Source organism: Mycobacterium talmoniae, from assembly GCF_001854525.1.
Lineage (GTDB): Bacteria > Actinomycetota > Actinomycetes > Mycobacteriales > Mycobacteriaceae > Mycobacterium > Mycobacterium talmoniae.
The window spans coordinates 1-51,002 of the sequence record NZ_MLQM01000015.1; the positions used below are offsets into that span (position 1 = coordinate 1).

The following is a 51,002-nucleotide window of genomic DNA, read 5'->3' on the forward strand; positions in this document are numbered from 1 at the left end:
ACGTCATCGGGCACCGGCAGCTCTACACGGTGATCAGCCCCGTCCTGCACGCCGGCGCCGAATCCGAACCCACCACCGGCACGTTGGCGCCGCGCGCTGCGGTCCCGCCCGGAGCGGTCGTGGTCGCGTTCTCGACGCTGCTGGACACCGAGTTCGCGTTGGCGCTGATCGACTTGCGCAAACGCGGCCACGTGGTGGTCGCCGTCGACGTGCTGCACGGCGCGCCGTTCGAGCGGCAGCAGGAGCCGCTGATCGACCGGATGTGGGCGTTGCAGCGCTCGGCGATGTATCGCGACATGGCCACCGTCGGCGTCGACGTGCTGCGCTGGCCGACCGACAGCACCCTGGACCAGTCGATGCGGCTGCTCAGCGAGCGTCGTCGCCGCGGGTGGCGCTGACATGAGGGCGGTGCCGCAGGCGCTGTCCGCCGGGTGCGGGCTGCTGATGGCGGCCGCAGCCGCGGCGGGGGTGGACGGCTGGGCGCTGGCCGCCACCGTCGCCGCGGCCGCCCTGGTGTTGGCCGGGGTGACCTATCGCCCCGCCGCCACGGTTGCCGTGTTGCTCACCGTGGTGGCGATCACGCTCGGGGACCCGGCGCCGCCGCTGGCCGCGCTGGCGGGGCTGGGCGGCACCGGCTACCTGGTGTTGCGGCACACCGGAGCCGTGACGGTGCCGACCCTGACCGCGGCCGCGGGTTTCACCTTCGCGGGGCTGGTCGGGACCGCGTTTCCGCTGTCGCTGCCGTGGCTGCCGCTGCTGGCGCCGCTGGCGGTGTTCGGGATCTACGCGTTAGCGCTGCACCCGTTCCTGGGCGCGCCGCTGCGGGTCAGACGGACGCAGCGTCGTTGAGGGCGTCCAGCGTGCTGGTCGCCTCCAGGTACTCCTGCACCCAGCGCTCGATGACCGACGCGGTCTTCTCCACCTTGGTGAACTGCCCCACGACCTGGCCGACCGGGTTGAACGCGACGTCGACGGTCTCGTTCGGGTACTTGTGCGTGGCCTTCACCGCCATCCCGGACACCATGTACTGCAACGGCATCCCGAGCGGCTCCGGGTTGCCCGGGGTCTGCCAGGCCTCGGTCCAGTCGTTGCGCAGCATCCGGCACGGCTTGCCGGTGAACGACCGGCTGCGGACGGTGTCGCGGCTGCTGGCCTTGACGTAGGCCGCCTGCTGCACCGGGGTGTTCTCGGCCTCCTCGACCATCAGCCACTGCGAACCGGTCCAGGCGCCCTGGGTGCCCAGCGCCAGGGCGGCGGCGATCTGCTGGCCGCTGCCGATGCCGCCGGCGGCCAGCACCGGGCGCGGCGCGACCTCCTTGACGACCTGCGGCCACAACACGATCGAGCCGACCTCACCGCAGTGTCCGCCGCCCTCACCGCCCTGGGCGATGATGATGTCGACGTCGGCGTCGGCGTGCTTGCGGGCCTGCGACGGCGACCCGCACAGCGCGGCCACCTTGCGGCCGGAGTCGTGGATGTGCTTGATCATGTCCGCCGGCGGGGTGCCCAGCGCGTTGGCGATCAGCTTGACCTTCGGGTGCCGCAGCGCCACCTCGACCTGCGGGGTGGCGGTCGCCTCGGTCCAGCCCAGCAGCTGCAACGCGTTGTCGGCGCTGTCCTCGACCGGGACGCCGTGGTCGGCCAGGATCTTGCGGCCGAACTCCAGGTGCTCCTTGGGCACCATCGCCTGCAACGTCTTGGTCAGCTCCTCGGCGGACAGGTTGGAGTCCATGCCCTCGTATTTGTTGGGGATGACGATGTCGACGCCGTACGGGTGATCGCCGATGTTCTCGTCGATCCAGTTAAGTTCGATCTCCAGCTGCTCGGGCGTGAAGCCGACCGCCCCGAGCACCCCGAAGCCACCGGCCTTGCTGACCGCGACGACCACGTCGCGACAGTGGGTGAACGCGAAGATCGGAAATTCGATGCCGAGGTCATCGCAGATCGGGGTATGCATGCCTGCTCCTAAGCGGGACGAAAGGCGAATTGAAACGTGTTCTAGTTTAGTACCAGATTCCCGCCGTGGTGGCCAGCGGACACCACCAATCGCACGTTTTTGCGTCGTCCCGAACCGCCGCGTGTCCCCGCCCGGCGCGCGGGCGGCTCAGACCGTGACGATGGTCGCCGAGGCGGTGCCCGGCGCGCCGTAGACCTGCGCGAATCCCACCCGCGGCGTGCCCGGAACCTGGCGCTCGCCGGCTTCGCCGCGCAGCTGGCGCACCAGCTCGTGGACCTGGCGCAGCCCCGAGGCGCCGATCGGCTCGCCGTTGGCGATCAGCCCGCCGTCGGTGTTGACCGGCAGTGAGCCGCCGATCTCGGTGGCGCCGTCGGCGACTAGCTTCTCTTGTTCGCCGTCGGCGCAGAACCCGGCCTCGGCCATGTGGATCACCTCGGCGCCGGCGTCGGTGTCCTGCAGCTGGATGACGTCGACGTCCTCGGGGCCCAGCCCGGCCGCCTCGAACGCGGCGCGCGAGGCGTACACGGTGGGGGAGACGTCCTCGTCGAGCGGCGCCGAGGTGGCGTGCACCTCGTAGGCGCCGAACCGGCGGGTGCGAATCTCGGCCGCCCGCAGGTACACCGGTTGGGAGCTGAACCGGTGGGCGATGTCGGCGCGGCACATGATGACCGCCGCGGCGCCCTCGTCGGGGGCGCAGAACATGTACTGGGTCAGCGGGTAGTTCAGCACCGGCGCGTTGAGGATGTCTTCTTCGGGGATGGGCTTGCGCCGAAACGCGTTGGGGTTCAAGGCGCCGTTGCGGAAGTTCTTGGCGGCCACCTTGGCCAGCGTCTCCTGCGACACGCCGTGGTCGTGCAGGTAGCGGTTGGCCTTCATCCCGAAGAACTTGGTGGTGACGAACTGCCCGTTCTCGGCGTACCAGGCCGGCAGCGCCAGCTTGGCCGGGTCGTCGGTGAAGGCGCCGCGCGGATGCTTGTCCAACCCGACGGCGATCCCGACGTCGTATTTGCCCAGCTTGATGGTGTCCGCGCACAGCTGGATGGCGCTGGCCGCGGTGGCGCAGGCGTTGAACACGTTGGTGAACGGAATGCCGGTCAATCCCACCAGCCGGGTCACCGCGTCCGGGTTGGACACCTCATAGCTGCCGCCGACCCCGAACTGGATGTCCTTCCAGCTGGCGCCGGCGTCGGTGAGCGCGGCCTGGATCGCCTCGGCGCCCATCTCCATCGCGGGTTTGCCGTCGAACCGGCCGAACGGGTGCAGGCCCACGCCGACAATCGCAACGTCATTCATTCTTGGCTCCTTGGCTTTTGGCGCTTGGCTCTTGGCTCTTGGCTCAGACCGGCTGGAATGCCCAGGTCACGATTTCGGTTCCGTCGCCGTCGACGTAAAACGGGACGAAGACCAGCTCGACGTCCATACCGAACCGCAGCTTGGCCGGGTCGTGCTCGGTCAGCCGCGCCTCCACCCGGACCACGTCGCCGAGCTGGACCAGGCCGACACCGAACGGCGTGAAGCTCTCGGCGGTCTCGCCGCCGGCGTACGGCAGCTTCGGCACGAACCCCTGCGTCGTCCAGGCCACCAGGGTGCCGCGGCGGGGGAGCCGCAGCTCGGACATTCCGGGTTCACTGCACCGCGGGCAGCGGGATTGTTTGGGCCACGTGGTCGCACCGCACGCGTCGCAGTGACTGCCGACCAGCTGCGGATTCTCCTCCGGCCAGGTCGAGACCTCGGGCGCGAGCACCTTCTGTGTTTGCACGGCGTTCACGATAATCGGAAATGCAATTCTCGTCTAGAGCGAACGGGCGTGTTGGGAGGGTGTTTCGGGTGGCGGGGGCCGTCGAGTCTGCGGTGGCGGCAGCGAGTCTGCGGTGAGGGCAGCGAGCCTGAATCCTTGGCGTCGAGACTGCGGTGAGGCCCAGTTGCCGCCAGGAATCCCGGCCTGAGCGCAGGCTCGGCGCCGTGAGCGCAGTCTCGATGCCCTGAGCGCAGTCTCGAGACCCTCACCGCAGACTCGATGCCCTGAGCGCAGTCTCGATGCCCTCAGCGCAGGCTGGCCGCCGTGAGTCCAGTCTCGAGGCCCTCAGCGCAGGCTGGAAGGCCGTGAACTCAGTCTCGGCGCAATACCCGCGCCCTGAGGCGTCCTGGACGCGGCGCCTCAACCAACCCCGCGCAATCACCCGGCGGAATACAGCCCCTTTCCGGTGACCAGCGGGAGGTCCAGCGTGGTCCGAATGCCCGGCGGGGCCGCCACCACCGCGGGGATGGCGTTCACGATCCGCCCGGCCGCGGCGACGATGGCGGCGTGGTTGTGGTCGCCCTTGCGGCTGGAGGGGCAGATGTCGACGGCATAGGAGGGCTCGCCGACGATTTCGACGCGGTAGGATCCGCCCGGCTGCGCGGGTTGCCGCCAGTCCGGCCGCAGGTCTTCACGCAGCCGGGTGACGTGTTCGATGACGATGGCCGGGTGGCCGCCCACCATGCCGCGGATCTCGAACCGCAGCGCGGCCACGCTGCCCTTGGCGACGTGGCCGGCCGCGATGTCGAACGCCTCGGGCGCCGGCTCCTGCTCGTAGCGTTCGGTGATGTCGTCGACCTCGATGCCCAGCCCGGCCGCCAGCTGGCGGATCGTGGTGCCCCAGGCGATGCTCAACACCCCCGGTTGCAGCAGGATCGGCAGCTCGCCCAGCGGTTTGCCGAACCCCATCACGTCGAACATCACCACCGCGCCGTCATAGGTGGCGTAGTCGGCGATCTCCAGGCAGCGCACCTGCTCGATGCGCTGGCAGGTGCCGGCCAGCGCGAACGGGATCAGGTCGTTGGCGAATCCGGGGTCCACGCCGGTGATGAACAGGCTCGACCCGCCTTGCCGTGCAGTGTCTTCCAACCCGGCGATGTACTTCTCGGGCATCACCTGCCACGGGTACTGCAGGATCACCGGCGCGGACCCGACGACGTTGATCCCGGCGGCCAGGAAGCGTGCGCAATCCGCGATCGCCTCCGGCGTGCGGGTGTCGCCCATCGCGCAGTAGACGACGCACTCGGGCCGGGCGGCCAGCACCGCGTCCAGATCATCGGTCGCGGTGACCCCGGTGGCGACCTCCAGGCCGGCGAGCTCGCCGGCGTCCTTGCCCACCTTGGCCTCCGACGACACGCACACCGCGACCAGCTCGTACTGCGGATCGGTGATCAGCTGGGTCAGCGCCAGCCGACCCACGTTGCCGGTGCCGACGTGCGCCACCCGGATCGCCATGATGTCTCCTTACCGGACCCTCGTTGTCCTATCGCGCGACACCGTAACAAGTTGAAGCACCACCAGTCTGCGCATCCGAGGGCCAGAATGGAACAGGTTCTAGTTCTGCCGGTTCTGGGGTAGCCTGACCCGTCATGGGACGCGTGGACGACAAAGTTGCATTGATCAGCGGTGGCGCGCGGGGCATGGGCGCCGCGCACGCCCGCCTCCTGGTGGCCGAGGGCGCCAAGGTGGTGATCGGCGACATCCTCGACGAGGACGGCAAGGCGCTCGCCGACGAGCTGGGGGCCGCGGCCCGCTACGTCCACCTCGACGTCACCGACGCCGACCAGTGGAAGGCCGCGGTCGCCACCGCCGTCGACGAATTCGGCACGCTCAACGTGTTGGTCAACAACGCCGGCATCGTCAACGGCGCCCTGCTGCAGCAGTTCGACCTGGCGCAATGGCAGCGGATCCTCGACGTCAACCTGACCGGCACCTTCTTGGGCATGCAGGTCGCCGCCGACCCGATGATCGCCGCCGGCGGCGGTTCGATCATCAACGTCTCGTCCATCGAAGGGCTGCGCGGCACCCCGTGGGCGCACGGCTACGTGGCGTCGAAGTGGGCGGTGCGCGGGCTGACCAAGTCGGTCGCCATGGAGTTGGCGCCGCACAACATCCGGGTCAACTCGATTCACCCCGGCCTGATCCGCACCCCGATGACCGAGAGTGTCCCCGAGGACATGATCGCCATCCCGCTGCGCCGGGCCGCCGACCCGGTCGAGGTGTCCACCTTCGTGTTGTTCTTGGCCAGCGACGAGTCGTCCTACGCCACCGGCACCGAGTTCGTGATGGACGGCGGCACGGTGGCCGGCATCCCGCACAAGGGCTAACCGCGCCGCACGGCGGTGATGTACTCCGAGTGCAGCACCCGATCGACCTGCACGTCGACGTCGAGCGGGGTCCGGCCGTAGCGGGTCTGCAGCTGCGGGGAGGTGGTGACCTGCTCGACGGTCCACCCGTGCTCGGCAAGCCAGGCGGCGGGTTCGGCTCGGGCATCGCGGGGGTAGGTCAGCGCGGAGAAATCCACCTCGCTCGCGGACGTCAAGCCCGGGTAGCGCTCGTTGAGCGCGGCCAGGCGGCCCCAATCCGACCCCGACCCCAGCGCGCCGACGGCCAGCCGGCTGCCGGGCGCGGACAGCTCACCGATGCGGCCGAACAGCGCGTCCTGCGCCGGGCCGGTCAGATACGGCAGCAGACCCTCCACCGACCACGCGGCGGGCTGGCGCGGATCGAATCCGGCGGCGGTCAACGGCGCGGACCAGTCGTCGCGCAGATCCGCGGCGACCGCGCGTCGTTGGCAGCGGGGCGCGGCGCCGTGCTGCGCGAGGACACCGGCCTTGAACTCGAGGACCTTGGGCTGGTCGACCTCGAACACCGTGGTGTGCGCGGGCCAGTCCAGCCGATAGGCGCGCGAGTCCAACCCGGCCGCGACGATGACGGCCTGCCGGACGCCGGCCGCCGAGCCGAAGAAGTCATCGAAGAACCGGGTCTGCACCCCGTAGAGGCGCGGGAAGACGGTGGCGTTGTCGGAGCTGGCGGGGTTCGCCAACAGGCCGGTCAAATACCGGTCCGCGGCGGCCGCGATGAACAGCCGGGCGTAGTCGTCGGTCACCAACGGTTCCGGGCTGGCCGCATGCAGCGCGCGCCAGCCGGCCACCACCAGCGCCGTGTAGCCCACGCTGCTCACGATGTCCCAGTCGTCGTGCTCCGAACGCGCCCACGATGCGGCCATCCGCCCAGTTTCCCACGCTTGCGGTCGACGGCCGTGCGGCGACAACTGCTAGCGTGGGCGCCGGCTTGCCGTACAGGAGGAACCGCAATGATGACCGCAATCGACCGGCGGCAGGAGCTGCACCAGCTCGCCGAGGAACACGGGTGGCAGTGCAACGAACGCGAACGCGTCGACATCTACATCCGCGGCGCCGAGCAGGTGCACGTGGTGTGGCGGGGCACCGAGGCGATCAGTGGGGGATCGCGGTACGACGACTACATTCTGGGCACGTACTCAAGGGATTTGGCGACGATCCAGGGCTGGCTGAAGCGTTAGTCAGCGGGTGGTGACGGCCCGCAGCAACCCCACCCCGAAACCCGCGACGTGGCGCAGGGATCGGCCGCCGGCGCGGGTCGGGCGGGGCAGCTGCAGCACCGGCCAGCCGTGCTCGGCCGCCGCGGCGGCCAGGCCGGGGCGCGGATTCACCGGCCGCGGTTGGCCGACCATCGACATCAACGGCACATCTTCGTCGCCGTCGGCGTAAAAGTAGCTGTCGTGCAGGTCAATCCCGTGGTCGGCGCTGAATTTCTGGACTAGCACGGCTTTTTGCGGGCCCCAGACCACCGGCGTGACGATCCCGCCGGTCAGTCGGCCGGCGTCGTCGAGTTCGAAGTGGTTGCACAACACCCGGGTGATGCCCAGGTAGCGGGCCACCGGTTCGGCGTGGATGGTCAGCGCCGAGGAACTGAGCACGACGGTGTGGCCGCGCTGCTGATGCGCCCGCACGATCTCCTGCATGCGCGGGTAGACGCGGGTGGCGATGCGCTCGACGAACAGCCGCTCACCGAGTTCGTCGAGGTCGGTGATGGATTCGCCGCGCAGATATCCCGCGGCCCGCACCAGCAGTCGGGCAAACTGCATGCGCCCGAATCGATACCGCAACGCGGCTTCGACCACGCCCAGCACCTCGCCGATCCGGGCCTGCCGCCGACGGATCCGGTCCCCGGCGTGCGCGGTCGCGGTGAAGCCGTCGACCAACGTCCCGTCCAGGTCGAAGAACGCGCCGATGCGGGGTCCGGGCGGGCTCGCGGCGATCTCCGGGAGCGGATCGAAGGTCGCCGGCGGCTGCATCTAGTCGATGTTACGGTTCGCGCGGTGCGGCCGCCCGTCATGCCCGGTCCCGCCGCGACCGCGCCCAGTCACCGCCGTGGCACTCCTTCGCAACGGTTCCATAAACCGCCACTCGCGTCGCTTGAGTAACTTGCGTAACTGGCTAGCTTCGGTTTCGCACGTTCAGTCGAACTGATTTAGGAGCACCATGTCACGTACCCGCAACTGGTTGGTCTTGGCCGCGGGCGCTGCCGCGGGCCTGTTCATGACCGCCCTGGCGACCAGCGCCAGCGCGGCGGCCGACACCGCCGCACCGAGTAACCCGGCCCCCGGGCTGCCCGGCCTGGTGTCGCAGGTGGTCACCTCGCCGGCCAGCATTCCGCAGCAGATCCTGCAGACCACCACCTCGGCGCTCACCGGCGCGCCGGCGACCCCGGCGACGCCGCCGCCGCTCGCCAGCGCCTCGGTCAACCTGCCCAACCCGGCGTCCGCGACCGGCAGCGCGCCGGTGGGGCAGAGCAATCTGCCCGGCGTGTCCGGTGTGCCCGGGATTCCCGGGACCGGCGACCTGAGCCGGATGCTGCCGGTGCCGATGCCGAACTTCGGGACCGCCCCGGCGGCGCCGGTCCGGGCCCCGGGGGCGACGATCCCCGGGTTGGCCGCTCCGCAGGCGCCGGCCATCAGCCCGTTCCCGGTGTCCGGTCTGCCCTGATCCGGTAACCCCGGCGGCACAGCGAAATATGCTGTCCGCCAACCAAAGCGACGGGTAGGCGGGCGATACGCGACGCCTGATGCGTAGTCTCATTGCGGTGAGTGCACGTGCAGGCATTGTGGTCACCGGGACCGAGGTCCTGACCGGACGAGTGCAGGACCGCAACGGCCCCTGGCTCGCCGACCGGTTGCTCGAGCTGGGCGTGGAGTTGGCGCACATCACGATCTGCGGTGACCGTCCCGGCGACATCGCGGCTCAACTGCGGTTTCTGGCCGATGAGGGGATGGACCTGATCGTCACCAGCGGCGGCTTGGGCCCGACGGCCGACGACGTCACCGTGGCGACCGTGGCCCGGTTCTGCGGCCGCGAGCTGGTGTTGGACGCCGCGCTGGAGGCCAAGATCGCCGCGATCCTGCGCTCCCTGACCGCGCGGGTCGGGCCGGTGGATTTCGACGCGCTGCTGGCCGCCAACCGCAAACAGGCGCTGATTCCGGCCGGGTCGGAGGTGATCGACCCGGTCGGAACGGCACCGGGTGTGGTCGTGCCCGGGCGCCCGACGGTGGTGGTGTTGCCGGGGCCGCCGCGGGAACTGCAGCCGATGTGGGCCACCGCGGTCCAGACGGCCGCGGTACAGCAGGCGATCGCCGGACGCACCGTCTACCGCCAGGACACCGTGCGGATGTTCGGGCTGCCCGAATCCGGGCTGGCCGACACGCTGCGCGATGCGGCCCAGCACATCTCCGATTTCGAGCGGCTGGAGATCACCACCTGTCTGCGTCGCGGCGAGGTCGAGATGGTCACCCGGTATGAGCCGGGGGCCGCCGCGTCGTATGCGCAGCTGGTGCAGTTGCTGCGGGACCGCCATCCCCGCGAGGTGTTCGCCGTCGACGGCGCCCGGGTCGACGATCAGGTCGCGAAGTTGTTGACCGGACGCCGGATAGCCACCGCGGAGTCCTGCACCGCCGGGCTGCTGGCCGCCCGGCTGACCGAGCTGGCCGGCGCGTCGGCGTATGTCGCGGGCGGGGTGGTGGCCTACGCGAACGACGCGAAAACCGAGCTCCTCGACGTCGATCCGGCGGTGATCGCCACCCACGGCGCGGTGTCCGAGCCGGTCGCTACCGCGATGGCGGCCGGTGCGCTGCGCCGATTCGGCGCCGACACCGCGGTCGGGATCACCGGCGTCGCCGGCCCCGGCGGCGGCACCCAGGAAAAGCCGGTCGGCACAGTCTGTTTCGCTGTGGTGCTCGGCGACGGCGCCGCGCTGAGCCGCACCGTCCGGCTGCCCGGCAACCGCGCCGATATCCGGGAGCGGTCGACCACGGTGGCGCTGCACCTGTTGCGGCGCGCGTTGAGCGACCCGGCCGCGGCCGTCGCGGAGGGCTCCTCCACCGCGTCGTGACCCGAGCACGATTCCCAACCCGCTGAGCCGGGTAGCCGATCGGTGGTATGAACGTCCGTAGTCCAAGGAGTTGCGGACATGGGTTGGTTCACGGCATCCGACTATTGGCTGGCCCGGCTGCTGGTGGAGCGCGGCATCGCGGCCGTCTATGCGCTTGCGTTCGTGGCGGCCGCGCTACAGTTCCGGGCGCTGATCGGCGAACACGGCATGCTGCCGGTGCCGCAGTTCCTGGACCGGGCATCGTTCCGACGCGCGCCCAGCATCTTTCACCTGCACTATTCGGACCGGTTCTTCGCCGCGGTCGCCTGGTTGGGCGCGACGCTGTCGGCGGCCATCGTGGCCGGGGCGGCCAACCTGGTGCCGTTGTGGGCGGCGATGCTGGCCTGGCTGGCGATCTGGGTGCTGTACCTGTCGATCGTCAGCGTCGGGCAGACGTGGTATTCGTTCGGCTGGGAGTCCATCTTGTTGGAGAGCGGATTCCTGGCGATCTTCCTGGGCAATGACCGCGTCGCGCCCCCGGTGCTGACGATCTGGCTGGCCCGCTGGCTGGTCTTCCGGATCGAGTTCGGGGCCGGGTTGATCAAGCTGCGCGGCGACTCGTGCTGGCGGAATCTGACCTGCCTGTACTACCACCACGAGACCCAACCGATGCCCGGGCCGCTGAGCTGGTTCTTCCATCACCTGCCCAAGCCGCTGCACCGGGTTGAGGTGGCGGGCAACCACGTCGCCCAGCTCGTCGTGCCGTTCGGGTTGTTTGCGCCGCAGCCGGTGGCCAGCGTGGCGGCGGGAATCATCATCGTCACCCAACTGTGGCTGGTGGCCTCGGGGAACTTCGCCTGGCTGAACTGGGTGACCATCATCTTGGCGTGCAGCGCCATCGACGCGTCGTCGGCGGCGGCGGTGCTGCCGCTGCCGGCCCCGCCGGCCCTGCCCGCGGCGCCGCCCTGGTTCGCCGCGTTGGTGATCGCGTTCACCGCGGCGGTGCTGGTGCTCAGCTACTGGCCGGTGCGCAACATGGCCTCGCACCATCAGCGAATGAATCTGTCCTTCAACCCGTACCACTTGGTCAACACCTACGGGGCGTTCGGCACGGTGGGCCGGGTCCGGCGCGAGGTGATCCTCGAGGGCACCGACGAGGCCGAGATCACCGACCAAACGGTTTGGCGGGAATACGAATTCAAAGGCAAGCCGGGTTCCGTGCACCGGCTGCCGCGGCAGTGGGCGCCCTACCATCTGCGGCTGGACTGGCTGATGTGGTTCGCCGCCATCTCCCCGCTGTACGCGCAGGGGTGGCGGGCCGCGTTTTTGGCGCGGCTGCTGAAAAACGACCGCGCGACGCTGCGACTGCTGCGGCACAACCCGTTCCCGAACGCCCCGCCCCGCTACGTGCGCGCGCTGCTGTACACCTATCGCTTCACCACCTGGCGGGAGCTGCGCCGCGACCGGGCCTGGTGGCATCGCACCCTGATCGGGGAGTACCTGCCGCCGGTCGCCCTGCGGACCGCGGGTGCGGCGTCCGAGCCCCGCGACTGACCGGGGGCCTCAGGCGTGGTGGCTGGTCACGCCGCCGTCGACGACCTGGCCGGCGCCGGTGATGAACGACGCCCGCGGCGACATCAAAAACGCCACCGCGTGGGCGACCTCGGTGGGATCACCGATGCGGCCCAGCGGGGTGGCCTGCTCGAAACCGGCCCGGACCTCGTCGATGTCCAGCGCCAACTGCAGCATCGGGGTGCGGATGAAGCCCGGGCACACCGCGTTGACCCGGATCCCGGCCGGACCCAGTTGGGCGGCCATCGACTTGGTCAGCCCGAGCAGGCCGGCCTTGGAGGCGCAGTAGGCCGGGATGTGCGGGTTGGCGGCCAGCCCTTCGATGCTGGAGATCCCGACGACGGCGGGGGAGCCGCCCTCGCGCGCCGACCGTTGCAGCTGCGGCAGCAGCAGTTGGACCAGCATCGCCTGGGCGCGCAGGTTGACGTCGAGCACCGCATCCCAGGATTCGACGCTGTAGGCGCCGACCGGCTCGACCAGGACCCGCCCCGCGGCGTGCACCAAACCGTCGACCCCCTCGAGCGCGGCGTCGGCGGCGGCCACCGCGGTCGGCAGCGCGGCGTCGTCGCAGACGTCGACCACCGAACCCGGCATGCCCAGCTCGGCGGCCACCTGCTGCACCGCCGGCGCGATATCCCATAACGCGACCCGCCGGCCCTCGGCGACCAGCGCCTCGGCGCAGGCCCGACCGATCCCGGACGCCGATCCGGTCACGATTACTCCACTCACAGCGCCCCTTTCGGCCCTTGCCTCATTACGACACGAACGGTAGCGTAATCGCCATTACGAAACTAGAGGTAGCGTAATTCCGAAAGGATTGCCTGGATGCGCAGCCGCTACGCCGGTGCACCCTTCAGCACGTCCACACCGGCGATCGCCGCCGCGTTGGAGGACGTCAGCATCCCCACGCTGCTGCTATCCCTGGTGCACATCACCGGCGACCCCCGGTTCATCCGGGAGTTCAAACCCGCGGGCTTGTTCCTCAACGAGATCCAGGGGTTCATGTCCGAGCAGGACAAGGCCCGGGCCCGGGCGGCGGCGCTGCCGGTGCTCGCCGACTACCGCGACCGCGGCTGCCCGGAGCCCGCGCCGCTGAGCCGCGAACTCATCGCCGAGATGATGGACTGGGCGGCCTGCGAGCAGGTTCCGCCCGACTACTTCGCGCTGCTGTCCGAGGAGATGGACCTCGACGGGGTGGACCCGCGCCGGCCGGCCCCGCTGGACCCCGAGCGCGCCGCCGCGTTGCCGGTGGTGGTGATCGGGTGCGGCGAATCGGGGATCCTGGCCGGAATCCGGCTCAACCAAGCCAACATTCCGTTCACGATCGTGGAGAAGAACCCCGGGCCCGGCGGAACCTGGTGGGAGAACAGCTATCCGGGCGCACGGGTGGACGTGGCCAACCACTTCTACTGCTACAGCTTCGAACCCAACAACGACTGGTCGCACTACTTCGCCGAACAACACGAACTGCGGGACTACTTCACCGCGGTCATCGCCAAACACGGCATCGGTGACCGGGTGCGGTGGCAGACCGAAGCCGTTGGTGCGCACTGGGACGACGACGACGCGGTGTGGACGGTGTCGCTGCGCGGCCCGGACGGGACGCTGAGCACCCTGCGGGCGCGCGCCGTCATCACCGCGGTCGGCCAGCTCAACCGGCCGCACATTCCGGAGTTCGAGGGCGCCGACACCTTCGCCGGGCCGGCCTTTCACTCCGCGCGCTGGGACCACGGGGTGGACCTGTCCGGCAAGCGGGTGGCGCTGATCGGCGCGGGCGCCAGCGGTTTTCAGATCGCCCCCGCCATCGCCGCCGACGTGCAACGGCTCACCGTCTTTCAGCGCACCGCCCAGTGGATGTTCCCCAACCCGATGTATCACGACCGCGTCGGGGACGGGATGGCCTGGGCGATGAAGCACCTGCCGTTTTATGGACGCTGGTACCGGTTTTTGGTGCTGTGGCCCGGCGCGGACAAGGGGCTGGACGCGGCCCGGGTCGACCCGAGCTACCCCAACCAGGACTACGCGGTCAGCGACATCAACGCGGTGGCCCGGGTGATGTTCACCGACTGGATCACCAACCAGGTCGACGGCGACCACGAGCTGCTGGCCAAGGTGCTGCCCGACTACCCGGCGACCGGCAAGCGCACCCTGCAAGACAACGGCAGCTGGCTGGCCACCTTGCGGCGGGACAACGTCGAGCTGGTGCGCACCCCGATCCAGCGGATCACGCCGAGCGGGGTGGTCACCGCCGACGGGGTCGCCCACGACGTCGACGTCATCGTCTACGCCACCGGCTTCCGGCACACCGACGTGCTGTGGCCGCTGCAGATCACCGGCCGGGGCGGCGCGGACCTGCGCTCCCGCTGGGGTCAGCGGCCGTCGGCGTACCTGGGCATCACCGTGCCGGACTTCCCGAATCTGTTCCTGATCTACGGGCCCGGCACCCACCTCGCGCACGGCGGCAGCCTGATCTTTCACTCCGAGTTGCAGATGCGCTACATCAACCACTGCCTGCACCGGCTGGCCCAGCCCAAGGTCCGCGCGCTGGAGCCGACCGCCGCGGCCACCGCGGCCTGGCATGCGCGCACCCAACAGGAGATCAAGAAGATGGTGTGGTCGCAGCCGTCGGTCAAACACTCCTACTTCAAAAACAGCGACGGGGAGATCCACACCGTGAGCCCGTGGCGGCTGCCCGAGTACTGGTCGGCGGTGCGGGAACCGGACTGGTCGCACTTCGTGGTGCGGGAGGAACACTGAGATGCGTGCGGTAGTCATCGACGGTCCCGGCAGCATCCGGGTCGACAGCCGGCCGGATCCGGTGTTGCCCGGTCCCGACGCCGCGATTGTCGCGGTGACCGCGGCCGCCATCTGCGGCTCCGATCTGCATTTCTACGACGGTGAGTACCCGCTGGCCGAGCCGGTGGCCCTCGGACATGAAGCCGTCGGCACCGTGGTCGAGGTCGGGGCGGCGGTGCGCACCGTCGCGGCCGGCGATGCGGTGCTGGTGTCGTCGGTGGCCGGATGCGGGGCCTGCCCGGGCTGCGCGACCCGGGACCCGGTGATGTGTTATTCCGGTCCGCAGATCTTCGGGTCCGGGGCGCTCGGCGGCGCCCAGGCCGAGCTGCTGGCGGTGCCCGCGGCCGACTTTCAACTGCTGGCCATCCCCGAGGGGATCAGCACCGAACAGGCGCTGTTGCTGACCGACAACCTGGCCACCGGGTGGGCCGCCGCGCAACGCGCCGATATCCCGGTCGGCGGCACGGTGGCGGTGCTCGGGCTGGGCGCGGTGGGGCAGTGCGCGCTGCGCAGCGCGTTCGCCCACGGCGCGGCCACGGTGTTCGGCGTCGACGGGGTCGCCGGTCGGCGTGATCGGGCCGCGGCCGCGGGCGCCACCCCGGTGGAGGTGCCGGGCACCGAGGCCCTGTTGGCCGCCACCGGCGGCCGGGGCGTCGACGCGGTGATCGACGCCGTCGGCAGCGACGCATCGATGACCGCCGCGTTGAGCGCGGTGCGGCCCGGCGGCACGGTGTCGGTGGTCGGGGTGCATGATCTGGCGCCATTTCCGTTCCCGGCGCTGGCGGGGTTGCTGCGCAGCGTCACGCTGCGGCTCACCACCGCGCCGGTGCAACGCACCTGGCCGCAGCTGATTCCGTTGCTGGTCTCCGGCCGGCTGGATGTCGACGGTCTCTTCACCAACACCTTGCCGCTCTCCGAGGCTGCCGCTGGGTATGCGGCGGTGGCCGCGCGGTCCGGTGACGAGCTGAAGGTGATTTTGACGCCGTAAGCCGTTGCCGTCGGGCGGCTTACCAGGGTGATACCGGCGCACTGACTCTTTCGTACTGCGCCCGAAGGACATACGCGCCACACCGGCACCGGACGTCACTCCAGCGCCGGATTTGCGACCATGTGGTGTTGCGCGAAAGCGATTGCGCATCCGATAGCACCGCGGCGTGGTATCGCCGGCGCTATCCGTTTAGAAAAGGTCCACATCCTCCGGACAGGGACTGCCGAGGCTTCTGGGACGCCTGAGGCTCAAACCAAGCGCGGCCGGCCGGAATTCACGGCGCCTCGCCCACCAGGTCGGCACTCCGCTGAGTCCCGAATCGGATACCGGTCGCATCCTTACCCAACAGCGACAGGACGGCGACCACCACCAGCACCGGGCCGATCGTGACCGCCAGCGCGAACGGATAGCCATGCGATGCGGCCAAATGCTCCTGCAGCGGCAGATTCAACGCCGGCAACAGATTGCCCAGCTGGTAGGTCACCCCCGGATAGAAGCCGCGGACCGCATCCGGCGACAGCTCGGTCAGGTGCGCTGGGATCACCCCCCACGCCCCCTGCACCACGGCGAACATCAAAAACGCGCCCAGGCACAACATCGCCGCCGCCTGCGAGTAGGCGAACAGCGGCACGATCGGCAGCCCGGCCAGCGCGCAGAACACGATGGTGTAGCGGCGGCCGTAGCGCTGGGACAGCGAGCCGAACACCAGCCCGCCGATCATGCCGCCGAGGTTGTAGATCACCACGATCCACTTGGCGGTCGCGCTGGACAGCCCGGCCCCGTCATGGTGGACGGCGGACAGGAACGTCGGGTACACGTCCTGGGTGCCGTGACTCATCCAGTTGAACGCCGTCATCAGCACCACCAGGTACAGGAACCGGCGGATGATCCGGGCGTCGCGCAGCACGTCGCGAATCCTGGTGCGGGTCACCCGCATCCGGTCGTGGGCGGCCTCCCACACCTCGGATTCCTTGACCCGGTACCGGATGATCAGGCTGACCAGCGCGGGAAGGATGCTCAACCCGAACAGCCAGCGCCAGGACAGCCCCAGCCAGTTCGTCACCAGCAGCGACGCCAGCGTCGCCAACAGATACCCGAACAGGTAGCCCTCCTGCAGCAGCCCGGAGAAGAACCCGCGCCGCTCGACGGGCACCTTCTCCATCGCCAGCGCGGCGCCCAACCCCCACTCGGCGCCCATCCCCACGCCGTACAGCAGCCGCAGGATCACCAGCACGGTGAAGTTGGGCGCGAACGCACACAGGAACCCGACCACCGAGTAGAACACCACGTCGACCATCAACGGCACCCGCCGGCCGACCCGGTCGGCCCACAGCCCGAACAGCAGGGCGCCCACCGGGCGCATGGCCAACGTCGCGGTGGTGAGGAAGGCGACTTCGGTGGTGCTGCGGCCGAAGCTGTCGGCGATGTCGGCGTAAACCAGCACCACGATGAAGTAGTCGAAGGCGTCCATCGTCCACCCCAGCAGCGCCGCGACAAAGGAATCGCGCTGGTCGGCGGTGAGCCGGGTCATCGCGTCACTGCCACGGGCTGAGCTGCTGGAGTGCGCGCAAAAACGCGCGCCGGTCCTCGGCGGACAACGTTCCCAACCATTGCTCCTCACCCCGCTGAATCTCTTCTTGGACAGCGTCTTTGACGTCCCGCCCGGATGACGTAATCGCCAGCAGCCGCACCCGGCGATCGTCGGGATCGGGCCGGCGTTCGATATAGCCCCGCTGCTGCAGCTCGTCGAGCGTGGGGATGATCCGGGTCTTGTCCGCGCCGATCGCCTCGGCCAGGGCGGCCTGGGTGCGCATGGGGGAGCGGTCCAGCGCCAGCAGCACGGTGTACCCCCACATCGACAGCCCGTGCGCCTCCAGCACCGGAAGTTCGGCGGCGATCAGCTCGCGCACCAACGGGGCAAGCATGGCCGCCAGGTCGGCGCGCTTCGTCCGCGACGTCATGGCGGAGATGCTAACCATTGACCAACGGTATGCAGACGCTTACGATAAGCGAATGAATATCAATGAGGGAATCGCGGCGGACCTGCGGCCGCTGCATCGCATCGCCGTCCAAGCCAGCGTCGACGCGGTCAAGCGGGTGTCGCGCGACGACCTGGCGCGCCCGACGCCGTGCGCCGGTTGGGATCTCGCGGACCTGCTGGCCCATATGACCGTGCAGCACCACGGCTTCGCGGCCGCCGCGCGCGGACGCGGCCCCGAGCTCGCGGTGTGGGACGTCGCCGCGGTGGCCGGCGCGGTCCGGGACGATCCGGTCGGTGTGTACGCGGCGGCGGCGACCGAGGTCCTCGACGCGTTCGCGGCCGACGGGGTGCTCGACGCGCCGTTCGCGCTGCCCGAGCTGGCCGCCGACGCGGTCTTCCCCGGCGCGTTGGCGATCGGATTCCACTTCGTGGACTACGTGGTGCACGGCTGGGACGTCGCCCGCAGCATCGGTGCCCCGTTTGAGCTGCCGGCCGAGGTGGTCGCGGCGGCGGTGCCGCTGGTGTTCGCCATCCCCGACGGCGAGTTCCGCGCCATGGACAACGCCCCGTTCGGATTGGCCCAACCGGTCAGCGGCGCCGCGACCGACTACGAGCGCATCCTGGCTCACCTGGGCCGCTCACCCCAGTGGTCGCTGGCTAGTCGGTGAGCACCGGCGCCGACATGTGCGTCACCGCCGCCCGGCCGCGCAGCACCGCCGAGCCGTGCCCGGCCCACCGCCGTTGTTCATCGGGGTCGGCCTGGGTCAGCGCGGTCCGCGAGCACAGCACCCGCGCGTCGGTGGCCTTGGCGTGATCGGCCAGCCGGGCCGCCTCGTTGACGGCGTCGCCGATCACGGTGTACTCGTAGCGGTTTTCGCTGCCGATATTGCCGGCGAACACCGGTCCGGCCGAGACCCCGATCCCGAAATCCAGCATCGGTAGCCGGCGCAGCTGGGTGCGGAGGTCGCGTGCGGTCGCCAACGCCGCCGCGGCCGCTCCGTCGGTGCGCAGCGGCGCGCCGAACACCGCCAGCGCCGCGTCGCCCTGGAACTTGTTGATCAACCCGTACCGCTGATCGACGGCGGCGACGACGATGCGGAAGAAGTCGTTGAGCACCTCGGCGACCTCCTCGGGCGGACGGGAGGCGGTCAACGTGGTCGACCCGGCCAGGTCGATGAACAGGATCGCCACCGGCCGCACGTCGCCGGTCAGCGTCTCACCGGCTTGCACCGCGCGGTTGGCGACGGCGGTGCCCACGTGCCGGCCGAACAGGTCGCGCAGCCGGTCGCGTTCCTTGAGGCCGGCCACCATCCGGTTGAATCCGCTTTGCAGCCGCCCGATTTCGGATTGCTCATACACGTCGACGACGTTGTCCAGCTGGCCGTGTTCGATCTCGGCCATCGCCTCGACGACGTCGCGGACCGGGTCCGAGATCGAGCGCGCCACCAGGATCATCGCCCGCAGCCCCAAAAACATCGCGACGAACGAGACCACCAGCACCGGCAGCTCCACCGACGCGGTGCGCTGCAGAATCCAGCCGTTCCAGCGGCAGACGATCAACATCACGACGGCCGCGCTGGGCAGCGCACTGGTCGCCACCCACATCGTCACCAGCCGGGCCAACACCCCGGGCGCGGTCTCGCGGCTGTCGAAATCCGCCGATGCCGCGGCGACGATGGGGCGCAACGTGCGCTGGGTGAACAGCAGGCTGGTGCACACCGTCGCCGTTCCGCCGAACACGATGGCCAGCACCACCAACAGCGTCAGCCGGGCGCCACCGCCCAGCGCGATCAGCACGCCGACACCGCCGCCCACCCACGTCGACAACAGAATCACCGACTGGCGGCGCACCAGGTTGATCGCGGTGCGACGCTGCCGCAGATCGGGTTCGCGCCCGGGCACAAACCAGCGCAGCGAGGGCGCGATCGTCACCGCACCGCCCGTCGCCGCCACCACGGTGCCCACGCCGACGAGCACCGCCGTGGTGATCAGGGTGTCCGCGGCCAGCAGGGTGCTCAGGCCGGCTTGCGTCTCGCCGCCGAGCGACATCATCACCGCGACCACCTCGACGGCGGTGAGCAGGTGGGCGAACGCCATCCCGGCCGCGTAGCGAGTGCCGAGCCGAATGGCGGGAGAGATCACTTCTGCCCGTGGCTGTCCCAGATGTCGAGCATCGCGCGCAGGATCTCCTCGCCGCGGCCCAGCCCGGCCAGGTGGCTTTCACCCGGCAAGTGGTACAGCTCGGCGTCGGGCAGCCGCGACACCACGTGCTCCCCGTGGGCGAACGGCACGATGTGGTCGTGGTCGCCGTGCCACCAGCGCACCGGCACCTTGACCTCGTCGAGCCGGAATCCCCAGTCGCGGGAGAACAGCACGACGTCGGCGAACGGCGCGCCCAGTTGCTTGCGGCTGCCGTTGAGCAGGTCGTCGAGGAACATCGCCCCGAACTCGGGCCGCAGCAGCAGACGGCGGTCGGCCTCCGGGGAGACCCGCGCGTACAGCCGCAACGCGGGGGAGGCGAGCGGCCGGATCGTCCGGATCACCGCGCTGGCCGTCAGGCGCAGCGGGGTGCCCGCGACCTGCAGCAGCGGCGCGACCAGTGCGGCCAACGCCACCACGCCGCCGCCGATCGCGTCGGGCCCGCTGGTCGGGGCGACCCCGCCGAGCACCCCGGCCGCGACCACCCGGTCGGGCATGGCGGCCGCGCACGCCAGGGCGTACGGGCCGCCGCCGGACAGCCCGATCACCGCCATCTTGTCGGTGCCGAAGGTGTCGGCGATGGTGCGTAGGTCGTCGGCGAAGGCCGAGAGGGTTTCGTATTGGTGTGGTGTCGACGATCCGGTGCCGGGCCGGTCGACGCCGATCAGCCGGATGCCGTGGTGCTGGGCGAACACCCGTGCCTCGGTCGGAATCTGCCGGCGGGCGCCGGGCGTGCCGTGCAGCCAGAAGATGGTGCGACCCTGCGGGTCACCGAACTCGGCGAAACCGATCTGGCGGTCCTCACCGACGGCGATGTTGCCCTCGATCTTGGGCCGGTCTATCGCGACAACCATGCGCAAGAGTGTTGCACGCGCGGCGGCGGCGCTGGCGCGCTTTCCCGCCGATCGCGGGTTCGCCCGGTTTTCTCGGTTGCGTTGGCGACATCCGCTCGAGGGCTAACTCCGCGGGCGCTACAACTCCAACAGCACCGTCACCGGGCCGTCGTTGACCAGCGCGATCTGCATGTGTGCACCGAACACCCCGGTTTGCACCTGCGCGCCCAGCGCCCGCAACGCCGCCGCGAACGCGTCGACCAGCGGTTCGGCGACCGCGCCCGGCGCGGCCGCGTTCCAGGACGGTCGACGCCCCTTGGCGGTGTCGGCGTACAGGGTGAACTGGCTGACCACCAGGATCGGGGCGCCCACCTCGGCCGCGGAGCGTTCGTCGTCGAGAATGCGCAGCCGCCACAGCTTTTCGGCCAGTCGCCGCGCCGTGTCGACGTCGTCGCTGTGGGTGACGCCGACGAACGCCAGCAGCCCCTGCCGCTCGGTTGTGACCGCGCCGACGACCCGGCCATCGACCGACACGCTCGCCGATGAGACCCGTTGCACCAGAACCCGCATGGCCGTCGATGCTGCCATCCACGCCGCCCGGGCGGCCACGGTGGGTAGGCTCGACGCATGTCGGTGCTGGTGGCGTTCTCGGTCACCCCGATGGGGGTGGGCGAGGGCGTCGGGGAGATCGTCGCCGAGGCGGTGCGGGTGGTCCGCGAATCCGGGTTGCCCAACAAGACCGATGCCATGTTCACCGTGATCGAGGGCGAGTCCTGGGCCGAGGTGATGGCGGTGGTGCAGCGGGCGGTGGAAGCCGTCGCGGCCCGCGCTCCCCGGGTCAGCACGGTGATCAAGGCCGATTGGCGGGCCGGCGCGGTCGACGCGATGACGCACAAGGTGGATTCGGTGGAGCGGCACCTCGCCGACGACAGCGGATAACCGTCCCGGCCGGACTTCAACCGGTCTGCACCGATGTGTGCTGGGCCAACAGCTCCAGCAACGCCGCGGTGACCTGGTCGGGGCGTTCCTCCATCACGTAGTGGTCGGCCCCACCCAGTTGGGTCAGTGTCGCGCCCGGGATGCGCGCGGCGAGTTCGCGGGCGGTGCCCATCGGCAGGTACAGGTCGCGGTCGCCCCACACGATGGCGGTCGGGCACGTGATCTGGTCGAGCCCGGCGGCCAGCCACGACACCCGCGGCACGGGATAGTGCGCGAAGAAGTCGAAATACCGGCGCCGGCCCTCGGGCCCGTCCATCCAGCCCAGATACTCGCGCTGCAGGCCACGGTCGAAACAGCCCAGTCGCCGGTAGCGCCGCAGCGCGAGGTCATGCACCGGAACCAGCGGAAAGCGCCGCCGGAGCGCGCCGTCGTGGGTGGCGATCCACTGCTGGGCGAGCATCACCCGGTAAAACCACGGGCGAAAGACGCCGTGCGCCCGGGTGTTCAGCAGGCCGAGCCGCAGCACCCGGTCCGGATGGCGCAGCGTGTACCCGAGTCCGAGGAACCCGCCGTAATCGTGGGCGATCAGGTTGAAGGCCTCCAACCCGAACCGGTGGGCCAGTCGGTCCAGGCGGGCGACCTCTTCGTCGTAGGTCGGGGCGGTGGCGGGCGGTTCGGAGTGACCAAAGCCCGGCCAGTCCGGCGCGATCACCCGGTAATGCGCTGCCAGCCGCGGGATTTGGTGACGCCAGCAGGACGCGCTTTGCGGATAGCCGTGCAGCAGCAGCACCGGCTCCCCGGTGCCCTCCTCGTAGTAGTCGACCCGCCGACCATCCACCTCACACGACTTCATTTTGTACAAAGTAGTATAAAAATGTGGTGCCTGCAACGAAACCGCGCGGACGGCCGCGCCGCTATGACCCCGACACCGCGCTGGAACACGCCCGGGACACCTTCTGGCGCACCGGGTACGCCGCGACGTCGATGGATGACCTGGCCGCCGCGATGGGGATGAACCGGCCCAGCATTTACGCCGGGTTCGGCGACAAACGTGCGCTGTATCTGGCCGCCGCCGCCCGCTACGCCGCCGACAGCCGGGCCATGCTGGCCGCCGAACTGGCCAAGCCGCGGTCGCTGCGCGCCGGGTTGCGGGCCGTCTACCGGCGGGCGACCGCGTTCTACCTGCTGGGGGACGACGCGCCGCGGGGCTGCTTTCTGGTCGGCACCGCGGTGACCGAGGCGCGCCGTGACGCCGACGTCCGGGCCATCGTCGACACCACCTTCCAGGCGTTCACCGAGCTGTTCGCCGACCGGTTCGGCCGCGACGCCCGGGAGCTGTCCGGGTCGGCCAGCCCGTTTGCGCTCGCCGAAATCGCCACCGCCGCACTGATCACCCTGGCGGTACGCGCCCGGGCCGGGGCCAGTCGCGAGGTGCTCGAGGCGCTGGGCGCCGCGACGGTCCAGGTGATCTGCGGCGAGACAGCCTGATTCGGGTCAGCGCGGTTCCGGCAGCTGGCCCAGCAGCTCGTCGAGGAAGCCACCCGCCTCGCGCCCGGCCGACTCGACGTCGCCCGCGGCGATCGCCTCGATGAGGCCGTGGTGCCCGATCCGGTCGGCCTCCACCGGTTTTGCGCTCGTCGTCGCCACGCTGGCCATGATCACCTCGGTGAGCCCGCGATACAGCTCGGTCAACACCGGGTTGTGCCCGCAGCGCACCACCGCGAAGTGCAGTTCGGTGTCGGCCCGGACGAATTCGTCGCGCCGACCCTCCCGCTGCAGGGTGTCGCGGCGCTCCAACAGGGTGCGCAGCTCGGCCAGATCCTGCTCGGTGCGGGCCGTGGCGGCCAGCCGGGCGCCCTCCACCTCCAGGCAGCGTCGCACCTGCAGCACGTCACGCAACTCCGAGCCGCACAGCCGGCGCAGCGCGCCGGAGACCTCGCTGGTGGCCCGCACGTAGGTGCCGTCGCCCTGCCGGACCTCCAAGATCCCGCTGTGGGCCAGCGCGCGCACCGCCTCGCGCACGGTGTTGCGGCCCACCCCGAGGGCCTGCGCCAGCTCCGGTTCGGGGGGAATCCGGGACCCGATCGGCCATTCCCCGGACGTCACGGAGTCGCGCAGCTGGTCAATGGCCTGGTCAACGAGGCCGGCGCGGTGCGTGGTGACCAACGGCACACCGTGCTCCCTTCATCCAATCATGGGATGTATGGGATCATACCCCAGGTGACCTGCGCAGACCGGAGCGACATCCTCGACCAGTACGAGCACGACCTCGAACTGGAACTCGACGGCGCCACCGAGCTGCGGCCCGCGGCGCTGGCCGCCGGCGGTGTGGTGCTGGCCGTGGCGGTGGTGTTGACCGCCCTGAACCTGCGCCCGGCGATCACCAGCGTGGGGCCGTTGCTGCCGGAGATGCGCGGTGCGCTGGGCGCCTCGGCGATCTGGGCGGGTGTGCTGACCACGTTGCCCGGGTTGTGTTTTGCCGCGGCGGGGCTGGCCGCGCCGTGGTTGTCGCGGTGCATCGGGCTGGGCCGGGCCATTTCGGTCGCCCTGGTCACGCTCACCGTGGGACTTCTGGTCCGGGTGCTCGACGGCCCGGGGGTGGTGATCGGCGGCACGCTGATCGCGACCGCCGGCATCGCGCTGGTCAATGTGCTGATCCCGGTGGTCATCAAGGGGTCGTTCCCGGCGCAGGTCGGGGTGATGACCGGCATCTACACCGCGGCGCTGCAGGGCGGTGGGGCGTTGGGCTCCGGGCTGACCCCGACCCTCGACCACGCGTTCGGCGGTTGGCGCCCGGCGCTGGGCGCGTGGAGCGCGCTGGCGGCGGTGGCGTTCGTGGCGTGGCTGATCGGCTCCCGCGGCTTCGGGGCCGGCGACGCCGCGCTGTCGACGACCGCGGCGACGGGCCGGTCGTTGCTGCGCAGCAAGCTGGCGTGGACGGTCGCGCTGTTTTTCGGCACCCAGTCGTTTCTGGCGTACGTGGTGATGGGCTGGCTGCCCGAGGTGCTCATCGACACCGGGATGAGCGAGGGACGCGCCGGGCTGCTGCTGGGACTGATCTCGCTGATCGCGGTGCCGATCAGCCTGTTCGTCTCCCCGCTGGCCGCCCGCCAGTACAGCCAGACCGGATGGATCGTGGGGCTGGGCGTGTTCGGCTTGGCCGGGGTGCTGGGCCTGCTGCTCGCCCCGGCCGCCGCACCACTGCTGTGGAGCGTCCTGGTCGGGCTGGGCATGAGCGTGTTTTCGTTGGCGCTCACCGTGATCGCGTTGCGGGCCCGCACCACCGAGGACACCGTGCGGCTGTCCGGGATGGCGCAGGGCTTCGGCTATCTGCTCGCCGGGGTGGGCCCGTTCCTGTTCGGGCTGTTGCACGACCTGACCGGCGGGTGGAGCGCGCCGTGGCTGATGATGCTCGGCGTGTACCTGGTGCAGATCGTGATGGGGGCGCTGGCCGGCCGCAACCGGTACGTCTAAGTCGTCGGCGCGGCCGGGAATGGATCTGGCGCCACCGTCGTTGCAGGCCGCGTCGGTGTTTTCTGGTGTTAGGAACTGAGCATGAACAATCGTCTGCTCGTCGAAGATCCGTACGTGAACCTCGCGCCGGGAGCCGTCAATTACGGCGCTAACGCGATCCGGTCGGTCATTTCGACGGCGGCGTTGTTGGGTCTGTTGGTGATCGCGTTCCTCATGGTGCTGGTCTGAGCTGCCCTCACCCGCCGACTGTGGACTTGGTCCACGGTCCGCGCGGCGGGGGCGTGACGCAACTCCACACTCGGCGCCGGCTCAGTTGACCGGCGCGTCGAGAAAGGGCCGATCGACGCCGGCGCCGGGGCCGTCGAAATGCCACCACTCACCGGAGTAGACGGTCAACCCGCCCGCGGTCATCGCGTCGCGCAGCGCGGCACGGTTGGCCACCGCGGCCGGGTCGACGCCGTCGGTGGCGAACGCCAAAGCGCGAGGCGAAAAGTCGTCGAAGTCGGTGCCCATATCGGCGAGGCGGCCATCGGGGCCGGCCATCGTCACATCGACCGAGCGGCCGGCCTCATGGCTGCGGGCAAACCGGCCGGGCCGGGCCACCCAATTCGGGTTGGGGACCGCCTCGAACATCCGGACCTGCACCTCGTGCGGCCGGTAGCAGTCCCAGAACACCAGCACCCGACCCTGCCGTGCGAGCGCCGCGGCGGCCGCGGTCAGCCCCGGCGCCAACGACTCGTGCACCAGGCAGCGCGCATCGGCGGGATACAGCGGGGTGCCGACGAAATTGTTCGGGGTCGCATAACGCAGGTCGATCAGGGCGCTGGGAACGACGCTGCGAACGTCGTCCAACCCGGCCGCGCGGGCTTGGGGACCGACCGGGGGCACCGGGGGCGCGGCCGTACCCACCCCGCCGGCACCGCACATCAGGACCAGCACAGAAACGACCACGCGCCGCACCGCCACCATTTGGCCATTGTCCACCGAAGCGTCACCGCCCCCTGGCGGGATCGCGGCGTAGGTGCCGCAATTCACCCAGGGCGCCCGAGGGCGCTGCAACGGCGAGGGGACGAGGCGATCCGAAGATCGTGGCCGCCGCGGGCATCAGGCGTCCCAGCAGCCTCGGCAGTCCCTGTCCGGAGGATGGGGACCTTCGCCAAACGGATAGCGCCGGCGATACCACCCCGCGGTGCTATCGGATATGCCACCGCTTTCGGGCAACACCACATGGTCGGGAAATCGGTGCTGGAGTGACTTCCGGTACCCATGTGGTGCGAATCCGCGAGCCGGCTAGTCCACCGCGACCCCGGCGAAGTAATGGCCCTGCCCAAGATCCTCGAGGAGCCCCGTGCCGCTCGGTCGCCAGCCCAGCCGCTGTTGGGTCAGGGCGCTGGAGGCCCGGATGTCGAGGGCGAAAAACGCGCCGAGCCAACCGAAGTGCTCGAATGCCTGCGCGACGGGGATCGAGGTCACCGGCAGGTTCAGGTGCCGGCCGATGACGGTGGCGATGTCGCGGACCGGGATGCCTTCCTCGGCGACCCCGTGCCAGATGGTGCCGGCGGGCGCCTGCTCCAGCGCCAACCGGAACAGCCGCGCCGCGTCGAGCCGGTGCACGGCCGGCCAGCGGTTGGAGCCGTCGCCCGGATACGCCGAGACGCCCTGCTGACGGGCGATGTCGATCAGCCGGGGAACAAAGCCGTGGTCGCCCTCGCCGTGCACCGACGGCGACAACCGCACCACCGACGCGCGCACCCCCTGCGTCGCGAACGGCAGCGCCGCCGCCTCCGAGGCGCGGGGCAGCGCCGGATCCGCCGTGTCGGTTTCGGTCAGCACGTCGCCGCCCCGTCCAGCCAGGCCTGAGGTGACGACGAGGGGACGGTCGGAGCCGGCCAGCGCCGCACCGAGCGCCTCGATGGCCCGCCGATCGGTCTGGCCCGCGCCGGCGTAGTCGGTGAAATCGTGATTGAACGCCAGGTGCACCACGCCGTCGGACCCGGTGGCGCCGGCCCGCAGGCTGTCCAGGTCGTCCAGATCGCCGCGCTGGACCTGGGCCCCGGCGACCGCCAGGGCCTGGGCCGAGGAATCCGAGCGCGCCAGGCCGACGACCTGATGGCCGGCGTCGAGGAGTTCGGCGACCACGGCCGAGCCGACAAAACCGGATGCCCCGGTGACGAAAACCCGCATCTTTCTACCTCCCGATGAGCCACCAAAGCGGCAATGACAGTAACTGACATCAGACCATAGCACTGATAGCAGTCGCTGTCATCACCTAGAATCGGACCGATGAGTCGCTGGGAACCCAATGCGCGCGGCCGTCTGGAACAGGCGGCGCTGGAGCTCTACCGCGAGCGCGGATTCGACCAGACGACGGTGGCCGAGATCGCCCAGCGGGCCGGGCTCACCGAACGAACGTTCTTCCGGCACTTCGCCGATAAGCGCGAGGTGCTGTTCTGGGGGGAAGGGGCGCTACACGAGCTGTTCGTGCACGCCGTGGCCGGCGCGCCGGAGTCGGCGGCACCGCTGGATGCGGTCGCCGCGGGTCTGACCGCGGCCGGCGACCTGTTCGTTGACCGGCGGGGGCGGGCCCGCCAGCGGCAGACCGTCATCGCCGCCAACCCCGCGCTGCCGGAACGCGAGCTGGCCAAGTTGGCGTCGCTCGCCGCGGGGATGGCCGAGGCGTTGCGCGGCCGGGGCGTGGCGGATCCGGCGGCACGGCTGGCCGCCGAGGCGGGGGTCGCGGTGTTCAAGGTCGCGTTCGAACGCTGGATCGACGACGCGAACCGGAAGGACTTCCCGGACCTCATCGGCGAGTCGCTGGAGGACCTCAAGGCGCTGGGGCGTTAGGCGGGCACCACCACGGTCAACTGGCTGTCGTGGCGTTCCACCCGCATACCGGCCCGGCGGGCAATGCCGGCCACCGCGGCGGCGTCGGCGGGTTCGGCTCGGCTGGTGGCCAGCGCGCGCGCCAGCCGGCCCTTGTGCGCCTTGTTGAAATGGCTCACCGTGCTGCGTCGACCGTCGGCGTGCTCGGCGACTACGTCGACGCGGACGGCGCCCGGCAACCGGCCCAGCGCCGCATACGAACCGGAGCGCAGATCGACGACCAACTCGCCGGCGGCGATCTGGGCCAGCACCGGCTCGAGCGCCGGCCGCCAGCGGGCCGTCAAACTGGGTTGTCCGGGCAGCTTGGAGGTCGCCGAGAGCCGATAGGCCGGCACCGGATCCTCGGCGCGCAGCAGCCCGAACAGCGCCGAGCCGACCGCCAGCCGTGCCAACGCGCGGGCGGCCGCCGCGCCGTGCAGCGACTCGACATCGAGCGCGTCATACAGCACCCCGGTGTAGCGACGGATGGCCGGCAACGTCGGCGCCGTAAGCAGCGCCGCGTTACGGTCGATCTCCGCGTCCTGCGACGGCGACAGGCCCAACGCCCGGCGGCTGGCCGCGCGGTCGCCGGCCAAGGCGACGAGCTCATCGACCAGCGCGGTGCGCACCGCGGTCAGCGCCGGCGCACCGAGCGCCTCCAGCCGCAGCGGCGGCCGGTCACCGCCGGCGCGTTTGGTCTCCGACGGCGGCAACAGCACAATCACGGCGCCGACGTTAACCGTCGACGGGTGGCGACGGCCCGCGGGGTGCGACGCGCCCGGTCACTTGAGCGGCCAGGCACACCATCGCGCTGGCCAGCAGCACCGCGCCGATGGTGTCGGTGAGGTAGTGGTAGCCGCAGGCGATCAGTCCGAGCGCCCCGAGCGCACTGCCCACCGCCGCGACGGCCAACGCCCACCGCCGGCCACCGGTCACCAGCACCACCATGCCCAACACCGAAACCACCAGTGCCGTATGGCCGCTCGGATACTCCAGGTAATCGCCGTTGTGCCGGTCGAACCACCGCTTGAGCGCCTGGTCGATCGCGATGGTGGCGAACGGGCACACCAACACCACCGCCGCTAACCGCCACCGCCGCCGATACAGCGCGGCCGCCACGCAGGCGGTCAGCACCGGGCCGAGCAGCCACCAATCGGTGAAGGCCAACAGCCAGCGGGGCTGGGTGCCGACCACGTCGTGGGTGTAGCGCACAAACTCGTCGTCGACCGGGGTCGAGCCCTTGCCCACCGCCCAGCCCAGCAGCAGCATCGCCGCCACCGCGACCGGTGGCCACCAGCGAATCACCCGGTCAGGTGGGTGCGCTCGGCCGCGGTGATCAGCTCTTCGCGCGCCCGGGCGACACGGGAGCGGATGGTGCCCACCGGGCAGCCGCACACTTCGGCGGCCTCGGCGTAGGACAGGCCGAGCACCTGCGTCAACAGCAGCGCGTGGCGGCGGTCGGCGTCCAGGCCGTCGAGCAGCATGCGGATTTCCACCAGGTGCTCGAAATTGCGGGCCGGGCGGTGACTTTCCAGCACCTTGTCCACGTCGACGCCGTGCTGGGCGCGGGGGCGGCTCTGGTTGTAGCGGATCTGGTCGACCACCACGCGGCGGGCGATGGACAGCAGCCAGGTCTTCGCCGAGGAGCGACCGGCGAACCGGGGCAGCGCGGCGATCGCGCGCAGAAACGTTTCCTGGGTCAGGTCGTCGGCCGCGCCGGGATCCCCACCCAGGTAGGCCACGGACCGCCAGACATCCCGGTGGGTGGCGCGGATGAACTGCTCCAGTGCGACGGGGTCGCCGCGGCCTGCCGACAATGCGAGCCCGGTAATTTGGTCGTCGTCACCGGATGCCACAGGCGTTGACCCTATTCGATGTCGGCCGGGAACTCATCAGCAGCCCAACCCGACTACGGATACTGTGGCGCATACCACCGGCGGTAAGGAATGACTTTGGCGACCGTTGCGGCCCCCACGGTGGGCGTTCGGCGGATCCAGCTCGACGTCACCGGGATGACGTGCGCGGCGTGTGCGGCCCGGGTGGAGACCGCGCTGAACAAGCTCGACGGGGTGCGGGCCTCGGTGAACGCGGCGACCCGGGTCGCCACCGTCGACGTCGCCGGGGATGTCGAGCTGAGCGAGCTGTGCGGCGCCGTCCGGCGCGCCGGGTACCGGGCCGAGTCCCGCTCGGCGCGGCCGCTGGCCGATGCGGACCCCGACGCGCGCCAGGCCCGCGCGCTGCTGCTGCGGCTGGTCGTCGCCGCGGCGCTGTTCGTGCCGCTGGCCGCCCTGTCGGTGCTGTTCGCGGTGGCACCCGAGACCCGTTTTGCCGGCTGGGCGTGGGTGGTGACGGCGCTGGCGGCGCCGATCGTGGGATGGGCGGCGTGGCCATTTCACCGGACCGCGGCGCGTAACGCCCGGTTCGGCACCGCCGGCATGGAGACGCTGATCTCGATCGGGGTCAGCGCGGCCAGCGTGTGGTCGCTGTACACGATCTTTTTCGAAAACCGTCCCGGGCGCGCCGACGGGGTGTGGCAGGCGCTGCTGGGCAACGCGTCCAGCTATCTAGAGGTCGCGGCCGGGATGACGGTGTTCGTGCTGGCCGGCCGCTACTTCGAAGCCCGCGCGAAGTCCAAGGCCGGCGCGGCGCTGCGGGCGTTGGCGGCGCTGGGCGCCAAAAACGTCACGGTGCTGCTCGGCGACGGCGACGAGATGGTGATCCCGGCCGCCGAACTCAAGGAGGGGCAGCGGTTCGTCGCCCGGCCCGGTCAGGCCATCGCGGCCGACGGGTTGGTGGTCGACGGCACCGCCGCCGTCGACGTCAGTGTGCTGACCGGGGAGGCCGGGCCGGTCGACGCCGCCCCCGGCGTCAGCGTGGTCGGCGGCACCATGGTGCTCGACGGGCGCCTGGTCGTCGAAGCCGCCGCCGTCGGCCCCGACACCCGGTTCGCGGGCATGCTGCGGCTGGTCGAGGAGGCCCAAGCCGGCAAGGCCGACGCGCAGCGGCTGGCCGACCGGATCGCGGCGGTGTTCGTGCCCATCGTGCTGGTGATCGCGGTCCTGACCGCCACGGCCTGGTGGGCGGTCGACGGCGACGTCGACCGTGCGGTGGCCGCGGCGCTGGCGGTGCTGGTGATCGCGTGTCCGTGTGCGCTCGGGCTGGCCACGCCGACCGCGATGATGGTCGCCTCCGGCCGCGGCGCACAGTTGGGCATCTTCCTCAAGGGACACCGGGCGTTGGAAGCGATCCGCGCCGTGGACACCGTGGTGTTCGACAAAACCGGAACGCTGACGACCGGCGAGCCCGCGGTCACCGGGGTGGTGGCCGGCGACGGCTGGTGCAGCGAAGAGGTCCTGGGGTACGCGGCCGCGGTGGAATCCCGGTCCGAACACGCCGTCGCGCGGGCCATTACCCAGGCGCGGCCCGGTCCGCCGCCGCTGGGCGTCAACGATTTTCAGGAGATCGCCGGCAACGGCGTGACCGCGGCCACCGACATCGGCCCGGTCACGGTGGGGCGCCCGGCGTGGGTCGCCCGCGGCCGGGTGCTGCCCCGCGACGTCGCGGCCGCGCGCAAGGCGGGTGAATCCCGCGGGGAGACGGTCGTGTTCGTCGCGGTGGGCGACGTGGTGTGCGGCGCGATCAGCGTCGCCGACGCGGTCAAGGATTCGGCGGTGGACGCGGTGGCCGCGCTGCACCGCGACGGATTGCGCACGCTGCTGCTGACCGGCGACAACGCGGCCACCGGGACGGCCATCGCGGCGACGGTCGGCATCGGCGATGTCACCGCCGACGTGCTGCCGGAGGGCAAGGTCGACGTCATCGAACGGCTGCGGGGCCAGGGCCGGGTGGTCGCGATGGTCGGCGACGGCATCAACGACGGGCCCGCCCTGGCCTGCGCCGATCTCGGGGTGGCGATTGGCCGCGGCACCGATGTGGCGATCGGCGCGGCCGACATCATCCTGGTCCGCGACGGCCTGGACTCGGTGCCGCAGGCGTTGGGGCTGGCCCGCGCCACCCTGGACACCATCCGGATGAACATGATCTGGGCGTTCGGCTACAACGCCGCCGCGATCCCGATCGCCGCCTCCGGCCTGCTCAACCCGTTGGTCGCCAGCGCCGCCATGGCGTTTTCGTCGTTCCTGGTGGTGTCGAACAGCCTGCGGCTGCGCAAGTTCGGCGCCTGAGGCGTCACGCCGCCGAATCGTCGCGGTGCACGCTGCGCACCTGCGGGGGCCGGTCGTCGAGCGCGGCCGGCAGCCGCGGCGGCGGGTCATCCCGGCGGCTGGCATGCCAGACCAGCACGGCGAGGACGGCGGCCGCGGCGACCGGCAGGTGGCTGGCGATGCGGATCGTGGTGACCTGACCGGCCACCGCATCGGCGACCACGTAGCAGCCCAGCAACCCGACGTAGGCCACCAGCACACAGGCCAGTCCCGCCGCGATCGGGGGGAGGAACGCCGCGGCCACGGTCGCGATGCCCAGCGCCGCGCACCACGCGGTGGACTCGTTGAGCAGGTGGGCGCCGGTGGCGGCGCCGTGGTGTGCGGCCACCAGGCCGAAGTCCATGCCTGCCGCCTGGGCCACGGCGAGCCAGATCTGAATCAGCCCGAGCAGCGCCAGCCCGGCCCGCAGCCCGTAGCGTCGGGACCCGCTCAGCAGCCCAGCGGCACCGAAGCGGCGGACGGCGCGGTCACCGGGCACGGGTGCGACGCTCCCGGCGCCGGCCAGGCTGCGCAACTGAACCGCCTGTTCGCGGGCGGTCGTGTACCAGGCCGTGCAGGACGGGCAGGACCGGACATGCTCGTCGACGCGAGCCGAGGGCACCGGCTCGGGCTCCCCGTCGATGCGGGCGGACAACGCCTCGCGTGCCACGTCGCAGTCCACCCCTCCATAGTCCCGTATCGCCGCGCCCGGCGGTGCATCACCCAGGTTTTGTCGCCGAAACCGCCGAACCGCGTTAGAACGGGACGGGTGAGGACTCGCCGCTTGCTATCGGTGGCCGCGCTGTTGGCGGCGGGCGCGGTGCTGGTGCAGTGCAGCGACCCGCGGCCCGAGGCCGTGCGCCCGTCGCCGGCCGCGCCCGCGGCCAGCGTGCCGGTCAGCACCCCGCCGCCGGCCCCGGTGGCGGTGCACCCGGTGACCGCGGCCGAGCTGGGCGCCTCCTGGCAGCCGGGTTGTCCGATCGACCCGGCGCAGCTGCGCCGCGTCGACGTCCGCCACCTCGGCTTCGACGGCCAGCCGCACGACGGCGAACTCGTCGTGCACCAGGATCTGGTGGACGAGGTGCTGGCGATCTTCGACGAGCTGTACCGGCTGGGCTACCCGATCGAGAAGATCCGCACCCCCGACCACTACCCGCAGGCCGCCGACGAACTGTCGATGGAGGACAACAACACCTCGGCGTTCAGTTGCCGCGGCATCCCCGGCAGCGACCGGTGGTCGCTGCACGCCTACGGTCGCGCGATCGACGTCAACCCGCTGCTCAACCCGTCCGTCCATGCGGACGGGGTACTCGAACCGCTGACCGCGGCGCCCTACGTGGACCGCAGCCGCACCGACCCGGGCCTGTTGCACGGCGGTGACCCGGCCGTGCGGGTCTTCGTCGATCGCGGCTGGGTGTGGGGCGGTTCGTGGCGGTCACCCATCGATTACCAGCACTTCGAACGACCCTGACCGGCGGCGCGACCGACAATTCGGATCGGCAAAACTGCGCCGCTACCGTGGTGGGGCTTCGCGCGATTGGCGGCGTCACGCTGTTACCCTGCGAAGGCTGGTAGTTGACAGGCCGCGGCGCGGCCGACCGCCCAGCCAGTCCACCGAGCAGCGCGAACGTAGCTAGAGCAGGGTCATACGGAAAGAGTGTTGTGCGCACCGGAGAGATCAAAGCCTTAACCGGGCTTCGCATCGTCGCCGCCGTGTGGGTGGTGCTCTTCCACTTCCGCCCGCTGCTGGCCGAGGCCGTCCCCGATTTCAGCTCGGCGCTGGCCCCGGTGCTCAACTGCGGGGCCCAGGGCGTCGACCTGTTCTTCATCCTCAGCGGGTTCGTGCTGACCTGGAACTATCTCGATCGGATGGGTCCGTCCTGGTCGACCCGCGACACCGTGCACTTCCTGTGGCTTCGGCTGGCCCGGGTGTGGCCGGTGTACCTGGTCACCCTGCATCTGGCCGCCGCGTGGGTGATTTTCACCCTGCACGTCGGCCACGTGCACCCGGAGGACATGAGCCAGTTCACCGCCATCAGCTACGTGCGGCAGTTGCTGCTGGTGCAACTGTGGTTCGAGCCGTTCTTCGACGGCTCCAGCTGGGACGGCCCGGCGTGGTCGATCAGCGCCGAATGGCTGGCCTACCTGCTGTTCGGCGTGCTGGTGCTGGTCATCTTCCGGATGACCCATGTGACCCGGGCCCGCAGCCTGCTGGTGTTGGCGTTCGCGTCGGCGCTGCCGCCGGTGCTGCTGCTGCTGGCCACCGGCCAGTTCTACACCCCGTGGAGCTGGCTGCCCCGGATCGTCACCCAGTTCGTGGCCGGGGCGCTGGCCTGCGCGGCGGTCCGCCGGCTGCGGCCCACCGATCGAGCCCGGCGCGGTGTCGGATACCTGTCGTTGGTGCTGGTCGCGGGCCTGGTCGGGGCCCTGTACGTGCTCGACGCGCATCCGGTGGACACGGTCAGCGACTCCAGCGGCCTGGTCGACGTGCTGTTCCTGCCGGTGGTGGTGACGCTGGCGATCGGGGTCGGCAGCCTGCCGCGGCTGCTGTCGACCCGGGTGATGGTGTACGGCGGGCAGATCTCCTTCGGGCTGTACATGGTGCACGAGCTGGTGCACACCGCCTGGAACTGGGCGGTGAAGCAGTTCGAACTCACCCTGCAGGACAGCGCCGGACCGTGGATCTTGCTCGGCGTGCTCGCCGTCGCCGTGCTGGGTGCCATCGTGCTGTTCCACGGGGTCGAAGAGCCGGCCCGGCGCTGGATGCGGCGGATGATCGGCGCCGGCCCGGAGCCGGCCCCGCACTTGGACCCGCTGGCCGACGCCGGCGACGAGGACCGTGAGCCCGCCGCCGACGCTGCCTCGGCCGATGCGCCGTCTGGCGACACCGCTGCGGGGGACGCCGCGGAGGACCCCGCGGCCGACGAAACACCCTGTGCCCCAGACCTTATTGGATACGCGGTACGCTAACCGTCGCGCGCTCGGCGATTTGCGCTCACGTCGGTAGGTTGACGGAGCGGCGGCGCCGGGTAGGCCATAAGCTGTCGCTGATCGCGGTGCGGGCCATTGCGACGGCATGGACAGTGGAGGTAGCAGTGGGGCGGGTCACCGCGTTCGCGATCGCAGTTGCCGTGCTGGTCGGTATCGGCGGCAAGCACCCGACGCCGGTGCGCCCGTACGCGTTACGCAGCGCGGATTCGCCGCTGGAGCACGTCGCGGTGGTCAGCGACTCCTACACGACCGGCACCAATGAGGGCGGACTGGGGCCCAAGGCCTGGACCGCGCGGGCCTGGCAGATCCTCAGTCGCCAGGGCGTGCAGGTGACCGCCGACGTGGCCGCCGAGGGCCGGGCCGGCTACGGCGCGATCGGTGACCACGGCAGCACCTTCGGGGATCTGACCGTCCGCGCGGTGCGACCCGACGACGCGCTGGTGGTGTTCTTCGGCTCCCGCAACGATCAAGGTGTGGACCCATTCGCGCTGGCCGGGCTGAGCCACAACGCCTTTGATCTGGCGCATCGCACCGCGCCGGGCGCCAGGCTTCTGGTGATCGGGCCGGCCTGGCCGACCGCCGACGTGCCGGCGAACGTGCTGCAGATCCGCGACACCCTGAGCGCTCAGGCCTGGCTGACCGGGGCGGCGTTCGTCGATCCGATCGCCGAGGGCTGGTTCGTCGGCCGCCCGGATCTGATCGGCGCCGACGGCGTGCACCCCACCGACGCCGGGCACGCCTACATGGCCGACAAGATCGCCCCGCTGATCCGGTCGCAGCTGCCGATGCGGGTCTAGCTGCTGGGTTCTAGCCCGCGAGCGTGCGCAAAATGTCAGGTTTCTTCGCGTTGAGGCGTGCGTTTGTGCACGCTCGCGGCTAGGGCCGACAGCCCGCCGGCAATAACGGAGCGAATGCTCTGTTATAGTGGGCGGGTGCCCCGGCCCCGTGTTCACGACCCCGACCGCGTGTTAGACGCGGTCGAGTCGCTGGCGGCCGCGTCCGGCCCGGCCGCGGTGACGATCCGGGCGATCGGGGCGGCGGTCGGCATGTCCAACGGCGCCGTCTACCACAGCTACGGCTCCCGCGCCGGCCTGGTGGGGGCCGCGTGGCTGCGGGCGGGGCGTCGATTCCTGGACCTGCAGCAAGAACTGGTCGACGACGCGCTGTCGGCGCCGCGCGGGGGAGCGGTGGACGCGGTCGTGGCCGCCGCCGACGCCCCGGTGGCTTTCGCTGAGCGCCACCCGGAGTCGGCGAAGCTGCTGCTGACCATCCGCCGCGACGACCTGCTCGGCGACGACCTGCCGACCGACATCGCCGCGCGGTTAGCCGAACTCGACACGTCGCTGGTCGAGTTGATGATCCGCCTAGCCGTCGCCGTGTGGGACCGCAAAGACGCCAACGCCGTCGACACCATCACCACCTGCATCGTCGACCTGCCCACCGCCATCGTGCTCGGCCGGGAGCGGCTGGGCAGCCCCACCGCACGCCACCATCTGCACGCCGCGGTCCGGGCGGTGCTAGCCGTCGGACCGCCACCACCGAAAGGACATGCCGCATGACCCTGACCCTCAGCTACGACGACAAGATCGCCATCCTCGACTTGGGTGACGACGAAAACCGTTTCTCCCCAGAGTTTCTCGACGACATCGAGGCGAAGCTCGATGAGGTGATCCAGGCCGGCGCGCACGGCCTGGTCACCACCGCGACCGGCAAGTTCTACACCAACGGACTGGATCTGGACTGGCTCGGTGCCCACGGGGAGCGGGCCGACTGGTATGTCGGCAAAGTGCAGGGATTGCTGGCGCGGGTGCTGACGTTGCCGGTGCCGACCGCCGCGGCGGTGGTCGGTCACGCATTCGGCGCCGGCGCGATGTTGGCGATGGCCCACGACTTTCGGGTGATGCGCGCCGACCGCGGCTTCTTCTGTTTTCCCGAGGCCGACATTCGGATTCCGTTCACCCCCGGGATGGCCGCGCTGATTCAGGCCAAACTCACCCCGCAGGCCGCGGTGGCGTCCATGACCACGGGGCGCCGTTTCGGCGGAACGGAGGCGGCCGGCCTCGGCCTCGTCGACGCCACCGCCGGGGAGGGGGCGGTGACCGCCGCCGCGGTCGAGGTGCTGCGCCCGCTGGGCGAAAAAGACCCGGGCACATTGGGGGCGATCAAGACCACCATGTTCGGCCCCGCGGTCGCGGCGCTGAGGGCTGCCGGGGAACAAACCCGCGGCTAGGTCACCGGCTTGCTGCGCCGAGGCTGAGCTGGCAGCGCCGGGGCTGAAGCTACGGCGCCCAGCCTGCGTCCAGTGCACCGAGACTGAAGCTAGGGCGCCGAGACTGTACTCAGCGCGTGGATTCTCGAAAAAGTACGCACTGGACGCGGGCTCGGCGCACCGCATTCAGCCTCGATGCCAACGCTTCAGCCTCGGCGCGGCAGGTACCTCAGGTGAGGTCGAAGCGGTCGAGGTTCATCACCTTGTTCCATGCCGCGACGAAGTCCTGCACAAACTTCTGCTGCGCGTCGTCGGCGCCGTACACCTCGGCCAGACCACGCAACTGCGAGTTCGAACCGAACGCCAGGTCCACCGCGGTGGCCGTCCACTTGAGGGTGCCGCTGGCGCGGTCACGAATCTCGTAGACGTTCTCCGACGACTCCGACGCCTTCCATTCATTGCCCATGTCGAGCAGGTTGACGAAGAAGTCGTTGGTCAACACCTCGGGCCGATCGGTGAACACCCCGTGCTTGCTGCGGTCGAAGTTGGCGCCCAGCGCCCGCAGGCCGCCGACCAGGACCGTCATCTCCGGGGCGGTCAGGTTCAACATGAACGCCCGGTCCACCAGCAGCATCTCCGCCGACAACTTCTCCTCGGCGCGCAGGTAATTGCGGAAGCCGTCGGCGCTGGGTTCGAGCACCGCGAACGACTCCACATCGGTCTGGTCCTGCGAGGCGTCGGTGCGTCCGGGCGTGAACGGCACCGTGACGGCGTGCCCGGCGTTTTTCGCCGCTTGCTCGACGGCCGCACAGCCACCCAGCACGATCACGTCGGCCAGCGACACCTTCTTGCCACCGGACTGCGCCGCGTTGAAGTCCTGCTGGACCCTTTCGAGCGCCTGCAGCGCCTTAGCCAGTTCGGCCGGGTTGTTGACCTCCCAGTCCTTTTGCGGCGCCAGGCGAATCCGTGCCCCGTTGGCCCCGCCGCGTTTGTCGGTGCCGCGGAAGCTGGCCGCCGATGCCCACGCGGTGGAGACCAGTTGGGGGATCGACAGCCCGGCGTCGAGCAGCTTGCCCTTCAGCGCGGCGATGTCCGTGTCGTCGATCAGCGGGTGGTCGACGGCGGGCACCGGGTCCTGCCACAGCTGCGGCTCGGGAACCCAGGGACCCAGATACCGTGTCACCGGCCCCATGTCGCGGTGCAGCAACTTGTACCACGCCTTGGCGAACTCCAGCTCGAGTTCCTCGGGGTGGTCCAGCCAGCGTCGGGTGATCGGCCCGTAGATCGGGTCCAGGCGCAGCGACAGGTCCGTCGTCAACATGGTCGGCAGCCGCTTCACGGAGCTGTCGAACGGGTCGGGGATCACCGGCTCGGCGTCCTTGGCCGTCCACTGGTAGGCGCCGGCGGGGCTCTTGGTCAGCTCCCACTCGTAGCCGTACAGGATCTCCAGGAAGCTGTTGTCCCACTTCGTCGGGGTGTTCGTCCACACCACCTCCAGCCCACTGCCGATCGCGTCGCGACCCACACCGGAGCCGAACGCGCTCTTCCAGCCCAGGCCCTGCTGCTCCAGCGGGGCGCCCTCGGGCTCCGGGCCGACGAGGCTGGCGTCGCCGGCCCCGTGCGTCTTGCCGAAGGTGTGCCCGCCGACGATCAGGGCGGCGGTCTCCACGTCGTTCATCGCCATCCGGCCGAACGTCTCGCGGATGTCGATGGCCGCGGCCAGCGGATCCGGTTTACCGTTGGGGCCCTCGGGATTCACGTAGATCAGACCCATCTGGGTGGCGCCGTGCGGAGCGGCCAGGTCCCGTTTTCCGCTGTAGCGTTCGTCGCCCAGCCAGGTGTCCTCGGGGCCCCAGAAGATCTCGTCCGGTTCGTAGATGTCTTCGCGGCCGAAGCCGAACCCGAAGGTCTTGAACCCCATCGCGTCCAGCGCGTAGTTGCCGGCGAAGATGATCAGATCGGCCCAGGAGATCTTGCGGCCGTACTTCTTCTTGACCGGCCACAGCAGCCGGCGCGCCTTGTCCAGGATCACGTTGTCGGGCCAGCTGTTCAGCGGCGCAAAGCGCTGCGCGCCTTCGCCGCCGCCGCCGCGGCCGTCGTGGATGCGGTAGGTGCCCGCGGCGTGCCAACTCATCCGGATGAACAGCGGCCCGTAGTGGCCGTAGTCGGCGGGCCACCAGTCCTGTGACGTCGTCATCACCTCGAGGACATCGCGTTTGAGCGCCTCAAGATCGAGGGTCTTGAATTCTTCGGCGTAGTTGAAGTCCTCACCCAGCGGGTCGGTCTGCGCCAGGTGCTTGCGCAGGACGCCCAGGTCCGGCTGGTCCGGCCACCAGTCCCGGTTGGTCATCGGCCGATGCGCCTTGGGGGTCGGGGAGGGGATTGCCGGGGCTTCGCTCTCGGACATCGGGTGCTTCCTTTCGGCGGTAGGTGAATTGGGCTGTGGTCAGGTGGGCGAGGCCGAACAGGTCGGGCACAACCCCCAATAGATGACTTCGGCTTCGTCCAGGGCGAATCCGCCGTCATCGGAGGGGGTGAGGCAGGGCGTCTCGCCGACGGCGCAGTCGACGTCCTCGATGGCCCCGCAGGAGCGACACACCAAGTGGTGGTGGTTGTCGCCGACCCGCGATTCGTAGCGTGCGACGAAGCCGGACGGCTGGATGCGGCGCACCAGGCCGGCGGCGGTCAGCGCCGACAGCACGTCGTAGACGGCCTGCCGGGACACCTCGGGCAGCGCGGCGCGCACGGCTGAAAAAATGGTCTCCGTGTCGGCGTGCGGATGCCCGTGCACGGCCTCGAGGGCGGCCACCCGGGGCCGCGTCACACGCAGCTGCGCCTCACGCAGCTGCTCGGCGAAGTCCGCCGTGGACGGCATGGCACCCATCTGACGCCGTTTTCTGGAATAAGTCAAGACTTTTCCGGAGGTTGGCGATAGTGGCTGAACCCTAGTTGACACAAGGCATTCCAGCGGCGCACGAGCGTGCGCAGACCCGGTAAATCGTTCGGCGTGTCGACCGGGGACACGCACGCTCGCGCAAGGACTGCTAGTCCTCTTTGCGGATCAGGCGGCCCAGGGCCTCGCGGTCGGGAGCCAGCAGCTCATCGATGCGGGGCTGGTTCACGTCGGCGACGATGATCTCGCCGACCTCCTGGTGCACGTCGCGGAAGATGCCGTGCGACTTCATCTTCTGGGTTTGGTACTGGTTGTCCTCGGTGGGGGTGACGTAGTAGACCGCGTCGGCCTTGAAGCGGTGCACCAGCCACAGGTGGATCAACGTCATCAGCCGCTTTTGCCGCAGCTTCTCGGCGAAGGTGTTCTGGTCGCGCACCGTCAGGATGCTGCGGCCGTGCCGGTCTTTGATCGGGTCGACGATCACGTTGGCGAGTTTGTCCTCGCCGTCGTAGATGCCGAGCTCCAGCACGTCCGAGCCGGGGCGGGTCGGACGCAGTTGCACGCGCAGCTTTTCGGGCATCTGGTAGTGCTCGCTCCACAGCGCCAGCCAGTCCTCCAACAGCTTCTTGGGCACCTCGGTCTGCACCAGGTGCTGGTGCTGGGTGGAGCCTTCGCCCATCGCCTTGGTGGTGGCGGTGCGGCCCGAGGAGGCGGCCAGCGCGGCGTCGCTGCGCGGCCCGCCGACCAGGGTTTGCGGGGTGCGGTAGGGCGACTCGACCAGCCGCATCTTGCGTTGCAGCCGGGCCAACGCCAGCATGCCGTCCTGCAGCAGGGTGGCCGCGAACTCCTCGGAGGCCACCCCGTCGACCTGGTGCCCGCCGTAGGTGATGAAGTTGAAGACGAACCCCATCTTGCCGAGTTCGGCGGGGAAGGCCCGCATTTCGTCGTCGCTCATCCCGGTGGTGTCCCAGTTGAACGACGGCGACAGGTTGTAGGCCAACATCTGGTCGGGGTACTCGGCGTGGATCGCCTCGGCGAATTGCCGGGCGTCGGCGAGATCGGCGGTCTTGGTCTCCATCCACAGCAGGTCGGCGAACGGTGCGGCCGCCAGCGACTTGGCGATCGCGTAGGGGATACCGCCGCGGACCTGGTAGTAGCCCTCGGGTGTCTTGGCCCGTTCGCAGTCCCAGCCGGGGTCGGCGCCCAGTTCGCGGGCCTTCTCCCGCGCGGTGTACAGCGGTGCCCGCTCGGCGAACGTGCGCCACTCGGCGGCGGTCATATCGCGCGGCTCGCCCTCCCGCTCGCCGAACTCGAGCAGCTCGGCCACCGCTTCGCCGTAGGTCATCAGCCCGGCGTCGTCCTGCCAGGCGTCGACGAACTTGGACTCGACCTCGTCGTAGAGGGCGTCGATCGACTTCTGTTCGCCGTTTTGCTGACCCGCGGCGGCCCGGCCGATCAGGTCGGCGATGCCCTGCCGCTGCAGCCAGGCGTCGGCGGCCGCGTACTCGCCGTCCGGCAGGGCGTAGAGCAGGTGGCCGTTGAGTTCGGTCAGCCCCGATTCGTAGCAGCGCCGCATCATCGCCAGGAAACACGCTTTGTAGGACGGAATCTTCAGGTTGGTGGTGCCCAGGATGAACGGCTGGTCGCGCTCGTCGGCGCGGCTGTCGATCAGGTTGGCGGCCTCGGCGTCGGTGCGCGCGACGATGATGCCGGGCACCCGCATCACATCCAGCTGGAAGCGGGCGGTGTTGAGCCGCTTGATCTGTTCGTCGGAGGGCACCAACACCTTGCCGCCCTGATGCCCGCACTTCTTGGTGCCGGGGCGCTGGTCCTCGATGTGATAGCCGGGCACCCCGGCCTCGACGAAGCGGCGGATCAGGTTGCGCACGTGCGGGTCACCGCCGTGACCGGTGTCGGCGTCGGCGATGATGAACGGCCGGTAGTCCACGGCCGGGGTGGCGGCGCGTTGCGCGTCGGTCATCTGCAACCGCAGGTACTGCTGGTTGCGGTCGGCGGTGAGCAGGGCGCGGACCAGCCCGGCGGCTTCCTCGGGCACCTGGCTCAGCGGATAGCTGGCCAGGTCGGGTCCGGGATCCTCGCTGATGGAGCCCTTCGCCGACGTCGCCCAGCCACCGAGGTAGATGCCCTCGATGCCGATCCGCTTCATCACCACGGCCTGCCCCGGCGAGTAGGGGCCGAAGGTGGTGATGCTCTTGCGCTGGGCGAACAGTTCCCGCAGGCGGGGATAGAACTCCTCGGCGGCCTTGCGCGCCACGGTGTAGTCGGTGGGGATGGTGCCGCGCTGCTCGACGACCTGCCGGGCCGTATAGAGGCGGGTGATCCCGTCGAACCGCGGGCTGTCGAAGTATTCCTGCGTGGCGGCGACGTCCTGCTCGAACGGTGTACGGGCTTGGACATCCGCTTCGGCGCTGGCCATGCTTTTGCTCCTGTTCAGCGTGGTTTCCCCCCCGACGGTGCCCAGTGTCCCACCGTGCCGTGTTTCGCGTGGCCGAATGCGAGCGTCGAAGCGGTGCACCGCTGACCGGGTCGGCACGGGGACCGCGGTGAAACCCACGATGTACTCCCAAATCACCGGCGAAGGCCTAGAGTGAGAGGCTATGGCGGCGCCGTCAAACCTGTGGGGCGGCGGATGGGCCGGACCGGGGCGCGGTCAACCCACCCGAGGCCATGCCCTCGGCGGCGGCCAGGCGCGGCGGATGAGCCGGCGCTTCGCCCGGGTGGGCGTCGACATTCCCGCGGCACGGCTGCAGCAAACCGCGGCCGGCGCGGCCGCCACCCCCGATGAACTGGTCGCCATTCAGTTCGCGCTGGTCGCCACCGAAACCCGCCGCGAAGAGCGGCAAGCGGCCATCACCCGCCTCAAGCGGCGCGGCATTCAGTGGCTGATCGTGGCGGGTTTGGTGCTGGCCACCCTGAACCTGCTGGCGTGCATGGTGTACCTGTTCGTCGGCATGGTGCTGCACGACAGGCCATTTTGACCACGCCGGTGGCGCGGGTTCGTCAGAAGACGCGCACCCAGTCGATCAGCATGTCCGCGGGGTAGCTGCCCTTGGTGGCGTCGCCGCCGCCGGAACCGCCGACCGCCAGGTTCAGCACCGGAAACACCGTGTAATCGGGGTCGTTGAACGGCCATTTGCGGACCGGTTCTTCGAGGTCCTCAATGCCGACCGCCGGGACGGTGAAGTAGGGTTCGGCGCCGTTGACGTAGTCCTGCCAGAAGTACATGCCGTTGTGATCCCAGGTGCAGCGCCAGGTGTGCCAGGCCCCGTCCACCGCGATCGGATGGGTCTCGAACGCGGTACCGAACGGATCCGCGTGAACCGTGGTTCCCGACGGCCACTCGCCGTTGCCGTACCACTCCATCAGGTCGATCTCGCCCTCGCGGCCGGGATCGTCATTGGACAACCACCAGGCCGGCCAGCAGCCGGCGGTCTGGCAGTTGAGTTTGATCCGGGCCTCCCAGGTGGTGCCGATGCCGCCGCGCCAGTTGCCGTGCACCAGGCCGCCGAAAAAACCGTCGCCGTCCTTGGTCGCGCGCAAGACCAGGTTGGAATTGCCGTCGACGAATACGTTTTCGCGGCTGTCCCGGTACTGGCCCCAAAACTCGGGTCTGTCGAAGCCCACCGGGTTCTTGACCGGGGTCCGGTGATTGGAGATCGTCCACTTCGAGGGGTCGGGGGCCGAACCGGCCGGGCCGTCGAACTCGTCGTGGAAGATGAAGCCGCCCGCGGACGAACTCCCGGGCGGTGCGGCCGGTGCGGGCGCCGGACCCGCCGGTGACAGCGGGGGAGCGGGGTTGGCCCGTGCTTGCGGGAGTGGGGTGGCGGCGGCTACGGCGCCGATCCCCATCATCAACATCACGCTGCGGCGATTCATCTCAGGCACAATTGCACGATATAGCCTGCAATCGCCCCGTCGAAACATGTGGGGGCGATCCCGCGTGGCGCCGGTGCGGTTCGCGGCGGCGCGATCTGGCTTAATCACCCGAAGTAGCCTGCGCTTTCGGTAGTTTCGGCGGCGTGACAGAACCGACGAATCTGCAGATCGTGCTCCGACGCCGTCCGAGCGGGCTGGTCCAGCCCGGCGACACCGAGCTGGTGACGTCGCCGGTCCCCGAACCCGCCGACGGGGAAGCACTGGTCCGGACCACCTACGTGGGCATCGACGCGGCGGCGCGGACCTGGCTCGACGACCAGCCCAGCTACTTCCCGCCGGTGCAGCTCGGCGAGGTGATCCGGGCGGCCGGGATCGGCGAGGTGGTGGCGTCGCGCTGCGATGCCTATGCCGTCGGCGACGTGGTCACCACCCTGACCGGCTTTCAGCAGTACGTGATCGTCCGCGATGACCTGTTCACCACGCCGATCCCCGGGGCGACCGATCAGCTGGCCATCATGTCGGTCTACGGCCCGACCGGGGCCACCGCCTACTTCGGGATGACCGGCATCGGTCGCCCCCAGCCGGGCGAGACCGTGGTGGTCTCGGCCGCCGCCGGCGCGACGGGCTCGGTGGCCGGGCAGATCGCCAAGATCGCGGGGGCCCGGGTGGTGGGCATCGCGGGCGGCCCGGACAAGTGCCGGGCGGTCGTCGAGGACTTCGGGTTCGACGCCTGCCTCGACTACCGTCAGGGCGACCTGCCGGCCGCACTCAAGCAGCAGTGCCCCCGCGGGGTCGACGTCTACTTCGACAACGTCGGCGGTCCGATCCTGGACGCGGTGCTGGGCCGGCTGGCGCCCAAGGCCCGGGTGGTGCTGTGCGGGGTGATCTCCAGCTATCTGACCGGCGAGCATCCGGGGCCGGCAAACTACGTGAACCTGCTGTCCAAAACCGCGCTGATGCAGGGATTCAACGCGCTGGATCAGTGGAGCCGCTTCGATGAGGCGTTCGCCGCGCTTCGCCAGTGGGAAGCCGACGGGCGGCTGGTGCACCGGGAAACGGTGATGGAGGGTATCGAGTCCTGCGTCGACGCGCTCAACGGGCTGTTCACCGGGGCCAACATCGGCAAGATGCTGGTCAAGATCAGCGAACCCAGCGGCTGAGGCCCAAACCTAGACTTGCCCCCATGGCGCGCGGTTCTGAGCACGATGTTGTGGCACCCACCGGCCTGTTCCAGATCGAGGACTGCCTGGACGCCGACGGCGGGATCGCGCTGCCGCCCGGGGTCACGCTGATCTCCCTCATCGACCGCAACATCGCCAATGTCGCGGATACCACGGCCTACCGCTACCTGGACCACACCAGCCGCGAGGACGGACAGCTCATCGAGCTGACCTGGGCGCAACTCGGCGTGCGGCTGCGCGCCATCGGCGCGCACCTGCAACGCATCACGTCGCCCGGCGACCGGGTCGCCATCCTGGCCCCGCAGGGCATCGACTACGTCACCGGGTTCTTCGGCGCCATCAAGGCCGGGACGATCGCGGTGCCGCTGTTTGCCCCCGAACTGCCCGGCCACGCCGAACGCCTCGACACGGCACTGCGCGACGCCCAGCCCGCCGTCGTGCTGACCACCGCGGCCAGGCGGGCCGCCGTCGAGGCGTTCCTGGACAAGCAGACCCGGCTGCGACGGCCACACGTCGTCGTGATCGATCAGGTGCCGGATGCGACCGGGGCAGCGTTCGCGCCCGTCGAGCTGGATGCCGACGCCATCTCCCACCTGCAGTACACCTCGGGCTCGACCCGACCCCCGGTCGGCGTCGAGGTCACCCACCGGGCGGTCGGCACCAATCTGCTGCAGATGATCCTGGCGATCGACTTGTTGGACCGAAACACCCACGGCGTCAGCTGGTTACCCCTCTACCACGACATGGGGTTGTCCATGATCGGCTTCCCCGCGGTGTACGGCGGCCATTCCACCCTGATGTCACCCACGGCGTTCATCCGCCGGCCGCAGCGCTGGATCCAGGCGCTGTCGGCCGGCTCGCGGGAGGGCCGGGTCGTTACCGCGGCACCGAACTTTGCCTACGAATGGGCCGCGCAACGCGGTCAACCCGCCCCCGGCGCCGACATCGACCTGCGCAACGTCGTGATGATCATCGGCTCCGAACCGGTCAGCATCGACGCGATCACGACGTTCACTGCGGCGTTCGGCCGCTACGGGTTGTCGCCCACCGCGATCAAACCCTCCTACGGCATCGCCGAAGCCACCCTGTTGGTCTCGACCATCGCGCCCAGCGCGGCGGCCACCGCGGTGTATCTGGACCGCGAGCAACTCGGTGCCGGCCGGGCGGTGCCGGTCGCCGCCGACAGCCCGAGCGCGGTGGCCCACGTGCCCTGCGGACAGGTGGCCCGCAGCCTGTGGGCCGTCATCGTCGACCCGCACGGCGACGAACTGCCCGACGGCCGGGTCGGTGAAATCTGGTTGCAGGGAAACAATGTTGCCGACGGCTATTGGGGCAGACCCGACGACAGCCGGTCGACGTTCGGGGCGCGGCTGCGGTCCACCCGCGGCGCCGACGGGCACGCGGCGGGCTCATCGCCGGACGCCGGGTGGTTGCGCACCGGGGACCTGGGGTTCTACCTCGACGGCGAACTGTACGTCGCCGGCCGAACCGCGGACCTGATCCGCATCGACGGACGTAACCACTACCCGCAGGACGTGGAGGCGACCGTCGCCGACGCCTCGCCGATGGTGCGGCGCGGGTATGTCACGGCGTTCACCGTTCCGACGACGGCCGGCGACGGGGAACGCCTGGTGGTCGTCGCCGAGCGGGCGGCGGGCACCAGCCGCACCGACCCGCAGCCGGCGGTCGCCGCGATCCAGGCGGCGGTGTTGCGGCGGCATGGGGTGCCGGTCGCCGAGGTGCGCATCCTTCCGGCCGGCAGCATCCCGCGCACCACCAGCGGCAAGCTGGCACGGCTGGCCTGCCGCGGTGAGTATCTGAGCGGCGCGTTGCGCACGAGCTAAATCACACCTGCCTGCCGGGGCCCCGGGGCCGCTTGGCACACTGGGCGGATGGCACAGATAACGTTGCGTGGAAACCCGATCAACACCGTTGGTGAGCTGCCCGCCGTGGGCGCCTCGGCGCCCGCGTTCACCCTGGTCGGCGCGGATCTCGGTGAGGTCAGCAGCGGACAGTTCGGCGGTAAGCCGGTGCTGCTCAACATTTTCCCGTCCGTCGACACGCCGGTGTGCGCAACCAGTGTGCGGACCTTCAACGAACGCGCCGCCGCGAGCGGCCTGAGCGTGCTGTGCGTGTCCAAGGACCTGCCGTTCGCGCAGAAGCGGTTCTGCGGCGCCGAGGGCATCGAGAACGTCACGACCGCGTCGGCGTTCCGGGACAGCTTCGGCGAGGACTACGGCGTCAGGATCGCCGACGGCCCGATGGCCGGGTTGCTGGCCCGTGCCGTCGTGGTGATCGGCGCCGACGGGAAGGTCGCCTACACCGAGCTGGTCCCGGAGATCGCGTCCGAACCCAACTACGACGCGGCGATCGCGGCCGTCAGCTGATCACCCGACGCTGATAAACGGGCTGATCGCGTCGCGGGCGAACTGCGCGACGTTGACGCTGGGGTTGCCGTCCGGGTAGCTCACCGTCGCCAGCAGGTTGCCGCCGGCGTCGACGAAGTCCCCGTCGGCACGGCCCTGGTGGGTGGTTGAGGTCACCAGGATGATGCCCGAGGTCCCGGCTTGTTTGGCCAGCGGTACCGAGAACTGCGCGTTTTGAACGGTGCTGTTGGCGCGGTCCTCGACGATGATCCTGCTGTCCGGAAAACCGAGCGTGAGCAGCATGTTGCGCATCTGCTCGGCCTCGGTCTTGCCGTTTTGCGGGTTGCCGCCGGTGACGATGACCGGGGACTGCGGGAAGAACTGGGCGACGGCCAGCCCGGTCAGGACCCGGCGGCGCAGGATCGTGCGCATGCTGCCATCCGGGTTCAGCCCGTAGCCCAGGATGACGATCGCCGGTTTGGAGAAATCCTTGACCGCGGGCACCGGGGCGGCCTGGCTAACCGCGGGTGGGTAGCCGCCCAGCGCGATGGCGGCGGAGAGGGCCACGACGCCCGCGTCGGTCTTCCATCGGCGAGCCATCCGTCCTCCCGCGACCGCTGTGACATATGGGGCCCATGTTACTGCGGTGGCGGTGCGGGCGGCGCGGCGTGGCCCGGCGGATGGGTACGGAACCAGTCGACGATGCCGGGCATGTGCCGCTCGAAGTCGCCGGGTTGGGTGACGTTGAGCATCGCCGCCGGTTCGTCGCTGCGGTTCTCGAAGTCGTGCGTGACGCCGCCGGGGACCAGCACGAACGCGCCGGCGGGTGCGTCGATCCAGTGCGCGTCGACCAGGACCGACATGGTGCCCTCGGTCACGTAGAACACGTCGTCCTCGGGATGCCGGTGCGGGCCGGGCCCGGTGGTGTGCGGGGCGAGTCGCCACTCCGAAATCGAGTAGGCGCCGGCGGTTTCGGCGCCGTCCGACTTGAACACCGCCTGGATCGGTCCCATGTCGTAGCGGCGACCCTGCCCGGCGGCGAGCACGACCGGCGAGCGTGCGGGGCGGTGGTCACCCTGGCTCATAGCGTCAGCGTAGGGAGCGGGCGCGCGGCCGGCTTGGAGAAATCGGAACGGACGTGGCCTCAGCGGGCTTGCCAATCCGGTTTGCGTTTCTCCTGCCAGGCCCGCAGCCCCTCGGCGACGTCCTGGGTCGCGCCGGCGACCTTGCGCATGGTTTCGCCGAACCGCACCGCCTCGATCCAGCCCATATCCGCGCTGCGCCACGCGACCTCCTTGGTTGCCCGCTGGGCCAGCGGGGCGGCCTGGGTGAGGGTCTGCGCCCAGGACCGCGCCGTGGCCTGCAACTCGTCGGGCTCGACCAGCTTCCACACCAGCCCGATCTCCTGGGCCCGCTGCGCGCTGATCGGTTTACCGGTCAACAGCAGCTCCATGGCGTTGGCCCAGGCCACCCGCTGCGGCAGCCGAATGGCTCCCACGATGGTCGGGACCCCGATCGCCACCTCGGGGTAGGAGAACACGGCCTCGGTACTGGCAATCACGAAGTCGCAGAACAGCACCCCGGTCAACCCGTAGCCGACGCAGGGGCCGTGCACGGCGGCGATGGTGGGCTTGAACAGCTCCATCCCCGATTCGAACGAGTTGATCGTGGGCTTTTCCCAGAACGTGCCGCCGAAGGTGCCGACCGAACCCTCGCCGTCTTTGAGGTCGCCGCCGGCGCAGAACACGTCGCCGTGGGCCGTCAGGATCCCGACCCAGGCGTCCTCGTCGTCACGGAACCGGTCCCAGGCGGCGTTGAGGTCGGTGCGCAGCGCGCCGTTGATCGCGTTGCGGGCCTCCGGGCGGTTAAGGGTGATCGTGGCGACGTGGTCGTGCAGTTCGTAGGTGACGTGGCGCATTGCTGCACAGTAGCGTCGGATCGGTGCGGTGGATCGTCGACGCGATGAACGTGATCGGCAGTCGCCCGGACGGCTGGTGGAAGGACCGCCGCGGCGCGATGGTGCGGCTGGTGGATCAGCTCGAGCGGTGGGCGGCGACCGACGGCCAGCGGGTGACCGTGGTGTTCGAGCAGCCGGCCTCGCCGCCGATTCGGTCGGCGGTGATCGAGGTTGGCCAGGCGCCGCGAGCCGGTGCGAACTCGGCCGACGACGAGATCGTCCGGCTGGTCCAAGCCGCCGATCGACCGCAGGAGATCACCGTGGTGACCTCCGATGGCACGCTGGCCGAGCGGGTCCGCAGCGCGGGGGCGGCCGTTTATCCGGCGGCCAGTTTCCGCCGCCGCATCGAGGGATCGCGATGAGCGGCCCGCGACAGTATCGGCCCCGACCGCCGCTGTCGGATTTCATCGACTACTTCGGGTATTGGGATCGGCGGGCCGGCGAACCGCACCAGAGTCGGGCGCTGCCCCGGGGTGCGGCGACCGTCGTCATCGACGTCGGCGGCCGGTCACAGGTGGACTTCTACGACGCCGACGGCCGCACCCGGCTCGAGGTGCCGCCCGCGTTCGTCACCGGTGCCGGCACTACGTCCTATCTGACCCGCATCGACGCCGCGCAGACGGTGATGACGATTCACTTCCGGCCGGCGGGCGCGGTGCCGTTTCTGGGAATCCCGTTGGGCGAGTTGACGGATTCCTGGGCGCAAGCCTCGGTCTTCAGTCCGGGGTTAGCCCAACCCATTGGTCGCCGGGCGTAGCCCGGCGTTCACAGTGGTCGAGCTTGGCCGTCGATGTATTGCGTGATGATCGACAGCGGGGCGCCTCCGCAGGAGACAGCGGAACACGACGGCGACCACAGGTGGTCGCGCATGCGGGCACGCACACAGGCTCCGGGGTATTCCCGCCGGACGCGTAAGCGGTGCGGTCTTTGAGCCGCTGCACCAGTACCGAGACCGCCAAGGTGGGTGGATAGGCGACCAGCAGCTGTACGTGGTCGGGTTCACCGTTGAACTCGACCAACTCAACGTCGAGCTCGGTACACACATCGCGCATGGTGTGCTCGGTGAAGGTAAGCATGGCATCGGTGAACACCCGGCGCCGGTATTTGGTCACGAACACCAAATGCGCGTGCCGCAGCGACAGGCTGTGCCGGGATCGGCGGTAGGTCTGCATTGTCGGTGGGTTCCTTTACGGTGTCGGTATGCAGATGCGCTATCGGTATCGCATCGAACCGACAGCTGCTCAGGCCAAGGCCCTGAGCAGGGTGTGCCCGGGTGGTGTTCAACGACGCACTGCGGGTCCGGGACGAGGCGTACCAGGCTGGGGTGAAGCTGTCGGACGCCGAGATCCAGCGGCGGGTGATCACTGCGGCCAAGACCACCGAGGAGCGAGGCTGGTTATGCGAGGTGCCCAGTGTGGCGTTGGTGCAGTCGGTCAACGACTCCCGGCGGGCCTGGCGCAACTTCTTCGACTCCCGGTCCGGCAAGCGGCGGGGGCGCA

The 51,002-nt window shown here is 70.1% G+C and carries 52 protein-coding genes and 4 pseudogenes; 28 read left to right on the plus strand and 28 right to left on the minus strand.

The window, feature by feature from the left end; all coding sequences use genetic code 11:
- Positions 1-398: pseudogene (locus BKN37_RS05080) on the plus strand (DUF58 domain-containing protein); the annotation flags it as partial.
- A gap of 1 nt (position 399) precedes the next feature.
- Positions 400-849, plus strand: a complete 450-nt coding sequence (locus BKN37_RS05085; protein ID WP_071022614.1) for a hypothetical protein — start codon at positions 400-402, stop codon at positions 847-849.
- On the opposite strand, the gene BKN37_RS05090 is transcribed toward BKN37_RS05085, so the two are convergent.
- The 4 genes from BKN37_RS05090 to BKN37_RS05105 all read right to left on the minus strand — a co-directional run bounded on the left by BKN37_RS05090 (position 827) and on the right by BKN37_RS05105 (position 5,210).
- Positions 827-1,957, minus strand: coding sequence for a nitronate monooxygenase (locus BKN37_RS05090; RefSeq protein WP_071022617.1), 1,131 nt, complete (start codon positions 1,955-1,957; stop codon positions 827-829). The genes BKN37_RS05085 and BKN37_RS05090 overlap by 23 nt on opposite strands.
- A 147-nt stretch (positions 1,958-2,104) precedes the next feature.
- The gene (locus tag BKN37_RS05095; protein WP_071022620.1) at positions 2,105-3,250 is read right to left on the minus strand and encodes a thiolase family protein; all 1,146 of its coding nucleotides are present in this window, start codon (positions 3,248-3,250) and stop codon (positions 2,105-2,107) included.
- 43 nt (positions 3,251-3,293) lie between these two features.
- Positions 3,294-3,716 (minus strand): Zn-ribbon domain-containing OB-fold protein, encoded by a 423-nt coding sequence (locus BKN37_RS05100; RefSeq protein WP_242657083.1) that lies wholly within the window; start codon positions 3,714-3,716, stop codon positions 3,294-3,296.
- Between the two features lie 417 nt (positions 3,717-4,133).
- Entirely contained in the window at positions 4,134-5,210 is a 1,077-nt protein-coding gene (locus BKN37_RS05105) for an NAD(P)H-dependent amine dehydrogenase family protein (protein ID WP_071022626.1), read from the minus strand.
- 134 nt (positions 5,211-5,344) lie between these two features.
- Here BKN37_RS05105 and BKN37_RS05110 point away from each other — a divergent pair, with 134 nt between their 5' ends.
- Positions 5,345-6,082 carry a glucose 1-dehydrogenase gene (locus BKN37_RS05110; RefSeq protein WP_071022629.1) on the plus strand — a complete coding sequence of 246 codons (738 nt, stop codon included), beginning with the start codon at positions 5,345-5,347 and terminating at the stop codon, positions 6,080-6,082.
- On the opposite strand, the gene BKN37_RS05115 is transcribed toward BKN37_RS05110, so the two are convergent.
- Complete coding sequence (locus tag BKN37_RS05115) at positions 6,079-6,984, minus strand: class I SAM-dependent methyltransferase (protein ID WP_071022633.1); 906 nt, start codon at positions 6,982-6,984, stop codon at positions 6,079-6,081. The genes BKN37_RS05110 and BKN37_RS05115 overlap by 4 nt on opposite strands.
- An 87-nt stretch (positions 6,985-7,071) precedes the next feature.
- Between BKN37_RS05115 and BKN37_RS05120 the strand changes: the two genes are divergently transcribed.
- On the plus strand, positions 7,072-7,299 hold the full coding sequence (locus BKN37_RS05120) for a hypothetical protein (RefSeq protein WP_242657084.1): 228 nt from the start codon (positions 7,072-7,074) through the stop codon (positions 7,297-7,299).
- Here the strand turns inward: BKN37_RS05120 and BKN37_RS05125 are convergent, their stop codons facing one another.
- Positions 7,300-8,094 carry an HAD family hydrolase gene (locus BKN37_RS05125; RefSeq protein WP_071022637.1) on the minus strand — a complete coding sequence of 265 codons (795 nt, stop codon included), beginning with the start codon at positions 8,092-8,094 and terminating at the stop codon, positions 7,300-7,302. It abuts the gene before it with no gap.
- Positions 8,095-8,281: 187 nt separating this feature from the next.
- Between BKN37_RS05125 and BKN37_RS05130 the strand changes: the two genes are divergently transcribed.
- The 3 genes from BKN37_RS05130 to BKN37_RS05140 all read left to right on the plus strand — a co-directional run bounded on the left by BKN37_RS05130 (position 8,282) and on the right by BKN37_RS05140 (position 11,717).
- Positions 8,282-8,785: a hypothetical protein gene (locus BKN37_RS05130; RefSeq protein ID WP_071022641.1), complete on the plus strand. Its 504-nt coding sequence runs from the start codon at positions 8,282-8,284 to the stop codon at positions 8,783-8,785.
- Between the two features lie 97 nt (positions 8,786-8,882).
- Positions 8,883-10,184: a competence/damage-inducible protein A gene (locus tag BKN37_RS05135; protein WP_071022645.1), complete on the plus strand. Its 1,302-nt coding sequence runs from the start codon at positions 8,883-8,885 to the stop codon at positions 10,182-10,184.
- Positions 10,185-10,262: 78 nt separating this feature from the next.
- On the plus strand, positions 10,263-11,717 hold the full coding sequence (locus BKN37_RS05140; protein WP_071022649.1) for a lipase maturation factor family protein: 1,455 nt from the start codon (positions 10,263-10,265) through the stop codon (positions 11,715-11,717).
- A 9-nt stretch (positions 11,718-11,726) separates the two neighbouring features.
- Here BKN37_RS05140 and BKN37_RS05145 read toward each other — a convergent pair whose 3' ends face one another.
- Positions 11,727-12,449, minus strand: coding sequence for an SDR family NAD(P)-dependent oxidoreductase (locus tag BKN37_RS05145; RefSeq protein ID WP_242657085.1), 723 nt, complete (start codon positions 12,447-12,449; stop codon positions 11,727-11,729).
- A gap of 111 nt (positions 12,450-12,560) precedes the next feature.
- Here BKN37_RS05145 and BKN37_RS05150 point away from each other — a divergent pair, with 111 nt between their 5' ends.
- Both BKN37_RS05150 and BKN37_RS05155 read left to right on the plus strand, forming a co-directional pair.
- Positions 12,561-14,492: a flavin-containing monooxygenase gene (locus BKN37_RS05150; protein WP_071022656.1), complete on the plus strand. Its 1,932-nt coding sequence runs from the start codon at positions 12,561-12,563 to the stop codon at positions 14,490-14,492.
- Between the two features lies 1 nt (position 14,493).
- Positions 14,494-15,519: an alcohol dehydrogenase catalytic domain-containing protein gene (locus tag BKN37_RS05155; RefSeq protein WP_071022660.1), complete on the plus strand. Its 1,026-nt coding sequence runs from the start codon at positions 14,494-14,496 to the stop codon at positions 15,517-15,519.
- Positions 15,520-15,793: 274 nt separating this feature from the next.
- Here BKN37_RS05155 and BKN37_RS05160 read toward each other — a convergent pair whose 3' ends face one another.
- Together BKN37_RS05160 and BKN37_RS05165 are read right to left on the minus strand one after the other, a co-directional pair.
- Positions 15,794-17,050 (minus strand): MFS transporter, encoded by a 1,257-nt coding sequence (locus tag BKN37_RS05160; RefSeq protein ID WP_071022663.1) that lies wholly within the window; start codon positions 17,048-17,050, stop codon positions 15,794-15,796.
- A 4-nt stretch (positions 17,051-17,054) separates the two neighbouring features.
- On the minus strand, positions 17,055-17,480 hold the full coding sequence (locus BKN37_RS05165; protein ID WP_071022667.1) for a MarR family winged helix-turn-helix transcriptional regulator: 426 nt from the start codon (positions 17,478-17,480) through the stop codon (positions 17,055-17,057).
- 52 nt (positions 17,481-17,532) lie between these two features.
- On the opposite strand from BKN37_RS05165, the gene BKN37_RS05170 reads away from it, so the two are divergent.
- Complete coding sequence (locus BKN37_RS05170; RefSeq protein ID WP_071022671.1) at positions 17,533-18,168, plus strand: TIGR03086 family metal-binding protein; 636 nt, start codon at positions 17,533-17,535, stop codon at positions 18,166-18,168.
- On the opposite strand, the gene BKN37_RS05175 is transcribed toward BKN37_RS05170, so the two are convergent.
- The 3 genes from BKN37_RS05175 to dtd form a co-directional block, all read right to left on the minus strand.
- Positions 18,158-19,597, minus strand: coding sequence for an adenylate/guanylate cyclase domain-containing protein (locus BKN37_RS05175; RefSeq protein ID WP_071022781.1), 1,440 nt, complete (start codon positions 19,595-19,597; stop codon positions 18,158-18,160). The two genes, BKN37_RS05170 and BKN37_RS05175, sit on opposite strands and share 11 nt — an antisense overlap.
- 41 nt (positions 19,598-19,638) lie before the next feature.
- A complete protein-coding gene (locus tag BKN37_RS05180; protein WP_071022675.1) occupies positions 19,639-20,553 on the minus strand; it encodes an alpha/beta fold hydrolase in 915 nt (304 codons plus the stop codon).
- 117 nt (positions 20,554-20,670) lie between these two features.
- On the minus strand, positions 20,671-21,102 hold the full coding sequence (gene dtd, locus BKN37_RS05185; RefSeq protein WP_071022679.1) for a D-aminoacyl-tRNA deacylase: 432 nt from the start codon (positions 21,100-21,102) through the stop codon (positions 20,671-20,673).
- Between the two features lie 57 nt (positions 21,103-21,159).
- Here dtd and BKN37_RS05190 point away from each other — a divergent pair, with 57 nt between their 5' ends.
- A complete protein-coding gene (locus BKN37_RS05190) occupies positions 21,160-21,471 on the plus strand; it encodes an MTH1187 family thiamine-binding protein (protein ID WP_071022683.1) in 312 nt (103 codons plus the stop codon).
- 16 nt (positions 21,472-21,487) lie between these two features.
- Here BKN37_RS05190 and BKN37_RS05195 read toward each other — a convergent pair whose 3' ends face one another.
- Positions 21,488-22,324, minus strand: coding sequence for an alpha/beta fold hydrolase (locus tag BKN37_RS05195; protein ID WP_071022687.1), 837 nt, complete (start codon positions 22,322-22,324; stop codon positions 21,488-21,490).
- 26 nt (positions 22,325-22,350) lie between these two features.
- Between BKN37_RS05195 and BKN37_RS05200 the strand changes: the two genes are divergently transcribed.
- Positions 22,351-22,959, plus strand: a complete 609-nt coding sequence (locus BKN37_RS05200) for a TetR/AcrR family transcriptional regulator (protein WP_207547209.1) — start codon at positions 22,351-22,353, stop codon at positions 22,957-22,959.
- A gap of 6 nt (positions 22,960-22,965) precedes the next feature.
- Here the strand turns inward: BKN37_RS05200 and BKN37_RS05205 are convergent, their stop codons facing one another.
- On the minus strand, positions 22,966-23,643 hold the full coding sequence (locus BKN37_RS05205) for a FadR/GntR family transcriptional regulator (RefSeq protein ID WP_071022693.1): 678 nt from the start codon (positions 23,641-23,643) through the stop codon (positions 22,966-22,968).
- A gap of 27 nt (positions 23,644-23,670) precedes the next feature.
- Here BKN37_RS05205 and BKN37_RS05210 point away from each other — a divergent pair, with 27 nt between their 5' ends.
- A complete protein-coding gene (locus BKN37_RS05210; RefSeq protein ID WP_083341577.1) occupies positions 23,671-24,945 on the plus strand; it encodes a CynX/NimT family MFS transporter in 1,275 nt (424 codons plus the stop codon).
- Between the two features lie 81 nt (positions 24,946-25,026).
- On the plus strand, positions 25,027-25,173 hold the full coding sequence (locus tag BKN37_RS29050; RefSeq protein WP_158260436.1) for a hypothetical protein: 147 nt from the start codon (positions 25,027-25,029) through the stop codon (positions 25,171-25,173).
- An 81-nt stretch (positions 25,174-25,254) separates the two neighbouring features.
- Here BKN37_RS29050 and BKN37_RS05215 read toward each other — a convergent pair whose 3' ends face one another.
- The gene (locus BKN37_RS05215) at positions 25,255-25,872 is read right to left on the minus strand and encodes a M15 family metallopeptidase (RefSeq protein ID WP_423212758.1); all 618 of its coding nucleotides are present in this window, start codon (positions 25,870-25,872) and stop codon (positions 25,255-25,257) included.
- A 363-nt stretch (positions 25,873-26,235) separates the two neighbouring features.
- Positions 26,236-27,129 carry an SDR family oxidoreductase gene (locus BKN37_RS05220; RefSeq protein WP_071022699.1) on the minus strand — a complete coding sequence of 298 codons (894 nt, stop codon included), beginning with the start codon at positions 27,127-27,129 and terminating at the stop codon, positions 26,236-26,238.
- A 99-nt stretch (positions 27,130-27,228) separates the two neighbouring features.
- Between BKN37_RS05220 and BKN37_RS05225 the strand changes: the two genes are divergently transcribed.
- On the plus strand, positions 27,229-27,789 hold the full coding sequence (locus BKN37_RS05225; protein ID WP_071022703.1) for a TetR family transcriptional regulator: 561 nt from the start codon (positions 27,229-27,231) through the stop codon (positions 27,787-27,789).
- Here the strand turns inward: BKN37_RS05225 and yaaA are convergent.
- From yaaA to sigC, 3 genes are read right to left on the minus strand one after another with little or no spacing between them, the layout of a single operon-like run.
- On the minus strand, positions 27,786-28,532 hold the full coding sequence (gene yaaA, locus BKN37_RS05230) for a peroxide stress protein YaaA (RefSeq protein ID WP_071022708.1): 747 nt from the start codon (positions 28,530-28,532) through the stop codon (positions 27,786-27,788). The two genes, BKN37_RS05225 and yaaA, sit on opposite strands and share 4 nt — an antisense overlap.
- Before the next feature lie 10 nt (positions 28,533-28,542).
- Positions 28,543-29,112, minus strand: coding sequence for a phosphatase PAP2 family protein (locus tag BKN37_RS05235; RefSeq protein ID WP_071022711.1), 570 nt, complete (start codon positions 29,110-29,112; stop codon positions 28,543-28,545).
- Entirely contained in the window at positions 29,109-29,663 is a 555-nt protein-coding gene (gene sigC / locus BKN37_RS05240; RefSeq protein WP_071022714.1) for an RNA polymerase sigma factor SigC, read from the minus strand. Before sigC ends, BKN37_RS05235 begins: the two co-directional genes overlap by 4 nt.
- A gap of 90 nt (positions 29,664-29,753) precedes the next feature.
- Here sigC and BKN37_RS05245 point away from each other — a divergent pair, with 90 nt between their 5' ends.
- Positions 29,754-31,991 carry a heavy metal translocating P-type ATPase gene (locus BKN37_RS05245; protein WP_071022718.1) on the plus strand — a complete coding sequence of 746 codons (2,238 nt, stop codon included), beginning with the start codon at positions 29,754-29,756 and terminating at the stop codon, positions 31,989-31,991.
- A 4-nt stretch (positions 31,992-31,995) separates the two neighbouring features.
- Here the strand turns inward: BKN37_RS05245 and BKN37_RS05250 are convergent, their stop codons facing one another.
- Entirely contained in the window at positions 31,996-32,691 is a 696-nt protein-coding gene (locus tag BKN37_RS05250) for a zf-HC2 domain-containing protein (protein ID WP_071022723.1), read from the minus strand.
- 87 nt (positions 32,692-32,778) lie between these two features.
- On the opposite strand from BKN37_RS05250, the gene BKN37_RS05255 reads away from it, so the two are divergent.
- From BKN37_RS05255 to BKN37_RS05275, 5 genes and pseudogenes are all read left to right on the plus strand, one after another.
- On the plus strand, positions 32,779-33,480 hold the full coding sequence (locus tag BKN37_RS05255) for a M15 family metallopeptidase (RefSeq protein WP_242657087.1): 702 nt from the start codon (positions 32,779-32,781) through the stop codon (positions 33,478-33,480).
- Positions 33,481-33,671: 191 nt separating this feature from the next.
- A pseudogene (locus BKN37_RS05260) lies at positions 33,672-34,790 on the plus strand (acyltransferase family protein); the annotation flags it as partial.
- 314 nt (positions 34,791-35,104) lie between these two features.
- A complete protein-coding gene (locus BKN37_RS05265) occupies positions 35,105-35,797 on the plus strand; it encodes an Rv0518 family GDSL lipase (RefSeq protein ID WP_071022727.1) in 693 nt (230 codons plus the stop codon).
- A 135-nt stretch (positions 35,798-35,932) separates the two neighbouring features.
- Positions 35,933-36,559, plus strand: a complete 627-nt coding sequence (locus BKN37_RS05270; protein WP_071022731.1) for a TetR/AcrR family transcriptional regulator — start codon at positions 35,933-35,935, stop codon at positions 36,557-36,559.
- Positions 36,556-37,230 carry an enoyl-CoA hydratase-related protein gene (locus BKN37_RS05275; protein WP_071022735.1) on the plus strand — a complete coding sequence of 225 codons (675 nt, stop codon included), beginning with the start codon at positions 36,556-36,558 and terminating at the stop codon, positions 37,228-37,230. The genes BKN37_RS05270 and BKN37_RS05275 overlap by 4 nt, the downstream gene beginning before the upstream one ends.
- Positions 37,231-37,438: 208 nt before the next feature.
- Here BKN37_RS05275 and katG read toward each other — a convergent pair whose 3' ends face one another.
- The 3 genes from katG to aceA all read right to left on the minus strand — a co-directional run bounded on the left by katG (position 37,439) and on the right by aceA (position 42,539).
- Positions 37,439-39,616, minus strand: a complete 2,178-nt coding sequence (gene katG, locus BKN37_RS05280) for a catalase/peroxidase HPI (RefSeq protein WP_071022738.1) — start codon at positions 39,614-39,616, stop codon at positions 37,439-37,441.
- A 39-nt stretch (positions 39,617-39,655) separates the two neighbouring features.
- Positions 39,656-40,084 carry a Fur family transcriptional regulator gene (locus tag BKN37_RS05285; RefSeq protein ID WP_071022791.1) on the minus strand — a complete coding sequence of 143 codons (429 nt, stop codon included), beginning with the start codon at positions 40,082-40,084 and terminating at the stop codon, positions 39,656-39,658.
- A gap of 169 nt (positions 40,085-40,253) precedes the next feature.
- Complete coding sequence (gene aceA, locus BKN37_RS05290) at positions 40,254-42,539, minus strand: isocitrate lyase ICL2 (RefSeq protein ID WP_071022742.1); 2,286 nt, start codon at positions 42,537-42,539, stop codon at positions 40,254-40,256.
- 181 nt (positions 42,540-42,720) lie between these two features.
- Between aceA and BKN37_RS05295 the strand changes: the two genes are divergently transcribed.
- Positions 42,721-43,101: a hypothetical protein gene (locus tag BKN37_RS05295; protein ID WP_083341580.1), complete on the plus strand. Its 381-nt coding sequence runs from the start codon at positions 42,721-42,723 to the stop codon at positions 43,099-43,101.
- Positions 43,102-43,123: 22 nt separating this feature from the next.
- Here the strand turns inward: BKN37_RS05295 and BKN37_RS05300 are convergent, their stop codons facing one another.
- Positions 43,124-43,999: a glycoside hydrolase family 16 protein gene (locus tag BKN37_RS05300; RefSeq protein ID WP_071022748.1), complete on the minus strand. Its 876-nt coding sequence runs from the start codon at positions 43,997-43,999 to the stop codon at positions 43,124-43,126.
- Between the two features lie 143 nt (positions 44,000-44,142).
- On the opposite strand from BKN37_RS05300, the gene BKN37_RS05305 reads away from it, so the two are divergent.
- Genes BKN37_RS05305 through tpx form a run of 3 tightly spaced genes read left to right on the plus strand, consistent with a single transcriptional unit; the run spans position 44,143 to position 47,567 of the window.
- The gene (locus BKN37_RS05305; protein WP_071022752.1) at positions 44,143-45,159 is read left to right on the plus strand and encodes an NADP-dependent oxidoreductase; all 1,017 of its coding nucleotides are present in this window, start codon (positions 44,143-44,145) and stop codon (positions 45,157-45,159) included.
- A gap of 23 nt (positions 45,160-45,182) precedes the next feature.
- Complete coding sequence (locus BKN37_RS05310) at positions 45,183-47,024, plus strand: fatty acyl-AMP ligase (protein ID WP_071022755.1); 1,842 nt, start codon at positions 45,183-45,185, stop codon at positions 47,022-47,024.
- Positions 47,025-47,072: 48 nt separating this feature from the next.
- A complete protein-coding gene (gene tpx, locus BKN37_RS05315; RefSeq protein WP_071022758.1) occupies positions 47,073-47,567 on the plus strand; it encodes a thiol peroxidase in 495 nt (164 codons plus the stop codon).
- Here tpx and BKN37_RS05320 read toward each other — a convergent pair whose 3' ends face one another.
- Genes BKN37_RS05320 through BKN37_RS05330 form a run of 3 tightly spaced genes read right to left on the minus strand, consistent with a single transcriptional unit; the run spans position 47,568 to position 49,464 of the window.
- Positions 47,568-48,146, minus strand: a complete 579-nt coding sequence (locus tag BKN37_RS05320; RefSeq protein WP_071022762.1) for a YdcF family protein — start codon at positions 48,144-48,146, stop codon at positions 47,568-47,570.
- 38 nt (positions 48,147-48,184) lie between these two features.
- Positions 48,185-48,631 carry a cupin domain-containing protein gene (locus BKN37_RS05325; RefSeq protein WP_071022766.1) on the minus strand — a complete coding sequence of 149 codons (447 nt, stop codon included), beginning with the start codon at positions 48,629-48,631 and terminating at the stop codon, positions 48,185-48,187.
- Between the two features lie 59 nt (positions 48,632-48,690).
- On the minus strand, positions 48,691-49,464 hold the full coding sequence (locus BKN37_RS05330) for an enoyl-CoA hydratase/isomerase family protein (RefSeq protein WP_071022769.1): 774 nt from the start codon (positions 49,462-49,464) through the stop codon (positions 48,691-48,693).
- A 23-nt stretch (positions 49,465-49,487) separates the two neighbouring features.
- Here BKN37_RS05330 and BKN37_RS05335 point away from each other — a divergent pair, with 23 nt between their 5' ends.
- Entirely contained in the window at positions 49,488-49,865 is a 378-nt protein-coding gene (locus BKN37_RS05335) for an NYN domain-containing protein (RefSeq protein ID WP_071022794.1), read from the plus strand.
- Positions 49,862-50,260: a DUF6597 domain-containing transcriptional factor gene (locus BKN37_RS05340; protein WP_071022773.1), complete on the plus strand. Its 399-nt coding sequence runs from the start codon at positions 49,862-49,864 to the stop codon at positions 50,258-50,260. The genes BKN37_RS05335 and BKN37_RS05340 overlap by 4 nt, the downstream gene beginning before the upstream one ends.
- 8 nt (positions 50,261-50,268) lie before the next feature.
- Here BKN37_RS05340 and tnpA read toward each other — a convergent pair.
- A pseudogene (tnpA, locus tag BKN37_RS05345) lies at positions 50,269-50,675 on the minus strand (IS200/IS605 family transposase).
- A 101-nt stretch (positions 50,676-50,776) separates the two neighbouring features.
- On the opposite strand from tnpA, the pseudogene BKN37_RS05350 reads away from it, so the two are divergent.
- Positions 50,777-51,002, plus strand: a pseudogene (locus tag BKN37_RS05350) (RNA-guided endonuclease TnpB family protein); the annotation flags it as partial.

What these genes read in the sequence shown, in the direction of transcription:
- BKN37_RS05295 (WP_083341580.1), top strand. Translation starts at nt 42,721, where the DNA reads ATGGCGGCGCCGTCAAACCTGTGGGGCGGCGGATGGGCCGGACCGGGG.
- BKN37_RS05320 (WP_071022762.1), bottom strand. Translation starts at nt 48,146, where the DNA reads ATGGCTCGCCGATGGAAGACCGACGCGGGCGTCGTGGCCCTCTCCGCC.
- BKN37_RS05210 (WP_083341577.1), top strand. Translation starts at nt 23,671, where the DNA reads ATGTATGGGATCATACCCCAGGTGACCTGCGCAGACCGGAGCGACATC.
- BKN37_RS05310 (WP_071022755.1), top strand. Translation starts at nt 45,183, where the DNA reads ATGGCGCGCGGTTCTGAGCACGATGTTGTGGCACCCACCGGCCTGTTC.
- BKN37_RS05110 (WP_071022629.1), top strand. Translation starts at nt 5,345, where the DNA reads ATGGGACGCGTGGACGACAAAGTTGCATTGATCAGCGGTGGCGCGCGG.
- dtd (WP_071022679.1), bottom strand. Translation starts at nt 21,102, where the DNA reads ATGCGGGTTCTGGTGCAACGGGTCTCATCGGCGAGCGTGTCGGTCGAT.
- BKN37_RS05285 (WP_071022791.1), bottom strand. Translation starts at nt 40,084, where the DNA reads ATGCCGTCCACGGCGGACTTCGCCGAGCAGCTGCGTGAGGCGCAGCTG.
- BKN37_RS05115 (WP_071022633.1), bottom strand. Translation starts at nt 6,984, where the DNA reads ATGGCCGCATCGTGGGCGCGTTCGGAGCACGACGACTGGGACATCGTG.
- BKN37_RS05175 (WP_071022781.1), bottom strand. Translation starts at nt 19,597, where the DNA reads ATGGCGTTCGCCCACCTGCTCACCGCCGTCGAGGTGGTCGCGGTGATG.
- BKN37_RS05300 (WP_071022748.1), bottom strand. Translation starts at nt 43,999, where the DNA reads ATGAATCGCCGCAGCGTGATGTTGATGATGGGGATCGGCGCCGTAGCC.
- BKN37_RS29050 (WP_158260436.1), top strand. Translation starts at nt 25,027, where the DNA reads ATGAACAATCGTCTGCTCGTCGAAGATCCGTACGTGAACCTCGCGCCG.
- aceA (WP_071022742.1), bottom strand. Translation starts at nt 42,539, where the DNA reads ATGGCCAGCGCCGAAGCGGATGTCCAAGCCCGTACACCGTTCGAGCAG.
- katG (WP_071022738.1), bottom strand. Translation starts at nt 39,616, where the DNA reads ATGTCCGAGAGCGAAGCCCCGGCAATCCCCTCCCCGACCCCCAAGGCG.
- BKN37_RS05105 (WP_071022626.1), bottom strand. Translation starts at nt 5,210, where the DNA reads ATGGCGATCCGGGTGGCGCACGTCGGCACCGGCAACGTGGGTCGGCTG.
- BKN37_RS05195 (WP_071022687.1), bottom strand. Translation starts at nt 22,324, where the DNA reads ATGAAGTCGTGTGAGGTGGATGGTCGGCGGGTCGACTACTACGAGGAG.
- BKN37_RS05095 (WP_071022620.1), bottom strand. Translation starts at nt 3,250, where the DNA reads ATGAATGACGTTGCGATTGTCGGCGTGGGCCTGCACCCGTTCGGCCGG.
- BKN37_RS05150 (WP_071022656.1), top strand. Translation starts at nt 12,561, where the DNA reads ATGCGCAGCCGCTACGCCGGTGCACCCTTCAGCACGTCCACACCGGCG.
- tpx (WP_071022758.1), top strand. Translation starts at nt 47,073, where the DNA reads ATGGCACAGATAACGTTGCGTGGAAACCCGATCAACACCGTTGGTGAG.
- BKN37_RS05245 (WP_071022718.1), top strand. Translation starts at nt 29,754, where the DNA reads ATGACTTTGGCGACCGTTGCGGCCCCCACGGTGGGCGTTCGGCGGATC.
- BKN37_RS05190 (WP_071022683.1), top strand. Translation starts at nt 21,160, where the DNA reads ATGTCGGTGCTGGTGGCGTTCTCGGTCACCCCGATGGGGGTGGGCGAG.
- BKN37_RS05325 (WP_071022766.1), bottom strand. Translation starts at nt 48,631, where the DNA reads ATGAGCCAGGGTGACCACCGCCCCGCACGCTCGCCGGTCGTGCTCGCC.
- BKN37_RS05275 (WP_071022735.1), top strand. Translation starts at nt 36,556, where the DNA reads ATGACCCTGACCCTCAGCTACGACGACAAGATCGCCATCCTCGACTTG.
- BKN37_RS05130 (WP_071022641.1), top strand. Translation starts at nt 8,282, where the DNA reads ATGTCACGTACCCGCAACTGGTTGGTCTTGGCCGCGGGCGCTGCCGCG.
- BKN37_RS05140 (WP_071022649.1), top strand. Translation starts at nt 10,263, where the DNA reads ATGGGTTGGTTCACGGCATCCGACTATTGGCTGGCCCGGCTGCTGGTG.
- BKN37_RS05215 (WP_423212758.1), bottom strand. Translation starts at nt 25,872, where the DNA reads ATGTGCGGTGCCGGCGGGGTGGGTACGGCCGCGCCCCCGGTGCCCCCG.
- BKN37_RS05220 (WP_071022699.1), bottom strand. Translation starts at nt 27,129, where the DNA reads ATGCGGGTTTTCGTCACCGGGGCATCCGGTTTTGTCGGCTCGGCCGTG.
- BKN37_RS05085 (WP_071022614.1), top strand. Translation starts at nt 400, where the DNA reads ATGAGGGCGGTGCCGCAGGCGCTGTCCGCCGGGTGCGGGCTGCTGATG.
- BKN37_RS05160 (WP_071022663.1), bottom strand. Translation starts at nt 17,050, where the DNA reads ATGACCCGGCTCACCGCCGACCAGCGCGATTCCTTTGTCGCGGCGCTG.
- BKN37_RS05155 (WP_071022660.1), top strand. Translation starts at nt 14,494, where the DNA reads ATGCGTGCGGTAGTCATCGACGGTCCCGGCAGCATCCGGGTCGACAGC.
- BKN37_RS05180 (WP_071022675.1), bottom strand. Translation starts at nt 20,553, where the DNA reads ATGGTTGTCGCGATAGACCGGCCCAAGATCGAGGGCAACATCGCCGTC.
- BKN37_RS05170 (WP_071022671.1), top strand. Translation starts at nt 17,533, where the DNA reads ATGAATATCAATGAGGGAATCGCGGCGGACCTGCGGCCGCTGCATCGC.
- BKN37_RS05125 (WP_071022637.1), bottom strand. Translation starts at nt 8,094, where the DNA reads ATGCAGCCGCCGGCGACCTTCGATCCGCTCCCGGAGATCGCCGCGAGC.
- BKN37_RS05120 (WP_242657084.1), top strand. Translation starts at nt 7,072, where the DNA reads ATGATGACCGCAATCGACCGGCGGCAGGAGCTGCACCAGCTCGCCGAG.
- BKN37_RS05090 (WP_071022617.1), bottom strand. Translation starts at nt 1,957, where the DNA reads ATGCATACCCCGATCTGCGATGACCTCGGCATCGAATTTCCGATCTTC.
- BKN37_RS05330 (WP_071022769.1), bottom strand. Translation starts at nt 49,464, where the DNA reads ATGCGCCACGTCACCTACGAACTGCACGACCACGTCGCCACGATCACC.
- BKN37_RS05225 (WP_071022703.1), top strand. Translation starts at nt 27,229, where the DNA reads ATGAGTCGCTGGGAACCCAATGCGCGCGGCCGTCTGGAACAGGCGGCG.
- BKN37_RS05340 (WP_071022773.1), top strand. Translation starts at nt 49,862, where the DNA reads ATGAGCGGCCCGCGACAGTATCGGCCCCGACCGCCGCTGTCGGATTTC.
- BKN37_RS05165 (WP_071022667.1), bottom strand. Translation starts at nt 17,480, where the DNA reads ATGACGTCGCGGACGAAGCGCGCCGACCTGGCGGCCATGCTTGCCCCG.